The organism is Chamaesiphon sp. VAR_48_metabat_135_sub, assembly GCF_031418915.1.
Classification (GTDB): domain Bacteria; phylum Cyanobacteriota; class Cyanobacteriia; order Cyanobacteriales; family Chamaesiphonaceae; genus Chamaesiphon.
This window is the reverse complement of sequence record NZ_JANOJV010000063.1, coordinates 1-44,565: the sequence shown is the minus strand read 5'-3', so window position 1 is coordinate 44,565 and position 44,565 is coordinate 1. Positions and strand designations below refer to the sequence as shown.

43 protein-coding genes are annotated in these 44,565 nt (G+C 43.9%); 28 read left to right on the top strand and 15 right to left on the bottom strand.

Translation table 11 applies throughout. From position 1 onward, the window contains the following. The first annotated feature begins 24 nt into the window (after positions 1-24). The 3 genes from RMO55_RS05260 to RMO55_RS05250 all read left to right on the top strand — a co-directional run bounded on the left by RMO55_RS05260 (position 25) and on the right by RMO55_RS05250 (position 4,015). Positions 25-2,355, top strand: a complete 2,331-nt coding sequence (locus RMO55_RS05260) for an Rne/Rng family ribonuclease (protein WP_310424546.1) — start codon at positions 25-27, stop codon at positions 2,353-2,355. An 85-nt stretch (positions 2,356-2,440) separates the two neighbouring features. After that, complete coding sequence (locus RMO55_RS05255) at positions 2,441-2,824, top strand: ribonuclease HII (protein ID WP_310424544.1); 384 nt, start codon at positions 2,441-2,443, stop codon at positions 2,822-2,824. A gap of 207 nt (positions 2,825-3,031) precedes the next feature. Next, positions 3,032-4,015: an endonuclease/exonuclease/phosphatase family protein gene (locus tag RMO55_RS05250; protein WP_310424543.1), complete on the top strand. Its 984-nt coding sequence runs from the start codon at positions 3,032-3,034 to the stop codon at positions 4,013-4,015. A 223-nt stretch (positions 4,016-4,238) separates the two neighbouring features. Here RMO55_RS05250 and RMO55_RS05245 read toward each other — a convergent pair whose 3' ends face one another. Next, the gene (locus RMO55_RS05245) at positions 4,239-4,826 is read right to left on the bottom strand and encodes a DUF1997 domain-containing protein (RefSeq protein ID WP_310424541.1); all 588 of its coding nucleotides are present in this window, start codon (positions 4,824-4,826) and stop codon (positions 4,239-4,241) included. 261 nt (positions 4,827-5,087) lie between these two features. On the opposite strand from RMO55_RS05245, the gene pheA reads away from it, so the two are divergent. From pheA to RMO55_RS05230, 3 genes are all read left to right on the top strand, one after another. Next, entirely contained in the window at positions 5,088-5,936 is an 849-nt protein-coding gene (gene pheA, locus RMO55_RS05240) for a prephenate dehydratase (RefSeq protein WP_310424539.1), read from the top strand. A 280-nt stretch (positions 5,937-6,216) separates the two neighbouring features. Then, the gene (locus RMO55_RS05235; protein ID WP_310424537.1) at positions 6,217-7,788 is read left to right on the top strand and encodes a hypothetical protein; all 1,572 of its coding nucleotides are present in this window, start codon (positions 6,217-6,219) and stop codon (positions 7,786-7,788) included. A 181-nt stretch (positions 7,789-7,969) separates the two neighbouring features. After that, a complete protein-coding gene (locus RMO55_RS05230) occupies positions 7,970-8,644 on the top strand; it encodes a PEP-CTERM sorting domain-containing protein (RefSeq protein ID WP_310424535.1) in 675 nt (224 codons plus the stop codon). 163 nt (positions 8,645-8,807) lie between these two features. Here RMO55_RS05230 and RMO55_RS05225 read toward each other — a convergent pair whose 3' ends face one another. Together RMO55_RS05225 and pdhA are read right to left on the bottom strand one after the other, a co-directional pair. Further along, on the bottom strand, positions 8,808-9,503 hold the full coding sequence (locus RMO55_RS05225; protein WP_310424533.1) for a hypothetical protein: 696 nt from the start codon (positions 9,501-9,503) through the stop codon (positions 8,808-8,810). Positions 9,504-9,792: 289 nt separating this feature from the next. Further along, on the bottom strand, positions 9,793-10,824 hold the full coding sequence (pdhA, locus tag RMO55_RS05220; protein WP_310424531.1) for a pyruvate dehydrogenase (acetyl-transferring) E1 component subunit alpha: 1,032 nt from the start codon (positions 10,822-10,824) through the stop codon (positions 9,793-9,795). 393 nt (positions 10,825-11,217) lie between these two features. Here pdhA and RMO55_RS05215 point away from each other — a divergent pair, with 393 nt between their 5' ends. The 4 genes from RMO55_RS05215 (at position 11,218) to RMO55_RS05200 (ending at position 15,937) form a co-directional block, all read left to right on the top strand. Then, positions 11,218-13,734, top strand: a complete 2,517-nt coding sequence (locus RMO55_RS05215) for an IMS domain-containing protein (protein WP_310424529.1) — start codon at positions 11,218-11,220, stop codon at positions 13,732-13,734. 77 nt (positions 13,735-13,811) lie between these two features. Further along, on the top strand, positions 13,812-14,747 hold the full coding sequence (locus tag RMO55_RS05210; protein WP_310424527.1) for an AEC family transporter: 936 nt from the start codon (positions 13,812-13,814) through the stop codon (positions 14,745-14,747). 374 nt (positions 14,748-15,121) lie between these two features. Then, positions 15,122-15,529, top strand: coding sequence for a phosphomannose isomerase type II C-terminal cupin domain (locus RMO55_RS05205; protein ID WP_396134177.1), 408 nt, complete (start codon positions 15,122-15,124; stop codon positions 15,527-15,529). Between the two features lie 84 nt (positions 15,530-15,613). Further along, entirely contained in the window at positions 15,614-15,937 is a 324-nt protein-coding gene (locus RMO55_RS05200) for an iron-sulfur cluster assembly accessory protein (RefSeq protein WP_310424525.1), read from the top strand. 65 nt (positions 15,938-16,002) lie between these two features. Here the strand turns inward: RMO55_RS05200 and leuD are convergent, their stop codons facing one another. The 8 genes from leuD to RMO55_RS05160 form a co-directional block, all read right to left on the bottom strand. Beyond that, entirely contained in the window at positions 16,003-16,593 is a 591-nt protein-coding gene (gene leuD, locus RMO55_RS05195) for a 3-isopropylmalate dehydratase small subunit (RefSeq protein WP_310424523.1), read from the bottom strand. A 202-nt stretch (positions 16,594-16,795) separates the two neighbouring features. Then, positions 16,796-17,185 (bottom strand): RidA family protein, encoded by a 390-nt coding sequence (locus RMO55_RS05190; RefSeq protein WP_310424521.1) that lies wholly within the window; start codon positions 17,183-17,185, stop codon positions 16,796-16,798. 39 nt (positions 17,186-17,224) lie between these two features. Next, on the bottom strand, positions 17,225-17,866 hold the full coding sequence (locus RMO55_RS05185) for a Uma2 family endonuclease (protein ID WP_310424519.1): 642 nt from the start codon (positions 17,864-17,866) through the stop codon (positions 17,225-17,227). 46 nt (positions 17,867-17,912) lie between these two features. Beyond that, positions 17,913-18,443 (bottom strand): GrpB family protein, encoded by a 531-nt coding sequence (locus RMO55_RS05180; RefSeq protein WP_310424517.1) that lies wholly within the window; start codon positions 18,441-18,443, stop codon positions 17,913-17,915. Positions 18,444-18,608: 165 nt separating this feature from the next. After that, positions 18,609-20,015 (bottom strand): 3-isopropylmalate dehydratase large subunit, encoded by a 1,407-nt coding sequence (gene leuC / locus RMO55_RS05175; RefSeq protein WP_310424515.1) that lies wholly within the window; start codon positions 20,013-20,015, stop codon positions 18,609-18,611. Between the two features lie 79 nt (positions 20,016-20,094). After that, a complete protein-coding gene (locus tag RMO55_RS05170; RefSeq protein ID WP_310424513.1) occupies positions 20,095-20,505 on the bottom strand; it encodes a hypothetical protein in 411 nt (136 codons plus the stop codon). 14 nt (positions 20,506-20,519) lie between these two features. Continuing rightward, positions 20,520-20,828, bottom strand: coding sequence for a hypothetical protein (locus RMO55_RS05165; RefSeq protein WP_310424511.1), 309 nt, complete (start codon positions 20,826-20,828; stop codon positions 20,520-20,522). Between the two features lie 21 nt (positions 20,829-20,849). After that, complete coding sequence (locus tag RMO55_RS05160; RefSeq protein WP_310424509.1) at positions 20,850-21,479, bottom strand: class I SAM-dependent methyltransferase; 630 nt, start codon at positions 21,477-21,479, stop codon at positions 20,850-20,852. Positions 21,480-21,716: 237 nt separating this feature from the next. Here RMO55_RS05160 and RMO55_RS05155 point away from each other — a divergent pair, with 237 nt between their 5' ends. From RMO55_RS05155 to RMO55_RS05125, 7 genes are all read left to right on the top strand, one after another. Then, on the top strand, positions 21,717-22,304 hold the full coding sequence (locus RMO55_RS05155) for an L-threonylcarbamoyladenylate synthase (protein ID WP_310424507.1): 588 nt from the start codon (positions 21,717-21,719) through the stop codon (positions 22,302-22,304). Positions 22,305-22,514: 210 nt separating this feature from the next. Next, complete coding sequence (rpmB, locus tag RMO55_RS05150) at positions 22,515-22,751, top strand: 50S ribosomal protein L28 (protein WP_310424505.1); 237 nt, start codon at positions 22,515-22,517, stop codon at positions 22,749-22,751. Positions 22,752-22,821: 70 nt separating this feature from the next. Further along, positions 22,822-23,385 carry a hypothetical protein gene (locus RMO55_RS05145; protein WP_310424503.1) on the top strand — a complete coding sequence of 188 codons (564 nt, stop codon included), beginning with the start codon at positions 22,822-22,824 and terminating at the stop codon, positions 23,383-23,385. Further along, complete coding sequence (locus RMO55_RS05140) at positions 23,363-23,854, top strand: GspH/FimT family pseudopilin (RefSeq protein ID WP_310424501.1); 492 nt, start codon at positions 23,363-23,365, stop codon at positions 23,852-23,854. The genes RMO55_RS05145 and RMO55_RS05140 overlap by 23 nt, the downstream gene beginning before the upstream one ends. Positions 23,855-23,898: 44 nt before the next feature. Beyond that, positions 23,899-25,251 carry a hypothetical protein gene (locus RMO55_RS05135; protein ID WP_310424499.1) on the top strand — a complete coding sequence of 451 codons (1,353 nt, stop codon included), beginning with the start codon at positions 23,899-23,901 and terminating at the stop codon, positions 25,249-25,251. Between the two features lie 41 nt (positions 25,252-25,292). Further along, positions 25,293-26,021: a prepilin-type N-terminal cleavage/methylation domain-containing protein gene (locus tag RMO55_RS05130; RefSeq protein WP_310424497.1), complete on the top strand. Its 729-nt coding sequence runs from the start codon at positions 25,293-25,295 to the stop codon at positions 26,019-26,021. Between the two features lie 4 nt (positions 26,022-26,025). Further along, a complete protein-coding gene (locus tag RMO55_RS05125) occupies positions 26,026-26,490 on the top strand; it encodes a M67 family metallopeptidase (protein ID WP_310424495.1) in 465 nt (154 codons plus the stop codon). On the opposite strand, the gene RMO55_RS05120 is transcribed toward RMO55_RS05125, so the two are convergent. The 4 genes from RMO55_RS05120 to murC form a co-directional block, all read right to left on the bottom strand. Next, positions 26,487-27,533, bottom strand: a complete 1,047-nt coding sequence (locus RMO55_RS05120) for a potassium channel protein (RefSeq protein WP_310424493.1) — start codon at positions 27,531-27,533, stop codon at positions 26,487-26,489. The two genes, RMO55_RS05125 and RMO55_RS05120, sit on opposite strands and share 4 nt — an antisense overlap. A 169-nt stretch (positions 27,534-27,702) precedes the next feature. After that, on the bottom strand, positions 27,703-28,044 hold the full coding sequence (locus tag RMO55_RS05115; protein ID WP_310424490.1) for a YbaB/EbfC family nucleoid-associated protein: 342 nt from the start codon (positions 28,042-28,044) through the stop codon (positions 27,703-27,705). A gap of 181 nt (positions 28,045-28,225) precedes the next feature. Continuing rightward, positions 28,226-29,206, bottom strand: coding sequence for a UDP-N-acetylmuramate dehydrogenase (gene murB / locus RMO55_RS05110; protein WP_310424488.1), 981 nt, complete (start codon positions 29,204-29,206; stop codon positions 28,226-28,228). 192 nt (positions 29,207-29,398) lie between these two features. Further along, positions 29,399-30,832, bottom strand: coding sequence for a UDP-N-acetylmuramate--L-alanine ligase (murC, locus tag RMO55_RS05105; RefSeq protein WP_310424486.1), 1,434 nt, complete (start codon positions 30,830-30,832; stop codon positions 29,399-29,401). 347 nt (positions 30,833-31,179) lie between these two features. Between murC and smpB the strand changes: the two genes are divergently transcribed. The 11 genes from smpB to RMO55_RS05050 form a co-directional block, all read left to right on the top strand. Then, positions 31,180-31,653, top strand: a complete 474-nt coding sequence (gene smpB / locus RMO55_RS05100; RefSeq protein WP_310424484.1) for an SsrA-binding protein SmpB — start codon at positions 31,180-31,182, stop codon at positions 31,651-31,653. Between the two features lie 918 nt (positions 31,654-32,571). After that, positions 32,572-33,555 carry a hypothetical protein gene (locus RMO55_RS05095; RefSeq protein ID WP_310424482.1) on the top strand — a complete coding sequence of 328 codons (984 nt, stop codon included), beginning with the start codon at positions 32,572-32,574 and terminating at the stop codon, positions 33,553-33,555. Positions 33,556-33,675: 120 nt separating this feature from the next. Continuing rightward, positions 33,676-34,233 carry a hypothetical protein gene (locus RMO55_RS05090; protein ID WP_310424480.1) on the top strand — a complete coding sequence of 186 codons (558 nt, stop codon included), beginning with the start codon at positions 33,676-33,678 and terminating at the stop codon, positions 34,231-34,233. Positions 34,234-34,728: 495 nt separating this feature from the next. Beyond that, the gene (locus RMO55_RS05085) at positions 34,729-35,712 is read left to right on the top strand and encodes a hypothetical protein (protein WP_310424478.1); all 984 of its coding nucleotides are present in this window, start codon (positions 34,729-34,731) and stop codon (positions 35,710-35,712) included. Between the two features lie 306 nt (positions 35,713-36,018). Next, a complete protein-coding gene (locus RMO55_RS05080) occupies positions 36,019-36,576 on the top strand; it encodes a hypothetical protein (RefSeq protein WP_310424476.1) in 558 nt (185 codons plus the stop codon). Positions 36,577-36,751: 175 nt separating this feature from the next. Continuing rightward, a complete protein-coding gene (locus RMO55_RS05075) occupies positions 36,752-37,951 on the top strand; it encodes a response regulator (protein ID WP_310424474.1) in 1,200 nt (399 codons plus the stop codon). An 11-nt stretch (positions 37,952-37,962) separates the two neighbouring features. Next, on the top strand, positions 37,963-38,340 hold the full coding sequence (locus tag RMO55_RS05070; RefSeq protein WP_310424472.1) for a response regulator: 378 nt from the start codon (positions 37,963-37,965) through the stop codon (positions 38,338-38,340). A gap of 173 nt (positions 38,341-38,513) precedes the next feature. Beyond that, a complete protein-coding gene (locus RMO55_RS05065; RefSeq protein WP_310424470.1) occupies positions 38,514-38,966 on the top strand; it encodes a chemotaxis protein CheW in 453 nt (150 codons plus the stop codon). A gap of 190 nt (positions 38,967-39,156) precedes the next feature. Further along, positions 39,157-41,097, top strand: coding sequence for a methyl-accepting chemotaxis protein (locus RMO55_RS05060; RefSeq protein ID WP_310424468.1), 1,941 nt, complete (start codon positions 39,157-39,159; stop codon positions 41,095-41,097). A 147-nt stretch (positions 41,098-41,244) separates the two neighbouring features. Further along, on the top strand, positions 41,245-43,149 hold the full coding sequence (locus tag RMO55_RS05055) for a methyl-accepting chemotaxis protein (protein ID WP_310424466.1): 1,905 nt from the start codon (positions 41,245-41,247) through the stop codon (positions 43,147-43,149). A 195-nt stretch (positions 43,150-43,344) separates the two neighbouring features. Further along, a partial coding sequence (locus RMO55_RS05050) for an Hpt domain-containing protein (RefSeq protein WP_310424464.1) occupies positions 43,345-44,565 on the top strand: 1,221 nt, incomplete at its 3' end.

Sequence of the window (44,565 nt, the reverse complement as noted above, 5' to 3'; positions counted from 1 at the left end):
GCTGCTAATTTTCGAGGAAATTGAATGCCAAAGCAAATAATTATTGCGGAGCAACACCGCATTGGTGCCGTATTTGGGGAAGACCAAATTCAAGAATTGGTAGTAGCGACCGGACAACATCAGGTCAGTGATATCTATCTTGGCATCGTCGAAAATGTGTTGCCAGGGATCGATGCTGCATTTATCAACATCGGCGATCCGTCTCGCAATGGATTTATCCACGTTACCGATTTAGGCCCGCTCAGACTCCGACGCAGTTCCGGCTCGATTACTGAATTGCTCGCACCACAACAAAAAGTGTTGGTGCAGATCATGAAAGAACCAACGGGAAATAAAGGCCCCAGGCTGACTGGCAACGTCAGCCTGCCAGGTCGTTATGTCGTGTTGATTCCGTTTGGTAAAGGGGTAAATCTCTCCCGCCGAATTCGTTCCGAAGGCGAACGCAATCGGTTGAGAGCATTAGCCGTCCTTGCCAAACCAGCAGGGATGGGACTCTTAGTTCGGACCGAAGCTGAAGACACCACAGAAGAGGCAATTTTAGAAGATCTAGAACAACTCCAAAAACAGTGGGAAATCGTCCAGCAAGATGCTAACTCCACTCGTGCCCCAGCATTACTCAATCGCGATGATGACTTTATCCAAAGAGTCCTCAGAGACATGTACGCCGATGATGTCAATCGGATCGTCGTAGACTCCCAGCAGGGTCTCAAACGGGTCAAACAGACTCTGTTGGGGTGGAATGACGGTCAGTTACCTTCCGGTGTCGTTGTAGACCAGCATCGCGAACGCCAACCGATTCTCGAATATTTCCGTGTCAATGCGGCAATTAGAGAGGCATTAAAACCCAGAGTAGACTTACCTTCGGGCGGTTATATTATCATCGAGCCAACTGAAGCATTAACGGTAGTTGATGTCAACTCTGGTTCCTTTACTCGATCGACCACCTCTCGCGAAACAGTATTATGGACGAACTGTGAAGCCGCCACTGAAATTGCCCGCCAGATGAGGCTGCGGAATATCGCTGGGGTGATCATTATCGACTTCATCGATATGGATTACCGCAAAGATCAACTCCAAGTCCTAGAGCACTTTAACAAGCAACTAAGAGTCGATAAAGCCCGACCTCAAATCGCCCAACTATCCGAATTAGGACTAGTCGAACTCACCCGCAAACGCCAAGGTCAAAATATTTACGAGCTATTTGGAGAAACCTGTAGCACTTGCGGTGGTTTAGGGCATTTAGCCCACGTTCCAGGCGAAGCTGTGTATGGTGCAGATGGCGAAGCAGTACCGATTTCTCTCGTCACCACCGCACCTCAACGAGAACATCGCAGTCGCGGCAATACAGACAATTCATCACTCTCAGGAAGAGGATTGTCTAGAGGACCGCGCCGGAACGATCGCACCTTACCAGATCCGCGTCAATCGGTACCAGAATGGAATACTGTCGATCCAGAAGGAACAGAAAGTGAGGATGATTTTAATCTAGTCAATCATCCTAGTTATCAACAGCAAAACGGTGCTGGCAAAAAACGCCGTCGCAGAGTGGGCCGAATCGACCAAGATGAAGTCGTTCGTAGCGTTCCGCGTCCGACACCTACTAACGATACCCCGCGCACTCCGATCTCCAATGGTGGTGTACCCAGCCGTGGTGCCGTCAATCGTGGGGTTCCGCCCACAGACAATACCGGACGTGCGACCCTAGTCAGTCGTAATTTCGCGCCACCAGAGATCGAAGCATTCGTTTCCGAGACGCTCCCGACAGAATTAACAGCGTTAGCTGACAGTTCCGCCACCGCATTCTCGGACTTGGAACGAGAACGTCCAGGTAAACCGCAACGAGTCAAACCCACTCGCCCGACGATCGAACCACCAGAAGTGGTTCAGGTAGAAATGTCCGATCTGGAAAAGGAAACCTATGCCTGGATGGGAATTTCGCCGTTGGTAAAGTTAGGGCGGGAGTTAAATAACCCCAAAACAGCGATTGTTAATGTCGTCCCGTTAGGTACTTTACCGCTCGAACCAGTCGAACCAGCGGATCGATTCCCCATCGCGTTTGAGCCGGAACAGGATCTCGCTGCTTTGCCCATCGAGCTGCCAATCGCCACAATTGCGCCGCCTGATTTGGCAATTCAGATCGATGCTGAAGTATTATTCCCCACATCGGTTGAAGCAGATCCTGAAGCGGTAGAAGCAGATCGATCGTCCGCACCACTGGACGAAGCGATTGAAACTTCCGTAGAATCTGCAAATATCGAGCTGATGGATGTATTAACAACCATTGGTGATGTATCTGAAGAGCTTTCAGTGCAGCGACGGAGTAAACGTCGATCTTCAGCAATAGTCGATCATTGATCGTTGATAGTTAGGGTTTGATGGTGGGGATTTTAACCTTGCTGTAAAACCCTTACTATTAAATGAGGTGTTGCTGAATTAAGCAATGATTTACTGTGAATTAAATATTCTTCAAGCAAGTTTAGTTGCCATGCATCGGGCGATAACTGGCTTGGAAGTGACACCAGAATTGTGTTTAGTAGATGGAAGCAAATCGATTTCCAATTTAGATCTTCCCCAGCAAACACTAGTCAAAGGAGAAGATCGATCGATCTCGATCGCGGCTGCGAGTATCTTAGCAAAAGTTTGGCGCGATCGATTGATGACAGAGTTAGGTTTGATTTATCCGATGTATCAACTCGACCAGAATAAGGGGTATGGTACAGCTCAACATCTAATTGCGATCGATAAATATGGCATTACACCCGAACATCGGCAGTCATTTAGTCCTTGTCGTCAACAGTTACAGCGCAAGTTACTGGAGTGCTAACGATTGAAATCGTAGCTACAGTTGCAAAGTCCGCCTCTCTTGAAAAGGTGCTCTACTTGCGGCGTTTTTATTCGGGGGTTCCCCCCGAATAAGAAAACGACAAGACAGCGGCTCACTTTTGGACGGGTTCCCCGTCAAAATAAGTGAGACAAGACAGGGAAAACCCCAAGACCGCACTTTTCGCTACGCGGACTAATATTTAGCATAATGAATAATAAGCGATCGATGATATTGGATAAACTGTTAATATTTTTATCGATCGCGATCTCGATTCTCACGCTAGGCCGATTTTTATTCTGGATTTTCCCCTTAGAGTTGCTCACTCACTTTCAGGTTCATTATTTCTGGCTGACGATCGCTTTAATATTACTATTTACAATCTTGTGGCAACGCCAGGAAGTTAAATCTCATATCGCTTTATTTATTCTATTATTTAGTTTGACAGTTAATGGTTTAGATCTAGTGACTTGGTACTTGCCAACCGATCGATCGAGTACAGACAAGACAAATATATTAAAAGTAATGAGCTTTAATATTAATGTTGAAAATAACGATATAGATCGCATCGTTCGCAGTATTAAATTTATCGATCCAGATCTAGCTTTAATTGTTGAAATCGATGCAGCAATGATGAAAATGATTGGAGCAATGACAAGCGATCGACTCCCTTACAGCTTTCGATCTACTGGGGGCGGGCTGGCGATATTTAGCAAATCCCCCCTTGATGATAGTAGCAGTGAAAAATTCCTAGGAAGTAACGAAACCAATCTAGTTACTCATCTTAAATATCGAGATAAACGAATTCAAATTGTTGGTACTCATCCCTTTGTACCAGTTAAATCACCAACATTTAACCGCCGAAATCTCCAGCTTGACGCATTGGCAAATTATTTAGAGCGCGATTCTCAGCCGACAATTCTCATGGGAGATTTTAATCTTACTCCTTGGTCGCCTTACTATCGAAAATTCATCAGTAAAACTACCTTACACAATACGCGACATGGCTTTGGTATCTTACCCAGTTGGATTCGTTCTTCTACTTGTGTCAAATTACCACAATTCTTACTTCCCTTTCTGAACATTCCGATCGACCATATTTTTGTCAGTAAAGATTTTAAAGTTGTGAATACTTATACTGGAGATAATGGAAACTCCGACCACGCACCAATTATTTCGGAATTAATAATGTGAACTATCGCACCGCCCGAAAAAACAGTGCGTTAAGCTATCGCGAACACACCCTACTTATTACTTAACGCAAGTCGCTAGTTATAACCAAGGTTAAATATTTTGGGATTAGGTATTGGGTCTTGCGTATTAGCGATGGGATAAAACCTAAAACCTAATAGCTAAAATCTAACACCCATTTCACTAAAAACCCATAACTAGCAACTTGGGTTACTTATTACTTATTTTAAATCTCCCCCATTGGCTTCCCATTCAAGATCGATCGAGAGTAGTCACTGTCAGTCCCCGTATTTGCCCAAGCCACATAATCAGCTAGTAATTGGTGCATCAATCTTTGTTTGAAGGCACTCAAAATGCTTTTGAGTAGACTATTTCCAGCAGATTCTACAATTGCTTTGGGCGTAAAGCTCAATGGTGGTGGGAGGGCGACTTGGACTTGGAGATCCGCACGTCCTGACAGATAGGTTTGTCCCTGTTGCTCGTAGGGTGACAACTTACCAACGAGTTCGAGACTAAAACGTTGGTTGATATAATCAATGCCCCGAATTTCGCAATTGGTAGAAGCAATCCGCACCGTACCATCTGCTTCTGTCCAAACTCGCAAAAATACTGTCGGCTGAAGATCGAATCCAAAAAAACTTAGGGTTCGCATCGTCAGGCAAAACTCATCATCACTAACCTGTTTGATGCGATTTGAATCGACTAGAGATCGAACTAGACGATGGGGCTGACGTAGATAGTGTTGAATGGGGATAGAGTGTTTTGGTACAGCCATATCAACCGATCGATCCGCCGTAAATTTAACGATTTGCATATGTAGAGGCAGGAGTTAGAGACTAGTACCAACGTGCAGAACTATTAATTGTGAATACCGATCGAATTGGCATCAAATTAAAGATCGGAAAATTAGCGAAAAAATAAGTTTTAATTAGCTGACCGATAGTTGCGATAAAATACAGCTATCTAGAATTTTATCGCATTCGCGATCTAGATTTCTAGGTAAACTAGACAAAATCGGTGTTTTTACCAAACTAATACAGTAATTGTGCTGTAAATTGTGAACTGTGAATTGTCTATGACTTTGAAGATCGCTCATTTGGGACCTACGGGTACTTACACCGAAGCCGCAGCTCTGACTTATACCGAGACAGAACTTTCGGGTGCTGATTTTTGCCTGCAGCCTTATCCCAGTATCGCGCAAACTCTCAAAGCCTTAGCCAGTGGTGAAGTGGGGCTGGCGATCGTTCCAGTCGAAAACTCGATCGAAGGTAGTGTCACGATGACCTCCGATACGATTTGGCAACTAGCAGCGACGATCCAAATTCAACAAGCGATCGTCTTACCGATCCATCATGCCTTAATTTCTGTCGCCACGGACTTAAGTAAAATTGAGATGGTGTATTCCCATCCTCAAGCTCTAAGTCAGTGTCAGGAATGGCTACAACAGCATCTACCTCAAGCTGCACGAATTTCTGAAAATTCAACTACTGCAGCCCTCAGCACCCTCGCAACTCTACCTCACGCAGCCGCAATTTCTTCAGTGCGAGCGGCAAACTTATACAATTTACCCGTCTTGGCGCAGCCAATTAACGATCGCCCCGATAATCAGACCAAATTTTGGGCGATTAGTTTGCAACCGACACTGACGGGAAATTGTACATCTGTTGCCTTTAGTTTGCGATCGAATACGCCAGGTGGACTCATGGCAGCTTTGGGCTTCTTTGCCAATCGAGGTTTGAACTTAAGCCGCATCGAGTCTCGTCCTAGTAAACGTTCGCTGGGAGAATATCTATTTTTTATCGACATCGAAACCGATATTAATAATTGCCGCCAATTAAAATCTGCCCTAGCCGATTTGGATGCTTATGCCGAAACCGTAAAAAACTTTGGTAGTTATCGCACGATTATCATCGAACCAACATAGTTAATTTAAATAGTTGATAATTACATCTCCCTGTTCGTGTAGCGGCTGCTTTAACAAACGGACAGAGTATTGAAGCAGCGAACTGTGCTGGAGCATGTTTTCTCTAGATCTCGCTGTCACAAGATTATGGACTATCTTGTTTGATTTGCTCTTGAAGTAGGGAGGCTTTTAGACTAGATATCTAAAGAAAATTTTAAAATAGCCAAACTCAATCTAACCATTTATTCAGAGTAATTGGGTTCTACGTCTTTCTAACCTCTACCCTCTAGCCCCTTTAATTATGTTGGTTGCCATTATTCCAGAATTACTACTACCATCTGGGCAGCTTGCCCAGTCAGGATTACCAGATTTCACTCAGCCCCAATCTCTCAACCAGATTGCCAGTCACTTGCCGATCTCGATCGCCATTTTTGCGATTCTAGCCATTGGATTGTCGGTAGGAATGGCTTTATTTAACTTTTCGCTCCGAAATTATCCCCAACAGCGCAATGTTGTCATTGGCGATTGGATGATGCGCTCGACTCAATTGATGAAAGTATTGCAGCAAACATTACTAATCTCAATTATCTTGCTAGCTGGATTTGGATTTTGTTCGACATTAGCTAGTCGTCAGAGCAGTTGGGAGCAGGCAAAAACCGCCCAAACAACCCCGACAATCGCTGGTGAATTAGTGCGGCAATCTTCACCCCAAGTAAGCTATACCAGTCAAGAACCCTATGTCTATACCACCGAACTCGAGGGCAAACTGGTAAAAGTTCAAGACAAAAAAGATGTCACTCGCCAGTCATCCGTCAGCGGATCGAATCTCCAACTCTCAATCGCGCCAACTTCTAATAAATCTGGCGATAGCCAGAATTATCTGATTGACTTTAAAGGAGATTACCAAATTACCAATCCAATCGGGACGACAGATCGATTTGTATTTCAGATCGATCCGCCTACAGGTTATTCGCTCCTGCAAAACTTTGGAGTCGAACAGAATGGAAAAAGATTAGCAACAACTAATCCAGGCGAATATCGTTTTCCCCTCCAAATTGCTCCTGGTAGCGTCAGTAAACTCCGCGTCAGTTATCGCGCCCAAGGCTCTCCCCAGTGGGTTTATAGTGCTAAAGATGGCTCCTTGGCAAACTTTTGGATGTCGATCGATTCTAAAGTGCCCAGACTCAATTTTGTCAGTGGGATCGCACCGACGAAAGTAACTAGTACTGGCGATCGTCAAATCTTTACTTGGGCATTTAACCAAAATGCCTCAGTTCAAAAACCTTTTGGTGTAGCCGTTTCTGCCCCTATTGCTGCCCAAACTGGGACATTGCCCCTGTTATTACTTCTCGCCCCTGGTATTTTCCTCTGGTGGATTTTGCTGTTGTGTCTCTCGATGCCAATGCGACTAGAGGATATCGCGATCGCTGGATGTGCATTTTTTGCGGGCATGTTCGCGCTCACCTATGTCAGTCGGATCGCCGATCCGCTGAATGTCTGGAGTGGTATCTCGATCTGTTTACTCCTTTTAGTCTGGGGCTTAGGACGCAATAATTGGCGTATTTCTCTAGCGGCAATTATTTGCACGATCTTAGGTGTCATCCTCCCTGTCTATGGCTTTTCCATCGGTGCTCGTGGCGTGATGCTTAGTATTGCCGCTTTACTATCAGTAACTTGGTTGGCTGTGCGTAATTGGTATAACTGGTATCATTTAGCACCTACTGATTCAGGGGTCGATCGGCCAATTTATGAAGATCCAGAGGGGGTTTTTACCCGTCAAGATCTGTTAGAAGAGTCTGCTCAATATAACCAAATCAACCCAGCCACACCTAGCACTGACGATATTACTCAACGACTTCAAGACAAAACCTAATCTAAGTATACTAAGTGAATTAGTTGATATTTTTTTGCAATCGAATCACAGACTAAAACGCTAAGATTCTTGCGGGAAGCTTTGTCTGGCGACATTTACCTTTCTGTTGACGTTGGAAAATCAGTAAGTTATATTTGAAACATCCAGCGAATCTGCTGACAGCCCCGTATAAAAAAGAACAATGAACAAATTTTCTCTCTTATCGTTAAGTGCAGTCGCTACTGCCATTCTCTTTGCACCGATGTCAGCACAAGCGATGGTTGCCGCTCCTGTCAATCTGGCTATTGCGGCTTCAGGCACTGAAGGACAAAATATTTTTGCCAGTAGTGGTGTCAGTATTGGTGGTAACGTTGCTACTGGCGGCGGTATCATTCAGGCACCACAAAACATTACTACTGGCACTAGTCCTGTCATAGCTACGTACTTAGGAAGTACCGCATCTTACAAAGATCTGCTGTATTTGATGGTTGATAATAACCGAGCGAACGATGTTTTACTCTTCGACAATAAACTTTCGGCAGTTAACAGTACTGTTGACTTGGGAAGTTTTATGAATGGAACACAATTAAACTTTAGATTGCATGTCACCGAGACTGGTAGAGACTTTTTCACAGGCGGTTCCCATGCCAGAGTCCAAAACTATGGACCTGATACAACTTTAGTCAGCTTTGAAGATGACGTTGATATGCAGTTTAATGACCTGAGTTTTTCGCTCTCGTCAACTCAATCGTCACTTCCCTTGGCAGCGGCAGCGGCAACAGATGTTCCCGAACCATTTACCATTGTTGGTACTTTGCTTGGTACAACAGCAGCCTTCCGCATGAAAAAGAAATTAGGTGATTCTGATAAAGTGTAATCTGAGTTTCACAGGCAATTTTTAGATTAATGATCGCCTTACTAGTATTTAACTAGTGAGGCTATTTTGTCAAAAATATGTTTAATTTATCTGTCTATAAAATGGTTGACAATTAGTCAATTAAGTAATAATTACAGAGAGTAATCGCAATCCAAATAACTCGTCAAAGTACTGGAGTAATTGCCTGTTTTTTACCACCTTTTCCCATAAATTTCTTTTGTTGTCGCCGCCGCTGAATAATTCGTTCGATTCCCGAACGATCGAGATAGGGATCGAGTAAATGCAGGGACCGAGCGGGGAACGGCGAATTGCTAAGATAAGTTTTGGTCGTGTTTTTTTGAGTAATTGTGACTTTCCAGGGCATATAATCGATGCCTTGGGATTCAGAACTAAAAATTACTTGTCGTCCAGCGATTTTGACCGTAATTTTAATAGATGGATAGTCATCGATTCGATCGAATGCGGGTTGATAACTTCCGACTTGGAGCGGAGTTTTTGATAAGGTATCTAAGAATTTAGTTGTTACTGCTGCCGGAATTTTTACTTTAGTCGTCTGCTGTTGATGAATACCTGCGGCACCATAACCGCCAACAGCAACATACGCATTACCCACTAATTCTTGACGTTTTAGTCGTAACTTAGAATGACGCAAGATTGGGGTGATATCAGAATATCCATTCCAATCATTAATAATTTCAACGGTCTCCGATCGCTTCACATTGACGATCGTCGATAGCAATACTGGTGGCTGATTCTGGATCGATCGATTCTCGTTTTTAGAGCCTGCACCCACGACCCGTGAATTAGTGCAACTACTGCATAGTAGTAGTAACAACAAGGGTGAGAGTTTTTTGAACATAGACCAAATCGGCGTATGAAAGGAAGAGGGAAGGAAGAAGAAGGGAGAGGGGAGGAGCATCCCACTTTGATTGATTGTTCGTAAAATAAAGTATCAAGAACCAGTCATCAGACTATTCAGCGATCGTGTTTATTTCCTCTTTAAGAACTTTAAAAAGTGGGATGCTCCCTGAGAGGGGGAGCTATCGTTTGTTGCAAAAATACGATTCGATTGGGGCTGTAAGCCCCTTTTCCGCAAATGCCCTCACATCTAGAGCCTAAAGCCTAACACCTAACACCTAACACCTAATTTAATCTCCAGCAAAGATATAGCGACGTAATTCGGCGGGATCTGGTTCGGGACTATTTTCAGCAAACTCTACTGAATCATCGATTAGATCCTGAATTTCTCGATCGAGTGCGGTAAGTTCATCCTGAGTCATTAAACCTTCACTCACCAGATAGCTTGCCAATTTTTTAATCGGATCGCGAGCGTTCCAGAAATCTTTTTCTTCCTTAGGTCTGAGTTCGTCAGGATCTGCCAAGGAGTGCCCGCGAAAACGGTACGTAAGGGCTTCAATTAGGGTTGGCCCTTCTCCAGCACGAGCACGAGCAACCGCCTCTTTGGCGACCCGATAGACGGCTAAAACATCCATCCCATCGACTTGGATTCCAGGCATCCCAAAGGCAGCACCTTTGGTATAGATTTCGGGAATCGATGTAGCGCGTTCGTGGGACATGCCGATCGCCCATTTATTATTTTCGACGACATAAATCATCGGCAATTTCCATAAAGCTGCCATATTCAGACATTCAAAGAATTGCCCGTTATTCGCCGCCCCATCCCCAAAGAAACAAGCAGACACCAGATCGGAACTAGCATCCCCAAGCGCATCCCGCCGATATTTACTGGCAAAAGCGGCACCTGTCGCCACGGGAATCCCTTCCGCGACAAACGCATAACCGCCCAATAATCCATGTTCTTTAGAAAACATATGCATCGAGCCACCGCGCCCCTTGCTACAGCCTGTTTCCTTGCCAAATAATTCCGCCATCACTTCACGGGCGGGTACGCCAGCACTGAGCGCGTGAACGTGGTCTCGATAAGTACTAGAAACATAGTCCTCGCCTGGACGCATCGCTTTGATTACGCCTGAGGACACTGCTTCTTGACCGTTATACAGATGGACAAAACCAAACATTTTGCCCCGATAGTACATCTCCGCACATTTATCCTCGAAGAAACGACCGAGAATCATGTCACGGTATAATATTAAGCCTTCTGCTTTGGTGATTTCTCCCGACTTTGGCTCAAATACGGGTAAAGTTCTCTCTTGAACCATTAGTTTGTTTTATCCACTTGTATTCGATCGATATTGTCCCCTATTTAGGTAGTGGTGGCTAGTCCTAATTTAGGGGTTCGGGGTTCGGGATTCGGGATTCGGGGTTCGGGGTTCGGGGTTCGGGGTTCGGTTTTCTGTGCTTGTAATCAATTTATCTCCCCACACTCCCCGCTCCCCGCTCCCTTCACAACCCAATTTGGTAACATTAAGTCAAATGTAGAGTAATATGTTCTTCAGCTTGAATGTGTGTTGGCGTAAGCCTGTCGAGGTTACTCAAAGTCGGTTGCAGCAAAAAATCAAGCTCCGTGCTAAAATTTTGCTATTCTTAACTGCAGCCAAAGTTGATAACTGAGTAACTGTTAACTGTGTTGTTCCTGATGTATTAGGTGAACTGTGCGAATACCGCTTGATTATTATCAGATTTTAGGCATACCGGAGAGAAATCTATCGGAACTAGAGCAAGCATATCAAGACCGCTTGCTCCAATTACCTCGACAAGAATATTCCGATGCGGCGATCGAGTCTCGCAAACGATTGATTACAGTCGCTTATCAGGTGTTAAGCGATCCACAGCAACGCGCGAAATACTCAGCTACGCAAGCTTCCTCAGTATTTGGGGATGTCGAAAATTCAGCAGCTAACACCAATTCTGTACCTACCCCGTTCCACCATCGTCCAGAACTAGATATTGCTCCAGAGCATTTTCTGGGCGGACTCTTGATCTTATTCGAGCAGGGTGAGTACGAGGAAATTAATAGTATTTGTATGCCGTATCTAGGCAATAATGGGCGGAGTAGTAATAGTGGTAGCTTGCATCCTCACCCACTCTCCCCCTTGACACCTAGTGGTAACTTGCATCCACAATTGGCAAGTAAAGTCGATCCCCTGCCACTTGCCAAATTGAAGCAGACAGCTAGTGGCACACATATCATCCCGCTCAAGCCGGATATCGTACTGGCAATGGTATCTTCATTTTGGGAACTAGGCGAGCGAGAATCGCGGGATAGTTGCTATGAAGAGGCGGTAATTCACTATGAAACCGCCAAAAAGATTCTCGTCCAGGAAGATTTATTCCCTCAAATTCAAGGGCAAATCGATCGGCGGCTCGATCGCTTGCAGCCACATCGGATCTCATCATTAGTATCACTGCCACTCGATCGACACGAACAGCGGCGACAGGGGATTCAATTCCTGGAAGAACTACTAGAAAGTGCCTGCACGAACGAATTGCAGTGCCAAGAGCGATTTGGACTCAATAGCGAAAGCACGATTCCCTTTATCCATGAAACCCTACCGCATCTCACGGCAGCGGAACAGCGGAATTTATTCAGTCAATTAGCCCGAGAGTCTCATCAACTGGGTTCCAAAGCTTTGAACGTGATGCAATTAGCCTGCACCTATCTTCACGTTTATGCACTGATCGCTCAAGGATTTGCCTATCGTAATCCCCAGTTGATTTACACTGCCCAGCAAATCTTACAGTATCGCCTCAGTCAAAGAATTGACATGACGATCGAACAGTCAATTTGCGCCCTACTATTAGGTCAAACAGAAGAAGCCAATCAAATGCTCTTAACAGCAGCAGAGTCGGCTGCTTTAGTGGTAATTCGCCAGCAATCGCAAGGATTGCCAACTCTGCTCAGAGGCTTGTGTTGGTATATCGAATCGTGGTTAAAAGATGAAGCCTTTCCCTGTTTTCGCGATTTAGTAACTAGCGATCCGGCACTAGAGGCTTATTTTAACGATCGTGATGTCCAAGATTTTGCCGACCGAATGCCTGCTACCGATCCCAGTATTACAGGCTGGGCGACATCTTCACCTCAACTGATCGATGTGCCGCCGTCAGGGGATCTATCGATCTCTGGCAACTTGCAACAGCAGAACTTAGCTCGTCAGACATCAACACCCCCGATCCTATCATCTAGCTCGATCGGTCGCCGTCCGAGTAGTTTAAATGCAGTCTGGCAACCAGGATCGGATCGATTGGGAATTGGCAATGTGACCCCAGCCATCAGGGTGGAGCCGATCGCCCCACCACCGCCGCCCGAACCAGTCCCGACTGGAGAAACAGAGACGACTAGTAATGTGATTCAGTTTGAGCAAGAACGCCAACGTCGTCGTTCGATGCCCACTGCGAGAACGATCGACGGAGAATTCGAGCAAATCTATCTCAACGAGCGTCCCCATACAGCCATCACGCCGACAACCAGCAGTCAACTAGTACCTGCTAGCAAAGCGGGACAATTGGCAAGAAGCAGCAGTGGATCTAGTACGATCATTCGACCGCGCCGCGCTCGTCGCAAACCAAATCTTCCCCGGATTTTGTTAGTTGCCACTGGTGGTGCTACCTTCTTGTGGGGAGCTGGCTGGCTGGTAGATACCGCGATCCGAGGTTTATTTAGACCTGGAGCGACAACCGCAACGATCTCCTCTGTACCCAGTCCTCCTGTATCTAATAATTCTACTCTGGTTAAACCGTCATCAAAACCTGCCTCCCCACCACCGCTAGTCGGAGTATTGACTACTGATGTTGCCGAGCAGATCGTCACAAAATGGTTGAGCGCGAAGACAAAATCCTTGAGTAACGAGCATCAAATCTCCCAATTAAAAGATATTCTGGCAGAACCTGCATTGTCTAGTGCAATCGAGCGCGTCCAAACCAGCAAAGTCAGTGGCGTACATTGGCAGTACAAACATCGCAATATTGGGGTAGCTTCAATCTCCCAATCGAGTCCTCAGTCAAATGTGGCTACCATTCAAGCGCGAGTCACCGAAGATGCCCAATACTATGAAGGAGATCGATTGAGGACTGACAGATCCTATTCCAAACAACTATTGGTTCAATACAATCTCGTCCGCCAAAAAGATGGCTGGTACATTAAAGATATGGGTGTAGTCGATCGACTTTAGGATTTAGGTTTTCCCTTGCGTCTTCCTTAATTCACGATCGGTTCATCCGCGCTTACACTCTGGTAATTTGACAATTCATGCTCGATCGTCTGGTTCAAGCTTATACTCCGCTAATTTGTTGGACGGGGTTAGGTATTCTGTCGGTGAGGTTTCTTCCCTCTGCTTTTCCGCATTGGCTTGGACGTGGCTTATATTGGATTGGAGTACCGATCGAGATTTTTTCCCTCGCTCGTCAGACAACCTTTGACGAACGCGCCCAATTAGCCCCGACAATTACGATCGCGTCTCTACTACTGGGATTGGGATTAGGTTGGATTAGTCTTGCGATCTGGCAAAGATTACAGCCAGATCTGCCAGCCCGAACACCTGGACTCCAAGGGAGTTTACTGCTGTGCTCGATGCTAGGTAATACTGGATTCGTGGGGCTGGCAATCGTCCCATTTTTTGTATCAGAGCTAGATTTAAGCTGGGCCGTACTCTATAGTGTCACTCAAAATGTCTTTGGTACTTATGGTTTGGGCGTGTTAGTCTCCAGCTATTATGGTCGTCAAGGCACGGGATCTAATCAATGGTGGATGCAGTTTAAAGATCTGCTCTCTGTGCCCTCTCTCTGGGGATTTGCACTAGGTTCTCTGACGCGAACAATTCCACTCCCAAAATTAGTCGAATCGAGCCTTCATGCCTCGATTTGGGTGGTGATTCCAGGGGCATTTATTTTGATGGGAATTCGATTAAGTCAGATTCAGGGCTGGCAAAGTCTCAAGCTCGCACTGTTACCAGCTATTCTCAAAACAATCGTCATGCCAACGATTGTCGGGATTTCGATTACAATGATGGGGATGAGTGGCGATCCACGCTTGGGTTTGGTGCTGATGTCGGGGATGCCTTGTGCTTTTGCGGGGTTGATTCTCGCTGAAGAGTACAATCTTAATGGCAATCTCGTGGCAAGTAGTATTATTGTCAGTACGGCAATCTTTCTGGCGATGATTCCAGTTTGGTTGTATCTTTATTAGCGATCGACAGTCAATTGCGATAAAAGCCCATTGCCTAAAATAACATTAGATTGTAGTGTACTTTGCGCAGTGATAATCTGAGTCGTGTCTTAGGGCGTGTTAGGAAGTAGCAGCGAGCATACCAAATACTAGCTTGGGCGATTACTGTTGGCGAAACCGCAATCTATACCCGTGAAAAGCTTCATTTATGCGGATTCGATCGGATCTGTCAATTTAAGCGATCGATATTCAGTATATTTGTCGATTCGGAAAATCTACTAATTTTGGTAGAGTGATCTGTGGCACATGTACTAGGTTCGTCGTATCTCTATTCGCGATCGATCTTCAAACACTGTGCTCTGCGAACTGGGTTTTCCAAATCTCGAATATTCAATATGACTCAATCACAAACCAGCAATTTAACAATTACGCCACAAATGCCGATAAATCCTGTTGCAGCAACAGAATTACGTCCGTGGGGATCTTTTACAATCCTAGAAGAAGGTAGAGGACATAAAATTAAACGGATCGAAGTAAAACCCGGACATCGCCTCAGCCTCCAGATGCACTACCATCGCAGCGAACACTGGATTGTCGTGTGTGGAACCGCAATGGTGACATGCGACGGTAAAGAGGAAATTCTCCATAGCAATCAATCTACTTACGTACCTGCTTGCACCAAGCATCGATTAGAAAATCCAGGTGTGATCCCCCTGGTGATTATTGAAGTCCAAAATGGTGAGTACTTAGGTGAAGATGATATCGTTCGGTTTGAAGATGACTATGCCAGAAATAGTGGCTAGGAATTTCTCGATCGTTGCTGATTCCCGTGTTTCTCTCGTTATAAGATAGAAACATAGGAATGGTTCTACAGAGGTAGTTGAATAATGATTGAAATTACTCAAGCAGCGATCGCAGAAATCGATAGAATGAAAGCAGTACGCGATCTAGCCGATAGCAAATTCCGCATTGGCTTTGCTAGTGGTGGCTGCAAAGATTTTTACTATACGATCGATCTCATAGAATCAAGCGAAGATAGCGATGAGGTCTATGATATCAGTGGTGTCTCACTATCGATCGATCCTCAACAGATCGGACATTTATACAATCTCAAGTTGGACTACTCAGAAGATCTCATGGGCGGCGGTTTCCGCTTTCAAAATTCCATCGCAACTAGTGTCTGTGGTTGTGGTAACTCTTTTAGGCTTTAGGGGAAAGGGGAAAGGGAACAGCAAATATTATTCCCCAGTCTCCCAGTCTCCTAGTCTCCAAATTATCACCAAGCAACATAAGGCAATTTACCAGCGGTAACTTTCGTCTGACTGAGATTTGCGACTAATTGTCCGCAAGCATCCCAGGTCCCATTAGTTAATTGCTGACGGGAGCCTTCACCGATCGAGACTAAGGTGGTAAGCTTACCACATCTGACTCGTAAGGCATTGAGATCGATAGTAATTGGGGTTTGGGGATTTTCTCGTAAAATCTCTTGAAGTTCGGTAATAGTCGCCGTATCCGCGTTGAGACAAGGAATTCCCATTGCGACACAGTTACCGAAAAAGATTTCGGAGAAACTTTCGCCGATGACTACTTGAATCCCCCATTTAGCCAGGGCTTGGGGTGCATGTTCGCGACTGGAGCCGCAGCCGAAGTTACTATTGACAACGAGGACATTTGCACCTTGAAATTGGGGTAAATCGAAGGGGTGTGTACCTTTGAGTTGGATTCGATCGTCTTCAAATACATTAGCACCTAAGCCGTCGAAGGTGACGCAGCGGAGGAAGCGGGCGGGGATAATTCGATCTGAGTCGATGTCGTTTCCAGTGAGAGGGATAGCAGTACCGGAGATGGTGGAGATTTGGCTATTCATGGTTTAGAGGTTAGGGAGTAGGGAGTAGGGATTAGGGGCGAAATCCCCTCCATGGAGGGGTGGCGCGGAGCGACGGGGTGGGTAGATCTCCGCAACAACTCAAGAAATCAGCCGTGCGGAACTTTCATTACTGCTGAGATCTTTACCCCACCTAACCTCCCCTTTCCAAGGGGAGGGACAAGAGATTAGGGCGATCTTAGATCTATTGCACGATCGCTTCGGCTTCGATTTCGACTAAGATATCGGGGGCGATGAGACGGCTGACTTCTATCAATGCCATTGCAGGGCGAATTTCGCTGAAGAATTCGCCGTGGGCTTTGCCGATCAGTTCCCATTCGTCGATATTGGTACAGTAAATCCGGGTACGAACGACATCTGTGAGGCTGGCTCCAGCTTGGTGGAGGGCGGATTCGATGTTGAGGATGATTTGTTTGGTTTGGGCGTATACATCGCCAATTCCGACGAGTTCACCTGCGGTATTTGAAGCGGTGGTACCAGCGACGTGGATGGTGTTACCGATTTTGACAGCGCGGGAATAACCGAGGATTGGTTCCCATTTCGATCCGGTAGAGATATTTTGACGTTGTGACATGATTAATTAGTGAATAGTGGATAGTGAATAGTGAATGGTTTAAGTTTGAAATTCACTCATTAGCCATTTACCAATTTGGGATTGGTCTTGTTCTTTACTGAGAGTTAATGCTGTGGTGATAGTATCGATCGATAAGTTCGGTAATACCAGAGAAGTATCGATCCGTTTGCTACCTCGATCGATCATTTCAAACGCATATATCTGCGACTTTTGCACATCTACGACCCAATATTCAGAAATACCCATCTCTTCATATAGCAATCGTTTTGCACCAAGATCGTCTTCAAGAGTAGTATTAGAAATCTCAATGACTAGGTTTGGAATAGCTTGCTCGTCTAAATTAACAAGCGATTTACCGATGGGTGCTAATCTAGCTTTTTCTCCAGTGTAATAAGATAAATCTGGTTGACATTCTCTGATCCCAGTTTTGCGATAGGTACAGTTATCTAATCCATTAATTGCAATTCCCCCGATCGTACAAAATAGGTTGATAGCAAACGTTAAAATTATGTGGTAGCGAGAGTGATCTGCACCTGTTGGCATATCTTCAATCCTCATGTAGTCGCTATAGTAGTAGCCTTGATGTTGTTCGTGTTCGGGAGAATCGATAATTGAGATATATCTCTCCCAATCAGCCTTTCTCCAGGTATTAGTTACTATTTTTTCCTGTAATTGAATCATGGTGATTACCAGTATTGAATTTCAAACTTGTAAATTAGTTGCTAATTTAACTCGATAGTTTTATGTGCCACTCCGCTGCTTTACGATCGATCTCCTGAATAAATCCATGTTTTCCATCCATATAGCCCTCAATGTCATGTGGATATTTCGACCCTAGCGATTGTTTTAACGCGCTATATGATTCGGCATCTTCAAGATGATTATTCAAATAGTCTCGAAATGCCAGATGTCTTTTAACCTGGGGTGAATCAACCTCGAATACATGAACATGATGGGTTCTAATTCCGGCTGGATTATCTTTCAAGAAAAACCGCCGATCCTTAATTCCAAACTCACCCATACACTGATATCCTAGTGCTTGCATCTGTGAATTATTTTCATCAACTTTGGAGATCGAGCTAACTTCAACCAATATATCGATAATTGGTTTGGCATAAATTGTCTCGATCGAGGTGCTACCAATGTGATGAATTGCGATGACGTTTTCAACTAAGGCAATTGTAATTTGTTTGGATTCAGTCTCAAATAGGGTACGCCAATTTGGATTGTGTGGGACGACCTCGACTTTTCTAGTCATGGCTTTCGATCTTCGATTGACAAATATAAAACCCAATATTTACACCCGTAGATATTAGTGGGGTAGGGTGGGTTTGTTCGAGAATTGCTATTGAAAGCGAATATCTTTAGCATAAACCCGCCCCTACGAATTAATGATGTATGTTACCTATCGATAAACACTATTTTAATTCATCAATTCCCGCACATCGGTAACTTTCCCTGTCACCGCCGCCGCAATTACCATCACTGGCGACATTAATAATGTTCGTCCCGATGAAGAACCTTGACGACCTTTGAAGTTACGATTGGAAGATGATGCACTGATTTGTCGTCCGACTAGTTTGTCGGGATTCATCGCCAAGCACATCGAGCACCCAGCCTCGCGCCATTCAAAGCCTGCGTTTTTAAAAACCACGTCTAACCCTTCGGCTTCGGCTTGTTTTTTCACCCGTTCGGAGCCAGGTACGATGAAGGCTTTAACTCCGGTGGCTACCTGTTTTCCGGCGGCGAATTTGGCGGCTTCGCGTAAATCGGTAATTCGTCCATTGGTGCAGCTTCCGACGAAGCAAACATCGACTTTGGTACCGATAATTGGTGCGCCTGGGGCGAGATCCATATACTGGTAAGCTTCTTCGGCGATCGCACGTTCATCTTCTGGCATCTGTGCTACTGTCGGGATGGGTTCGTCTACGCCGATGCCTTGCGCGGGAGTAATTCCCCAAGTGATTGTGGGCGCGATTTCGGCGGCATCGAAGACGACGACATCATCGTATTGAGCATCTTTATCGCTGCGAATGTTTTCCCACCAAGCGACGGCTTTATCCCAGTCTGCACCCAAGGGTGCAAAATCTAATCCTTTGAGATAATCATACGTCACTCGATCGGGATTAATATATCCACATCTGGCTCCACCTTCGATCGCCATGTTACAGACGGTCATGCGGGCTTCCATATCCATCTGCTCGAAGGTGGTTCCGGCGAACTCATAGGCATAGCCTACACCGCCTTTGACACCGAGTTTGCGAATGATGTGGAGGATGACATCTTTGGCATATACCCCAGGTTGGAGGGTGCCATTAACTTCAATTTTGCGGACTTTTAATTTACCTAAAGCCAGGGTTTGGGAGGCTAATACGTCCCGCACCTGAGAGGTGCCAATTCCGAACGCTATGGCACCAAATGCCCCGTGGGTAGAGGTGTGACTATCTCCACAGGCGATCGTCATTCCTGGCTGGGTTAGCCCCTGCTCAGGCGCAATTACATGGACGATACCCTGGCTACCAGAACCAACGTTGTAGAATCTAATTCCATGCTCTTTGGTGTTATTTTCGAGATGTTGCATCATCTCTTCGGCGAGGCTATCGGCAAGGGGGCGCGATTGGTCTTCTGTTGGTACGATATGATCGACGGTGGCGACGGTACGTTCGGGATAGGGTACTTTCAATCCTCGATCGCGCATCATCGCAAATGCTTGGGGACTGGTGACTTCATGAATCAGGTGCAAGCCGATGAATAGTTGGGTTTGTCCTGATGGTAATACGCCAACGGTATGGGATTCCCAGACTTTATCGAATAATGTATTTTTACTCATGATTTTTTAATTAATTGTGTGCTTCAGGGATCTTTTTTTATTAAACCGCAGCGATTCGCGCTCGTCCATATAGGTCTAATTAATAAGTGGGTAGGTTGGGTTCCGCCAAGTGAAACCCAACAACATCCTCTAAGAAGTCGATATCTATCATCCAGTTTTCATCGACAAAATCTAAATTTTCATCATATATCAAAACTACCTCGCCAATTTTTTGAGATCGATCGGCAAGATCGGCTGCTTTGAGGGAAAATTTGAGCTGTAAAAAGCGATCGACATTTGCTAATCCGATGTAACCACTAGCTAAATCTGCTTGCAAAGTGCGGGGCAAACTAATTTCTTCATGATAGATATCTCGCTCGTCCCAGTAGCCACAAACTTTGTATTCACACAGTTCCAAATGTTCTTTAATTAGTGCCTCACTATCGATTGTTTCCAATATATTTGTTAAATCTTGCCAAACTGGATTAGTTTTTAGTTCAATTTTACTCATAATCGTTGTTACTATTAATGTTCTGTATCTAAGCCAGGGAAGTATAAAACACCATCAATAAATCGGGCGTGGAACCTGCGATTACCACCTTTACCTAAAACTTTGGTTTTTAGATCGTAACCGTATTCTTGTGAAGGAACTAGACCAATACTACCTCTCGGTGAAACTTCTCCTTTTTCGATAGCTTTTAAATGCTTATCATTTTGGTCGTACCTAGATCCTAGATTTATTTGCTCGTCAGCAAAGGAAACTAACAAACCAGCAGTCGATTGATAAATAGTATCTGACTGAACATCAGACCAATTATTTGGTAATGCATCCATTTAATTTGCTACAAATAAAATCTAGATTGGTTTAATTCCAATTAAGAGGGCTAGTTCTAACCATTTCCAGTAGCAGTCTACATCGTCAAAGCCAATCTCTCGAAGATACCCTAGTTGGGTTTCGACATCCAATAATTTATTTGATGGATCTTCATTTTCAGGGGTATAACCAATTTTATTTAGAAATTGAATGTGAATCTTTTGATTGGGTGATGCGACGTGTTCGAGATTGGCAAATACGCCACCAGGAGTTAATAGATCGAATATTTCTGTATATAGAGATTGCTTACGATCGTGTGTGACGTGATGAATGGCAAAACTTGAAACGATCGCATCAAATTTACCCATGTTTGGCAAAGGATCGTCTAAATTATGACTGATAATTTCGATCGATCTATCATCCTTAAATCTCGCTTGTGCCTGTTCGAGCATCACTGGTGAAAAGTCTAAAGCAATTCCGGTAGCTGCGGATCGATCGATCTTGAGTAATGCCATCAATCTCCCATCTCCCGTACCTAAATCGAGAATTCGTTTAGCAGTTTTGGGGATGTAGTCTAGCAATACAGCTTCGCCCTCGGTTCGATGGGGAATACTATCTGCTTTGGCTAGATATCCTAGTGCGTGTTCGGTTGTAGACCATAAGTTCACCATATGCTTGTGACGTTGAGGAATGGTTGTTGCCCTATATCACTACTATAGACAAGACTATTTGTGCTTGTCCAATATATATTAGGCAAAAGATTGATACTTTAAAAGTCTTAATCGATCTGTAGGGGTGTCATTAATCAGTCATACATGTTGTCGTGGTGACAATACATATGCATTATCTTCTTTAGCTATGTTCTGCTAAGATTCGATCGATGACACTTTTCAAAATATTCTCTTATCGTGCCTCAATTTTCTTTAAATCGCCTGATTATTGCTGCTCGAACTGGTAATTTAATTAGTTTTCCTACCGATACAGTGCCCGCATTAGCAACACTTCCAATCCATGCAGAATTAATATTTCAAGCGAAACAAAGAAGTCAAGATAAACCACTAATTTTAATGGTGGGTGAAGTAGCAGATATCTGGCAATTTACCAAGGGAACAGAACAAGAACTTGAGATTTGGCAAGCAGTTGCCGATCGATATTTACCTGGTGCTCTAACGATGGTTTTGCCTGCATCCGATCTTCTCCCAGCAGTTATGAATCCACTCGGAGATCGCACAATTGGTTTACGTGTACCTGATTGCAATATCGCTCGCTCGATCCTCCGCCAAACAGGTGCTTTAGCAACTACTAGTGCCAATTTGTCTGGAGCACCACCACTACTAACAATGGCAGAAATTAGTCATAATTTCTCTCAAGTTTTCACTCTAGATACCGATCTAAATACACCAACAGCAGGACAACCATCGACAGTAATTGAATGGACTAATTCTGGCTGGAAATTACTCAGACAAGGCACAATTAAATTTATCGAAACTGACTAACTCCTAAAACCTAACGCCTAAAGCCTGATTTAAGACAAATTGCTGATTGTGGTATTTGATTATACCAAGCTAAGATTGACCCCATTAGACTTACATCCATAGTCAATTGCCCAATGCCCGTAAATTTTCAGTTACGTAGACGAGCAAAAATTAGCTACAATGGGAGGCTGTGCCATCATTTTAGGCACAGTATTCAAGTAGGAGGTTTCTATGTCTCGCGTATGTCAACTGACTGGTAAAAGAGCCAACAATGGGATGGCAGTTTCTCACGCTCACAATCGCAACAAAAAACTACAGCAAGTTAACTTGCAGTGGAAACGGGTGTGGTGGGCAGAAGGGAACCGTTTTGTCAAGTTGAGACTCTCAACGAAAGCAATCAAAACCCTCGAAATTAAAGGTTTGGTAGCAATGGCAAAGGATGCAGGTGTCAACCTCAACAAATGCTAGATTCTTAGATTCCCCGCTGGGGGATCTGGCTGTCAATTTGTTGTATACAATCCAGCCCCAGCGATTTCAGATGTTTCTTCATTATCGATTCAAACGGCGATTCATCGACCGCTCTCAGGCTCAAGCAGGAGGGTTTACCCTCTCTGAGGTTATCGTAGCAATTTTGTTGACTACCACCTTTGTTGCCGTCGCTATGCAAGGGATGGTGATAGCGATGTTGCTCAAATCTAAATCCCTGCAGATAGCTGAAGCTAATCAATGGGTACAGGCAGATTTAGAGCACATTCGATCGCAAATAACTCTCAGTCAAATCCCGCTGAATATCAATCAGGCGCGATGTCACCCACTCAGTAGCGATGTCGGTTTTGCCGATTTAGTCAGGGATAATTTAGCTGGGAGCAATATTACTGGTAGTGCTAATTATAACCTTGCTGCTCTGGTCGAGATCAGTCGCACGGGCAAAACTTTTCAAATTGCTCGTACTGTAATTATTCCCCCAACACCCGAAAATACTGAAGCCAAAATTTTGGGAATTCAATATACTGTCGCTCCTAGCAATGGGGGTGATTTAGAGCAGCCAATTCTCCACTTTTACACGGAGGTAATGCCTGATGCTGCACTCCAATGTCAGTAAGAAGCTCGGCTTTACATTAATTGAATCATTAATTGTGGTCTCGATCGCGGGTATTTTAATCGCGATGGCAATTCCTAGTTTTATCGCCGCCCAAAATCGTGCCAAGTTAGCTCAAGCAACAGATCTCGTTGTGGCTAGTCTTCAACAAGCGCAGCAAGAAGCCATCCACCGCAACCAAAGTTGTACGTTGACTCTAGATAAGATCGATCGTAAGATCCTCGGACAACAAGGCTGTTTATTGTCTGGCGATCGAAATTTACCAGATGCGATCGATCTCGATTATACAGGTGGATCTGGAGATATTCAATATGGAATTCGTGGGAATACGACTACTAACAAATCTGTGGTTTTAGTAATTAGAGATAGTCCTACTAATACTCGCTGTTTGACAGTATCTGCACCGTTAGGAATTATTCGGTTGGGTAGTTACGATCTTAATAGTAATACTTGTCGCAAGTTTAGTAGCTAAGTGGTGAATAGTGAATCAATATAAATTTTGGTGTTTGGCTAATTATGGTTAGATCGAATTTAAAAGTATGCTTAAAATATTATTTAGCAATTATCAGAAATACTAATCGATTAGACAATAAAAATTGTCATGAAACTGGATTTGCAGTACCTTTGGCTTTGGGATTGGGTTTGGTGATGATTATTGTTGCGGCTAGTATCATTGGACGTTCTCAAAACGATCGAGATACCACTAGCTTACAACGAGAAACTAATCGAGCACTGAGCGTATCTGAAGCTGGAGTTATTCGAGTGCAATCTTTTCTCGATCGACACAAAATGTTAGCAAGTAAGAATCTAAACCAGTGGTCGAACACACTAAACAATTTACCATTATTACAGGCAAATTGTAGATTAATCGATCTTACTTCAGCCCGACCACAAACAGGACTATTTGAAGATAGTACTTGGATCGATCTAGATAATGGAGATCGGAATAAAGGTAGATATAAAATTGTAGATTATCAATACCAAAATGGCATCGGTAAGTTAACTGTTGCTGGAGCAATTGATGCTTATAACACTAATCAAAATAGTGCGAATAGTACTCTGAGAGTAGAAATACCAATCGGTAGTGAATCCGCCAGAATATCCCCACCAGCAGTGTGGGCAACTACATTTAATCTGAGTGCAAATCAAAAAATTACTGGACAAATTCAAGCAGTAGCTTGTCCTCAATTGCCGCTGGCAGATCCCGACGGTATTGCAGGTGTCGATCTCAATAATATTGCCCTGATTAGTGGCGTACCTAGCGGACAAATTATTGCCGATCCATTTACACCTTTGCCTCTACCAAAAACTGCACCCAATAACGCTATTTTATTGCCAGCCATTACCAGTTCCATTACACTCCCTCGAGCAAATCCTGGCGACATACCCGATGCAAATGGAGAGTATCATTACTTAGTAGATCTAGATAGCCCTAGCTCTAAACACTCGATTAAATTGCAGGATATCGATCGAATCACAATTAATGTAGCTGCTAATCAGAAAATCAATCTTTATCTCAAAGGTAATCTAGATTTTGGTGGCAGTCAAACTGTAAATGTCAATCTGACTCGTCCTAATTTACGTATTTATGGTAGCTCCCAAACTGTCAAATTAATTGTCAAAGATACTGCTTCAATTACCGCTTTTATTCATGCACCACTAGCCGATGCTCAAAGCATTAGTGCCAATCCCCCTAATCCCAACAAAAATATTACTGGTGCCCTGTGGGTGAAAAGTTGGGATTCTGCAACTAGCCCGAATGACATACCGATTATCCAATCAGGCGATTGGTCGGATTTTGGCATCGCTAAAATAGACCAGCCATCACAAATAAGTTCGATTAGCTATTGGCAAAGAGTGGGAAATTAGTGAATGGTGAATGGTGAATAGTTGATAGTTAACTAAATAAAATGAGATTCAAAATTCAAGATCGAGATTGTGCAGAAAGGGGATTTACTTTAATTGAATTACTCGTTGCTTTAGTAATTACGGGGATAGTAATTGGGTTGACAGGCAGTGGGTTATATGCGCTGATGAATGCCAACCAACGCAGTCAAATCGAGACGACAGATCGACTGGAACTGGGGCAAGCATTAGCTTTTATGACTGATGAGATTAAAATGTCTCAACAAGTTATGACTAATATTCCCTCACCATATACTGGAATTACGAGCTTTAATCCAGCTTCGGGAAGTAGTCGAATCCAACCAATCTTGGTTTTAAATCCAGCCCCAAATAGTGGACTAACTAATCCGATTGTTTACTATCTAGCAGATCCACCTAATAGTAGTGTCTGGCTGGGACCGAGAGTAATTTATCGATGGGGGCCGACTCTGTTGCAGAATGGGAATTATAGTGATGGCAATGGTCTTGATGTTTCTCAAATTCCAAGTGGTTCGCCTGTCGCATATTATAATGAGGTTTTAGTAGATCGAATTAGCGATGGAGTTGCGGATCAAGCTAATATTGCTTGTGAAACTAGCTATAGTTATGCAGCACCTAGTATCCTCGATCGATTGGGATTTTATGCCTGTATTGCACCAGACCAAAAATCAGTAAAACTGTGGATGTATAAGCAACCAAATCCATCAGCAAAAAGTCAATCTGTTAACGCCTTAGTAGTAACTCGCAGTAATTAAAGTAGTGGGAATCGTAATTAGTGAATTGCAACTTAACATTATCTACGATCATGCCGAAAATATTTATCCAGAGGAATGCTGTGGTATTATATTAGGCGCAATAGACCAATTTGGTAAATCTGCTGTCGAAGTTATCCCGACAGTTAATGCTTGGGTGAAACCCGAACTAGTTGACGATCTAAGTATTGTTGAGGAGATAAATCGAACGAAACACAGTCGTTATACGATCGCACCAGAAGATATTTTTAGAGCACAGAAACGAGGACGAGATCTCCAGCTTGAAGTCATTGGCTTCTTTCATTCTCACCCCGATTATCCAGCAATACCATCTACTTGCGATCGAGATCGAGCATGGGAAATCTATTCTTACCCGATTGTTTCAGTAATACAGGGCAAAGTTAGCGATCTCAAAAGTTGGGTATTAGATAACAAGGGTGTATTTCAGCCAGAACAGATTCAGATCGACTAACGCTGATTGGTGTTCGGAGTGAGCGGATCTAAAATTCGATTTAATACTCGTAACTGATCTGCTGTTCCCATACAAATCAACATATCCTGAGCCATAATAATTGTCTCCCCGGTTGGGCCGACAATCAGACTACCATCTCGCCTTCTCACTGCCAATACTAACGAACCAGATTGAGAACGTAACCTCGCTTCTCGCAGCGATAAACCAGCTACTGGACAAATTTCTGCATCGATGAGAAACTCCTCCAGATAGAAAGATCGATCGCTAGCAACAATCCCATCCATAAAATCCATCACCTGGGGTCTTAGAGCTGCTGCGGCCATCCGTTTTGCCCCAGTAATATAGGGGGATATTACTTTATCTGCTCCAGCACGTTGGAGCTTTTGAACGGCTTCCTCGTTACTTGCTCGCGCAATCGCCCGAATCTTGGGATTGAGGGTTTTGGCAGATAGGATAATATAGAGATTCTCGGCATCAGAAGGTAAAGCCGCCACCAGACAAGCTGCTTTTTCCACACCCATCTTCAGGAGCGTTTCATCTAGAGTTGCATCTGCTTGGATCGCATTATATCCCTCCATTTGAGCTATGCGCACTTGTTCGAGACTAGCATCTGCAATCACAAAGGTTGTCGCTTCAACTGCAAATTCGGCAGCAATTTGTCGCCCAATTCGTCCAAAACCACAGATGATAAAATGTTCTGCTAAAGATTCCACGAGTTTTTTTTGTTGTCTGAGTCTTCTACCTTCTATAAAATAGCCTTCAATCAGAGCTTCCGTAAATCGATTGACAATATAACCAATCGTAATCACCCCAGCTAAAATTAAGGCGATGGTAAATATCCGCCCCCGATCTCCCAACGGTTGAGTTTCGCCATACCCTACTGTCGTTAGGGTAATCACCGTCATATATACTGCATCTAACCAGTGCCATTTTTCAATGAGGCTGTACCATAGTGTTCCAGTCAGAAATACTAAGGATAGGGCAAAAACACCCCGCTGCAGATCGTTTCTAATCCGAAGATATTTTTGTTCGACAGAATCCATGAAGATGTGGGAGCGGGAAGCGGGTTTGATGGTGCTATCTCTGGGTTATAAAAGGAAAAATCGTACCGTAAATCAGCAACTCCAAATTAAATATGGGTATCGCTGACTCGATTTAGTACAGCAATACCCATATTATCGATTAGTTTTTACTAGCCACTAGCTAATAAGATTACAATCCAGGAATATTTAGTCCACTAGTGAGTAGTTCCATCCGTTCGCGCATGGTGGCGGTGGATTTCTCATATGCATCCATCATCGCATCGAGTACTAGTTGGGAGAGTTCTTCAGGACTCTTGCTAGCAGCATCAGCTCCGATATTGACTCTGCGGGGTTCTTGGTTCCCACTCAGAACCACGGTGACATCGCCTGCTTGTCCTTCAATTTCCATTTGCTCCAGTTCTTCTTGGAGCTTTTTCGCATCTTCTTGTACTTGTTGAGCTTTTTTAAAGGCATCAGCAAGTTCTTTCATTTTACCGAGACCGAAGCCGCCAAATCCTTTTCCCTGAGTCATAATCTTTTAATTTTTAGTCAGTCTAAACAATATCTCATCTTACCGGAGTGGGTAAATTCGGGGGTGAGGGTATCCGAATGGGGGGTAGGGAGTTGATTAGTACCGTTGAGTCTACTTATTTATGGTACCCAAACAGAGATCGAACCCCCTATCCTCTATTCCCTATCCCCTATTCCCTAATTTAGAACTCACCAAGCATTTTAACTTCTGGTTCGAGTTCGATCGAGTGTTTGGCCTTAACTTGGCTCTGGACATAGTAAATCAATGACCTAATATCACTGGCAGTAGCATCTTGACGATTGATAATAAAATTAGCATGGAGCGTAGAAACTTCGGCATCGCCAATGCGATAACCTTTGAGTCCCAAACCCTCAATTAGGGCGGCTGCATGTTGGGGGCTGGGATTGCGGAATACGCTGCCACAGCTAGGTCTGTCGTAAGGTTGGGTGCTGTGGCGTTTTTCTAAGTCGCGAAACGTACGGGCTTTGATGTCTTCAGGATCGCCTGCTGCTTGCAGTTGGAATTTGGCACTCAGTACTAGTTGCGAGTCACCTTGGAGCTTGGAAGTCCGATAGCTATAGTTTAAGTCTCGATTGGTGAGTGTCTCGATCGATCCGTCCAGATTTAACACTTCTGTACTAACTAAAATCTCTTGAGTACTATGTCCGTGCGCCCCTGCATTCATCACTACAGCACCGCCTAGAGTGCCTGGAATGCCAGCCGCCCACTCCATTCCACCCCAACCCCTTCGAGCTGCTTGCCAAGCCAGGCTAGCGACCATTTTACCCGCATCTGCGGAGATCGATCGAGTCTCGTTGTCAAATTGAGTATTGACATGACGCAAATGGCGAGTACAAATTACTAAACCTGCTAAACCTCGATCGCTAATTAGTAAGTTAGAACCAGCTCCGATGAAAGTAATCGGTAAGCCATTCTGCCTAGCCCAAGCTAGACCACTTTGTGTCTCAGCCAAAGTGCGGGGTTCTAGATACCATTCGGCGGCTCCACCTACTTTCCACGTTGTCAAACCTTTGAGCGATACAGCCAACCTAATGGGGCAGTCAGTGGGGATTTCCAGCTCTGGATAAGTATGGACATCGACTTCTAACGACTGCTGAATCCGAGTATTTACACTGGGGGAACGATCTTGAGAAAGTGTCATGGTGGAAAAGTAAAGAAGTTTGTTAAAGCCAGAAGAACGTTACCAGCAAACAGAAATTGTTAGATGTAGATAGTCTAGGATTAAGCAATAGAGCTGTCGTTACCGCACCATCGAGTCAATAAATGACATTGACCACAGCTTAATTGCTTAATTAGGGATAATCTAGCACGATGATACACTAAACACCGAGAATTAGACTACAGTTTCTGTTTTTTTGCTGTTGGAGGTACTAGTTCGATAAAAATCTACTAGATTAGGAATAATTTGGTTGAGATTACCAGCACCCAGGCACAAGCAGATGTCACCCTGCTGGAGATTTTGGGTCAGATACTGGGATACAGCTTCGAGAGTCGGTTGATAGCAAACATTTGGATGATGATGTCCGATTTCTGCGACTACTTTTTCGCCACTAATGGCTCCGGTATTTGTCTCTCCCGCACTATAAATATCTGTAATGATTACTAAGTCGGCATCTTTAAAAGATTGGGCAAACTCAGCCAGAAATTCTAAGGTGCGGCTGTATCGGTGGGGTTGAAAGATGGCTACGACTCGACGCTCGGCACCTACTCGCAAGCGGGCGGCACTGAGTGTGACCAGGATCTCACTGGGATGGTGAGCGTAGTCATCGATAAAAGTAATACTATTCTGATAACCTCGAAGTTCAAACCGTCGTTTGGCACCATCGAAGGTCGCTAAACCAGCGGAGATCGATGGAAAGTCCAAGCCAATCTTGCGACCCACCGAGATCGTCGCTAGAGCATTACTCAAGTTGTGTTTGCCTAACACCCCTAACTCTAGTGTGCCCAATAATTTCCCGTATTCATATATTTGGGCAGAAGTTCCTGCCGAATGATAATTGATATCGCTAGCTGTATAGTCAGCAGCTTGTCCAGGCTCGACACTGTAGGAAATCGTCGGTTTAATCCGCTCGCGAACGATCGTACAATCTACCGATCCGATCGTGATTTGACATTGCTGCTTAAATATGGTAAAGACATCAATTACCTCTTCAAGATTTTTGTAATGGTCGGGATGATCCAGTTCGATATTGGTAATCACGCCAATCTTAGGTGAGTGTTTGACGATCGAACCATCAGATTCATCGACCTCAGCCACAAAATATTCACTATTACCAACTCGGGCATTCCCATCCCAAGCAGTCACCTCGCCACCTACGACGATCGTCGGATCGACTCCCGCCGCTACCAACATATAGCCAATCGCGCTGCTAGTAGTAGTTTTACCGTGGGTACCCGCCACCCCGATACTCGAATATTCGCTAATTAATGCTGCCAGTACATCCGATCGATGAAAGATCGGACAGCCTAATTCTAGAGCCGCCGCAAGTTCCCCATTCGTTTTACCGATTGCTGTCGAACAGATGACTTGAGGCGTAGAATGACCGGATAGATGATGCTGAAAATACTCTAAATTACTGGCATCCTGCTTCAGGAAGATGTGCGCACCTTCGGCTGCCAACTTTTGGGTAATATTAGTCGATCGCAAATCGGAACCAGAGACAGGTAATCCACGTCGTGCCAGCACATAGGCAAGTCCTGACATGCCAATCCCCCCAATCCCGATAAAATGAATCGGACGACCACCAAAATCAATAGAATTACCCATAATACTTCTTCACCAGCCAGATAGAACAACCCTTCGTAACAGGCGTTATCATACCAATAATTGTTTGTTTTCGATCTAAATTTGTCTGCATCCTTCGACTGATTAGTGTCGTTGACGAAGTTTACTCTTTGAGTACAACACTTTGGAGTAAAAAATCGCTTTTGATGGAATAACTATACCAAATTTCACCAATTAGTCCAGAACTTTAGGCAAAGTTACATTCTTTTGGTACCAAAAAGACTAAGTATTAACCGATGTTGTTAGTGTGGGGAGGGTGAAAGGGGAAGGGCTAAAAAGCATCTCATCACATTTTGGACACTCGCGCTGGTCAATAGTAAAATAGAAGCATGAGCGAGAAAGAAAAATCTGACAGTATCAAAATTGTTGCCGACAATCGGCAAGCGCGTTTTCTGTATGAGATCCTCGAAACTTACGAAGCGGGGATTGAATTGATGGGAACGGAAGTAAAATCTATTCGCCAGGGCAAAGCTAACCTGCGCGATGGGTATGGTTTGCTGCGTAAGGGTGAAATTTGGCTGCTGAATGCCCACATTTCCCCTCACACTTCTACAGGAGCATATTTCAACCACGAGCCGACACGCACTCGCAGAATGCTGATGCACAAGCAAGAAATCCGCAAGCTGACAGGTAAAGTCGAACAGCAGGGATTGACATTGGTGCCGTTGAAAATGTATCTCAAACGGGGTAAGGTGAAGGTCACGATCGCGCTAGTCCGTGGGAAGAAGCTTCACGATAAGCGGGACGATCTTAAGAAACGAGATGATAAACGGGATATGGATCGAGCAATGAAACGAGGTTAGGGACGTGTAATTTAATCGAGTACCAACAACCGATCTCTAAAAAATATTGGTACTCGATCGAAGATAGAGTCTCTGGCTCTGCTGCTATTTTGGGGAAAATAGTGCAATTAAACATCGATCGTGCCTTCTTCCCCTTTCAATTCAGATTAAATTATCACCATAAGTACGCGAGAGCCGTGTCGATGTTATTTTTGATCGACCGAAATTTTTCGTGCCCAATACATTGTATTGCTCATTTCGAGGAAATTAGTATTCAATATTACGATATTTTGCGGTTGACAGATTGAAGCGGAGATCGAACGACAGATAAGATGTGAATGTAAACATAAGACAATAGTTTCTCGATCGTCCTAAATTCAAGAAACTTACTATAAGTACGTTTGTGACCAGGAGATCGACTCAGCTAATATTTGCCGTATTTCGATCGAAATATTTATTCTCCAAGCAAATGTTTCTTAGATTTGGTAGTATTCTTTGCAGTTGAGTCAGTGTGTGTAACCTATTTTAATATCGATTTAGTCGATAATTAAATCGCATCTTATCGAGATTGTAGAGTGCAGCGGTAAGCTCTGAATAGTATATAGGCAAGAGAATCTGTCTTCTTACCTAGACAAGTAAAGTAAGCTTTGGAACGCCAGCATCTACTTGCATTGCACTAGATTGCATTTTTTATACAAATATTATTTCTAATGCACTGTTGACAAGTATTGGAATTCAGATGAGAATTTGAAAAGATTATTAAAATCTTCCTTTTTCCAAAAAACCGATCTTTTTTAACTAAAGACGATCGAGAAACCCTTGCGACTCATACAATTTTTTTAGATTCGTTCTATTAAATTTTTAGCTTTATATAGTTGCAACAAAAGGCACAAATATCTGAGATAGAAAGTAAATTTCGATAACAGGAGTTATTTTTGTATGTCAAGTTTTCAAATCGAAACCACTTTAAATCCAATTAAGACTGCCAAGACTGCCAATCTAGCCCAAGCAATGGTTAAAGCTAATGTGGCTTTGCAAAATAATTTTAAGCCATTTTCGATCGAGTTCTTTCGCCAGTGTCTTCCTGTTGCTGAAGCAGCAGATAACATCGAGCGGTATTTCAATCGTGCAATTCAAAATCCGACTGGATTGTACATGTTCTTCCAGCGTTATACTTATTTCAACGGAGATACTTCCGCTGTGATTTCGCGACTCGCTAGCTCGATTGCGATGTCGCGCTATCTCTTCAACGATCCTACTGTTCTAGTCAGAGAAGAAGCAGATCGCGGATTTTATTTATCTGCGAAAGTAATGGTTGCCGCTTATGACGAAGGTACGAATGATGGTGCGCCTCATCGTACTCTCGCTCAACTCTTGCTGCGGACAATGGCAAACTATGCAAATCTGTCGATCGACGAGCAGAATCAATTTGCAGATGTACCAGCATGGTTGACTGAGATTTGCAATGGGATTATGACAGGCTATGCTGGTGTTCCTGGTGATGCAGCAGCCTTAATTCGGAGCATGGGATTCCATGCAGCTTCGGAATTGTTTGGCGATATCGAACATGGATTACTCGATAAAATTGTCCGTTACGATAACGCAAATGTCGGTTTTGATGCTTTCTTACGCAAAACTCCTCCGACTGAACTTTGCGGACATCGTTACCAACCTTGGTGTTATGTATTGGTTCATGCGAGCCATGAAAGTGCTGCTGGTGTGGAAGCCTCGCACTTTGACTGTGTGATGGATGCTTTAAATCTCATGGCGGATTATCGTCCTGAATCCAAAGAGCAAATTATGGAATGGGTGTTTGAAGGTTTCGAGCAGTTCATGACTTTGGAGCAAGATATGTTCAAACGTGTTGACGAAGAATCTCAAGCTTTTGTCAAGCGGTTAGTTAAAGAGCCTGCTTTAGTTTAGGAAATACTCGTAAATATATCCCCGACTTCTCGAAGAAGTCGGGGATATTAGCTACTCTACGAATCGAAAAATTAAATCAGCAAAGGAATATCGATCTTGAATTGGCACGCGATCGCAGGTATGGCATCGGGTATTGTGTTGCTACTGGGAAATATTCCCTACATTATTTCGATTCGGCGCGGGGCTACTCGTCCAAATCTAGTTACATGGGGAATTTGGACGACGATCGGCTTTATTTTATTGGGTAGCTACCAGGCGATTGGTGCTACAAATACGCTGTGGTTGCTAATTTCCCAGGTAATCAGTCAATTCGTTATTACCATTTATGCGTTTAGATATAGTCGAGGTAGCTGGACTCAGTTAGATCGAATCTGCTTGGCTGGAGCTGGGTTGAGTCTACTATTGTGGTGCTGTTCTGGATCTCCATTAGTGGCATTGTTGATGAACACGGCAATGGATTTGCTGGGGGCGATCCCCACGATTAAAAAAGTTTATTACGATCCAACTTCCGAAGATCTCCGCGCCTGGGCGGTCTATTTTGTTGCAGCAGTGTTGAATTTACTGGCGATCGAGAATTTTTCGTTATCGTTTGTAGTTTTTCCGCTGTATTTATTCGGGCTGAATTTTGTTTTCCTTATACTACTTACTCGTCCTGCTCGATCGTCAATTAGGGTATAGAGAATAGACGGTTAAGAAATAGACGTTGCTGAATAATTAAATAAATATCGATTGAATCGGCTCTAAATTTATCCTGAATCAATAAACTGGTACCAATAAGGTACCAGTTTTTGTAGTTATAATCGAGTCTTCAAACTCGATCGACAGATATCGATCGGGCAAGATGCAATGGTATTATTCTTTCGAGAATTATTGTGATATCGATCGCAGTCTATCTGATTTACTTGTGGATATTATTGAGTAGATCGCTCATCGAAATATATGATCTGTCACACTATTGACAACCATTTGTCTACGTGTCAATATTGAATTCTAAGTATAAAAAGTTACTTGGCATGTGAGCCGGAAGTCTTTTAAATAAAAGATAGCCGATAAAATCTCTTACAAAAGTAGCATTTTTTAACACTCGAACTGAATTGTTCAGTTTCGGCTAATTGCGTCACACAAGCAGCTAAAATCGTCACCCCCCATTTCCAGAATAGGAGTTATTTTCATATGTCAAGCTTGCAAACCAAAACTACTTCAAATTCAGTTGAGATCGCAAATTTAGCACAAGTAACTATTAAAGCTAATATAGCAGTGAAAAATGGTGTTAAACCATTTTCTGGAGATTTCTTTCGTCAGTGTTTTGCTGTTGCTGAGGCTGAAGAAAAGATCGAGAACTATTTTAATCGCGCTATTCAAAATCCGACTGGATTGTACATGTTTTTCCAGCGGTACACGCATTTCAACGCCTATACTTCCGCTGTGATTGCCAGATTGGCGAGTTCCATTGCCATGTCTCGCTATCTGTTCAACGATCCTAACGTTAAAGTAATTGAAGAAGCAGATCGCGGATTTAATCTGTCGGCTAAAGTGATGATTGCTGCTTCTGATGAAGGTACAAATGATGGTGCGCCCCATCGTACCCTCGCGCAACTCTTGCTTCGCACAATTGGAGATTATGCCGATCTGTCGATCGATGAGCGCAATCAATTTGCGAATGTACCCCTGTGGATGACTGATATCTGCAATGGCATTATGGAAGGCTATGCTGGTGTGCCTGGAAATGCCGCATCTTTAATTCGGAGCATGGGATTTCATGCCGCTTCAGAATTATTTGGCGATATCGAGTATGGATTGCTCGATAAAGTTGTCCGTCATGACAACAAAAATGTTGGTTTTGATGCCTTTTTGCGCAAAACTCCAGCGGCTGAACTCTGCGGACATCGTTATCACCCTTGGTGCTATGTGTTGATCCATGCGAGCCATGAAGGTGCTGGTGGTGTGGAAGCTTCTCACTTCGAGTGTGTGGTTGATGCCTTAAATCTGGTCGGGGATTATCGTCCTGAATCCAAAGCGCAAATTATGCAGTGGGTATTGGAAGGTTTCGGACAATTTATGAATTTGGAACAGGATATGTTTAGCCGAGTTGATGAAGAAACTCAAATCTTTGTCAAGCAATCAAAGCAATCAGTTAAAGAACTTGCTTTAGTCTAGTGTCGGCTGGACTTCGTTTCGAGATCTAAATGCCCAAACCCCCTGAAAAAAGGAGCTAAGATCGTACTCTTAGTTCCTTTTTTAAGGCTACCCTGTATACATAAGACAGGGGGATCTCCAGGGTTTATGCCTAACAAAAATAACTTTTCAAACACCCTCTTACATTGCGATCGCGATTAATACAGTAGTTCAACAATGATACCTTTTGAGATACTTCCAACTTTTCAATAAGTCGGGGGTATATTAGATTTGGAAGGTTAAATCAGCAAAGGAATATCGATCTTGAACTGGCACGCAATTTTAGGGATGGCATCAGGCATAGTTTTGCTACTCGGAAATATTCCCTACATTCTCTCAATTCGGCGCGGGGACACCCGTCCCAATCGGGTGACATGGGGGATCTGGACGACAATCGGGTTTATCTTATTGGGAAGTTCCTATTCGCTTGGTGCCACCAATACACTATGGCTACAAATTGCACAGGTAATTAGCCAAGTTATTATTACTTTTTATGCATTTAAATATAGTCAAGGCAAATGGGATCTTTTAGATCGAATTTGCCTCGGTGGTGCAGGATTGAGTCTATTGTTATGGTGGCAATCTGGATCGCCGTTAGTGGCACTATTGATGAATATTGTCATGGATACACTTGGTGCTGTACCAACGATTAGAAAGATTTATCACGATCCAAAATCAGAAGATCTATTATTTTGGGTGATGTCTTTTAGTTCAGCTATATTAAACTTATTTGCGATCGAGATTTTTTCTTTTTCATTTGTAGTTTTCCCGCTTTATCTATTTATTTTGAATGTTACGATCGTGACACTACTTACTCGTCCTAAATGGTCGCGGATCGGCGGATAGGAGCGAGGAAATCGGGAATAGAAGAAAGACTAGCAAAAATCTACAAGGATCTTGCTGGTTTTTTTGTGTCGAGATCTTTAACTAGATAATACCCAAACCTAAATTTTGAGGATGATGAAAGATCCAGTGCTTCGATGGGTAATCTAGAAATAAGGACAGGTTTAGTACTAGAAATATGAATCGACTTATTGCCACAGCAGATCAGTTCTCGTTTCCGGCTCGGGAACTACCACAACAATTGCTCGGACACATTCAGAGTAGCAAAGTTGGGTATTGGGAACATAAATTCGATACTCATGCTGAGAGGCTGGTAGGTCAAGACCAACTCTTGCATTGGAACTTAGGTATCGCCAATGGTCAAATTCTGTACTCAGGCGATCGCTTGTGGTCGGTGCAGAGCTTGATGAAAGTTGTCTATAGATACATCGTCTATACCCGTAATGAGTTGGTCAGGCCGAGATTTGAACAGCTTAAGACCAAGGCTGAAGAGCAAGCACTCAGTCCAGCTCAATTATTAGCCGAGATGAAGAGAATTGGTCTGATTGATGACGATCGACTGCTCAAGGCGATGAAAACCAAGATTTTAAACGATTTAGATATTTACTTGCTGATGGGTAACGGCAATGCTAGATTTATTCCCGATCGAGATTTGGCGACTCAATTGCCGCTAGCAGGTTTTAGCCCGATTACGCTACTGGAAGAAGCCAAGCAACGGCAGTTACAGTGGGGGAAATTACAGTCCCAAGTGCCCTCGATGAATCTCATTCCCGTCCTAAATCGACAAGCAATAGAGAAATCGAATCTACCGGATGGACAGCAGCAGCGGATTGAAAGTCTGGTTAAATCTCAACAAACGCTAAATGAGATCGCCGAGGAGATGGCGAAAGATACTTTAGAGATCGCTGAAATGTTTGCCAAACTGGCGAAAAATGGTTTGGTCAGTTTTCAACTACCCAAAAAAAATACACTTTCACCAATTATGGCGATCGATGATTCGCCGATGATCTTATCACAGTTCCAGCATTGGGTTAAAGGGTTGGGTTATCCAGTTGTCATCTGTCAACAGTCAGAAACAGCTCTCGCTCAAATTGTGGAGATCGAGCCAGCCGCGATTTTTATCGATATTAACATGCCAGGAATTTCGGGATTTGAGCTTGTCAAGCAAATTCGTCAACAACCTCAATTAGCGAAAATTCCGCTAGTCATTTTGACTGGAGAACAAAAACTTGCCAATCGATGGCGGGCACAATGGACTGGGTGCGACTTTCTGACAAAACCTTTGACACCAGGAGCCGTAGGAGAGTTTCAAGTTCAACTTGAGGAAATGTTGCTGAAGCTGGTAGGCACTCCGACAAATAATTATTCACAAAACTAAAAATATCTAATATGCGATTTTTAATTATTGACGATAGTGCAGTAGATGCACACGCTTTGACTTCTGCCTTGCAGACATTGGGGCATGAAGTAGATCGACATGAGAATACTAAAGATGCGATGAACGCGATCGAGACTGGTAATTACGACGTAGTGTTTCTAGATGTGGTGATGCCAGAACAAGATGGCTATAAGTTCTTACGCACAATGCGGCTAAATCCCAAAACAGCAAGTCAGTATACGATCTTGTGCTCTAGCAAAAAAACAACATTAGAAATGAACTATGGCATCCATCGGGCTGGTGCAAATGACTATCTACCCAAACCTGTTAGTCGAGAAACCGTCGAAGAAATCCTCGCAAAAATGCCTGTAACAATCCCTGCTAATTAGGCTTTAGGCTTTAGGCTTTAGGCTTTAGGTCTTAGGCTTTAGGCTTTAGGCTTTAGCATTCAGACACCCAACACCTAATACCCAACACCCAACACCTAATACCCAACACCTAATACCCAACACCCAACACCTAACACCTAACACCCAACACCTAATACCCAACACCTAGACCGATGATTGCCATTCAGACTCCACCAATTGAGACCCAGACAGCATTAGCAGATCGATTTATTTCTACCGAAGTCGAACGCTTTACGCTCGTATTTCCGGCTGTTTGGATTGCAGAAATTTTGCGAATCGATCGATCTGAAATCCTCGATTTACCATTTTACGACCCACTGTTGACCGGAATTATTCACCACGACGGTCAGATCTTACCCCTAATTGCGGCTGCTCGCTTATTAAAAGTCGAAAAATTTGCTCTGCGCGAACGCTTGGTGGTGGTGAGACTCAACGAGACAGCAGGCTCGATCGCCAATATCGGCATAATCATTGATCGAGCCATCGGTAGTAGTACTCGCCAAGATTTACCCGCAGAAATATTTACAGCCCCAACAACTGACACTCCAATGCTACTGATGCATCCAGGTTTGATTCCTCCAGATTTATGGCAACCACGGAGATAGGCTTTAGGTTTTAGGGAGAAAGGGTAAAGGGGAAAGGGAGTAGGGGAGTAACGGAGTAACGGAGTAACGGAGTAGTAAACACCCCAACACCCCCACACCCCAACACCCCAACACCCCAACACCCCCACACCCCCACACCCCCACACCCCCACACTCTCTAGCATCATCACCCTTCTACCATCTAATCCCAATGAATAGCAAGCAGACAGACAACCAAGTACGCGAAGAACAACAATCCCCATCGATTTCCCCGCTAGGACGCATCAAAACTTTGGTACGGAAGAATCTGGTAGGTACGATTACCGTGACAGTCGCGGGTAGTCTGTTGCTGACAGGGGCATCGACTTGGAATATTTGGAGTATCTACAATAGCTTCCAATCGACAGTAACCAAGCAGTTTGAGTTGCAAAAACTCAGTAGCCAACTAGTCTATAACGATGAATATTTCACCATGTCAGCGCGGATGCTGGTGAGTACGGGGGATTTGCAATGGGAGAATCGGTACAGGCAACTGTTGACTCCAGGGGATGCGACCATGAAACAGTTTTTAGCAAAAATTACACCCGAACTGCGAGCAGAGGCTGCTAAAACGAATACAGCCGGCGATATCTTGTTTGCAATGGAAGAAAAATCGTTTAAATTGGTGCGGGAAGGTAAGCAAAAGGAAGCCTATAAAGTTTTGATGGGGCCTGAATATGCTGCCAATAAGAAAATATTTGGTGATGGCAATAGTAAAGTTTTAGCAAAAGTTGAAAATTCCATTAAATTAGAACTTGAAAATTATCAGCAACAGTTATTAATCTCGATCGTGTTTGCGGGTGCAACTTTACCGATCTTGCTAGCAAGTTGGACTTTTGTTTTATCTGCTGTTCGCGACTATATTCGTGACAGACTGGCTGCTCAAATTGAGATCGAAAAATCCCAAACCAGCTTACTTGCCGCGAACAAAGCTTTAGAAGTAGAATCAAAAATTCGTCAAGAGCAGGAGAAGACCGTAACAGAAGAGCGAGATCTCCTACAACAAGATATCGGCGAACTATTAGATGTAATTTGTGAGATTGAGGCTGGTGATTTCACTGTCAATGCGACCGTTAACGGTCGAGCAACTGGACTGATGGGTGATGTCTTAAATCGCCTGGTAGAGCGATTGGGCATAGTTTTTTCCCAGGTATCGATCGAGGCGCAACGGGTAGCCGTCAATAGTAATTTTCAAGAAGAGATTGCGACTGTTGTTGCGGCAAGTACCAGCGCGCAAACTAAGTCAGTCGATCGAGTATTAGGATTGACCGAAACGGTACGTCAGTCTGCTAACAATGCGGCAAATCAGCTTGCTGATACCGACTTGGCATTGGCATCGCTACAGACGGCGGTAACTACTGGAGAGCTGACGGTCGGATCGCTCGATCGAGGCATTGATGTCTTACAACAAGGTAGCGATCGGATCGTCCAGCAAATGAAGGCACTAGGTGAATTTGTCGGACTATCGGATCGATTTGTTGACGATCAAACTGACATTGCGACTCAGACCCAAATTCTCGCTCTGAATGCATCATTGGTAGCAGCTAGAGCCGCCGAACAGCGCGATCCTAAACAGTTTGAATCAGTAGCGCGGGAATTTGAATCGATCGCTGGACAAGTCAGTCAACTGGCACAAAAAACTAATGAAGGATTGACTAGTCTCGAACAACGAAATACCCAAATTCATAGAGTAGTGTCTGATGTCGATGGTGAAGTTCAACGGTTAGGCGGTTTGGTAAATAGCTTTACTCAAGGTGTCAAACAAACTCGTGAAGTATTTGCCACCGTGCAATCTGTAACCGGAAAAGTAGTTAAATCTGGAGAAGTATTAGCTCAAACCAGTCAAACTATTATCGATTCTGCCGACTCCACCGCTCGATCGATCGCCGCAATTGCCACACTATCAGCACAGATCGACGAACAATCTCAAACAGCTCGATCGATCTCCACCCAAATGAACGAGCTATCTGCTGGACTGATCGACAATATTCAAATCTTTAAACTACCAGTGCGACGAGATCCCATAGTTAGCTTACCGATGGTAGTTGAAACACCCGCAGCTACTTCAGCTTCCGATCCCACCGAGGCAAAACCAAGTTATCAACTTAATTAATCGAGGCTTTAGGCTTTAGGTTTTAGGCTTTGGGTTTTAGACCTTAGGCTTTAGACTTTTGTTCTTAACTCAACTTAGCATCTAATAACGAATCCCGAACCCCTAACCCCTAATACCTAACCCCTAACCCCTAATACCTAATACCTAATGAAAAGCAATCAAACAACCCTCCAAGTAAATGAAGGAAAAAACGGTACCCCGCTACAGCAACTCAAAACCTTAGTGCGGAATAATCTAGTTAGCACGATTACCGTGACGATCGCGGGTAGTCTATTGCTAACTGGTATATCAACTTGGAATATCTGGAGTATCTATAATAGTTTCCAATCGACTGTGACTAAACAGTTTCAGTTACAAAAATCTAGTGCTGAAGTCATCTATACAGATGAAGTTTTTACGATGTCAACACTGATGATGTTGAATACAGGGGATGTAAAATGGGAGGATCGTTACCACAAACTGGAACCATCAGCAAATGAATCGCTCAAAACTTTATTAGCTAATGTTACTCCAGAACTACGAGAAGAGGCTGGTAAAACTGATACCGCAGCAACTAAGTTGTTTGAGTTAGAAGCTAAAGCTTTTAAATTAGTGCGCCAAGGTAAAAAAAAGGAAGCTCTAGCCGTTTTGGAGAGTCCTGATTATACTACCGCCAAGAAAATTTTTGGTGATGGTAATGCTACCGTGTTAGCGAAAGTCGCTCAATCGATCGATCGAGAACTCAAAAATTATCAACAACAGCTATTAGCTTCGATTATTTTTGCGGGAGCAACTTTACCAATCTTGTTGGCGGGTTGGAGTCTAGTATTATCTGCCGTTCTCGACTATATTCGCGATCGACAAGCTGCCGCAGCCCTGGCGGTATCGCGAGTAGAACTAGTCAGCGTCAACGAGCAACTAGCCAAAGAAGTAGATATTCGAGTCCAACAGGAGCAACAAATTCGATCGGAAGGCGAACTCCTTCAGGCAGATGTCGCCCACATTCTCGATGTAGTTTGTGCGATCGAAGATGGCGATCTCACCGTTCAGGCAGATGTCAGCGATCGGGCAACTGGACTAGTATCTGATACTCTCAATCGTCTGATTGAGTCACTCGATCGGATTGTTTCCGCCGTAGTAGACACTGCTTTCCAAGTTACCACCGACGCAGGGCAATTGGAACAGGGGGCGATCGAGACAGCACACCAAGCCCAATCCCAAGCCACAGAAGTTCGAGCGGTTCAATCGCTGATGGACAATATTAGTATTTTGACAGCCGATTCTCGGCAACAAGCGATCGCTACCGCCGCAGCAGTACAACAGGCTAAATCGGCAGTCGTATCTGGTAAACAGGCGATCGACGACACCACAGATGGAATTGAGACGCTTCAACAAGGTACTGTCCAAATCATCAAAAGATCTGAATTACTGACCGAATTTGTGGACTTGGCAGCTCAATTTTCCAAAGAGCAAAAACGAGTTGCAGCTCTGACTCGCGTTTTGGCACTCAACGTTTCCACCCTCTCCAGTCGGGCAATTAAAGAACAGAATCCCGCCCAGTTTGCCAGCCTTGCCAAAGAATTTGAAACTATCGCCCGTCAAGTGAACGATCTGGCAACAGATACCAACCATAGTCTCATCTCACTGCAACAACGTACCGATCGAGTCCAAACTGTAACTTCTGGTCTCACTCAGGATATCGGCGATATCGATCGACTAGTACAGAAATTTACAACAGAGGTCAATAAATCTCGCCAAGCATTTGACAATATTCAAACAGTAACCGAAGAAGTCGCACAGATGAGTAAACAAGTCAATAGTTCCAGTCAAGATATTGTGAAGGTAGTGAGTGATACTCTGACAGCCATCCAATCGATTTCCTCCGTTGCTCAAATCACCGAATCCAACGCCAGTATCACTCGCGAGCAAGTACAGTCGATGGGGAATTTAGCCAAAAAACTACTCAAAATGGTTGAATTCTTCAAACTCAATGAATCTCGATCGACACAACAATTACCTACGATCGATTCAGCAGCTCATCAACCGACATCTAGCCAGTTAGCGCGAGTTTAAATTAAATCATCACGATCGGAGATCTTTACCCCACCCCAGCCCTCCCCTTATAAAGGGGGGCTTTCCGGCTCCCTCCCCTTTATAAGGGGGGGCTGGGGGGGTAACACCATCTCCGCCAAAGTCTAGCCGACTGCATACATAGTAGATCCTCAGGAAGAGGGTAACAGCCACTTCATCCCAACTCCCCAAACCCCAATGAACCAGTACCCATCTGACATCGATAGAGCCGAAGCTGAATTGCAGCAAGAGCTGCGCGAAATGTTTACGGTAGATACCCAGCAACATCTAGAAACTTACTTTAGCCTGATCCAACAATTGAATCCACAATCATGGAATGCCGATATCCAGCATCTCTATCGGGCGATTCATACAGTCAAAGGTGGTGCAGTGACGGTAGCGGCGGATGGTATGCTACATGCAGCAATGGTATTAGAAGATCTGCTCTCCGATCTGCGATATCTAGAATCAGCTCCAATGCTTGCCGACGGAGAGTTAGGTCAAATTCTGCTCGAAGCTGGAGAGTTGTTGAGCAGTAGTGTGGAAATTACAGAAACAGGAGCGCAGGCGATCGAGCAAGTGCAGCCAACCGTGAGACGATTAGAGCAGCTACGCGATCGAGTCAAGCAATTATATCTACCAGAGTGGAACGAACTCAAGCAGGTACATCAAGAATTTGCCGAGCAAGGGTTTGACTTAGTAATTTTGGATTTGGAGATCGCTTTATCCAAACTGCCAGATCGGGGATTAGTTTCAGCAGAGACGATCGAAAAAGCTCAAGCGACGATCGCCCAACTAACTCAAATTGGGATAGATTTAGAATTAGCAGAAGACTGGACAATCTTACTTCATGACTGCGAACAGCTAATTGCGAAACCCGATTGTCAATTGTGGGCATCAGTTTGGTTTGAATATTTTGAAATTCTCAAAATATGTGCCAAAAATAGCGGGGAATTCACCAAAATTGAGATCGATCGATTAGATACACTAACAGTGCTCATCCAATCTTGCGAGATCGATCTGTTGGACTCCGATTCAGCTAACCCAAATATCGAGGATCTATCAGGTTCGCTAGATAATTTCTTCTTGGCTGAAGAAATTGAACTCTTACCAGCTAGTGAGTCTAACTTAGAACCAAGTGAATTTAGCGGCGAACTTAGCGGTACATTAGCTGATTTCTTCCTGGATGAAGAAATTGAACTCTTACCAGCTAGTGAATCTAACTTAGAACCAAGTGAATTTAGTGGCGAACTTAGCAGCAAATTAGCTGATTTCTTGCTAGATGAAGAAGTCGAACTAGATGACAGCGAACCATTATCTTTAAGTGTTGAGACAGCCGATCTATTATTGTCAAGACTGCCTTTGCAACAAGAAGAGCGTTTTGCTAATGGAGCGGTTTCGCCACCGCGATCGATCGAG

Coding starts and splice junctions, on each gene's coding strand:
- RMO55_RS05260 (WP_310424546.1), top strand. CDS start 25: ATGCCAAAGCAAATAATTATTGCGGAGCAACACCGCATTGGTGCCGTA.
- RMO55_RS05255 (WP_310424544.1), top strand. CDS start 2,441: ATGATTTACTGTGAATTAAATATTCTTCAAGCAAGTTTAGTTGCCATG.
- RMO55_RS05250 (WP_310424543.1), top strand. CDS start 3,032: ATGAATAATAAGCGATCGATGATATTGGATAAACTGTTAATATTTTTA.
- RMO55_RS05245 (WP_310424541.1), bottom strand. CDS start 4,826: ATGCAAATCGTTAAATTTACGGCGGATCGATCGGTTGATATGGCTGTA.
- pheA (WP_310424539.1), top strand. CDS start 5,088: ATGACTTTGAAGATCGCTCATTTGGGACCTACGGGTACTTACACCGAA.
- RMO55_RS05235 (WP_310424537.1), top strand. CDS start 6,217: ATGTTGGTTGCCATTATTCCAGAATTACTACTACCATCTGGGCAGCTT.
- RMO55_RS05230 (WP_310424535.1), top strand. CDS start 7,970: ATGAACAAATTTTCTCTCTTATCGTTAAGTGCAGTCGCTACTGCCATT.
- RMO55_RS05225 (WP_310424533.1), bottom strand. CDS start 9,503: ATGTTCAAAAAACTCTCACCCTTGTTGTTACTACTACTATGCAGTAGT.
- pdhA (WP_310424531.1), bottom strand. CDS start 10,824: ATGGTTCAAGAGAGAACTTTACCCGTATTTGAGCCAAAGTCGGGAGAA.
- RMO55_RS05210 (WP_310424527.1), top strand. CDS start 13,812: ATGCTCGATCGTCTGGTTCAAGCTTATACTCCGCTAATTTGTTGGACG.
- RMO55_RS05205 (WP_396134177.1), top strand. CDS start 15,122: ATGACTCAATCACAAACCAGCAATTTAACAATTACGCCACAAATGCCG.
- RMO55_RS05200 (WP_310424525.1), top strand. CDS start 15,614: ATGATTGAAATTACTCAAGCAGCGATCGCAGAAATCGATAGAATGAAA.
- leuD (WP_310424523.1), bottom strand. CDS start 16,593: ATGAATAGCCAAATCTCCACCATCTCCGGTACTGCTATCCCTCTCACT.
- RMO55_RS05190 (WP_310424521.1), bottom strand. CDS start 17,185: ATGTCACAACGTCAAAATATCTCTACCGGATCGAAATGGGAACCAATC.
- RMO55_RS05185 (WP_310424519.1), bottom strand. CDS start 17,866: ATGATTCAATTACAGGAAAAAATAGTAACTAATACCTGGAGAAAGGCT.
- RMO55_RS05180 (WP_310424517.1), bottom strand. CDS start 18,443: ATGACTAGAAAAGTCGAGGTCGTCCCACACAATCCAAATTGGCGTACC.
- leuC (WP_310424515.1), bottom strand. CDS start 20,015: ATGAGTAAAAATACATTATTCGATAAAGTCTGGGAATCCCATACCGTT.
- RMO55_RS05170 (WP_310424513.1), bottom strand. CDS start 20,505: ATGAGTAAAATTGAACTAAAAACTAATCCAGTTTGGCAAGATTTAACA.
- RMO55_RS05165 (WP_310424511.1), bottom strand. CDS start 20,828: ATGGATGCATTACCAAATAATTGGTCTGATGTTCAGTCAGATACTATT.
- RMO55_RS05160 (WP_310424509.1), bottom strand. CDS start 21,479: ATGGTGAACTTATGGTCTACAACCGAACACGCACTAGGATATCTAGCC.
- rpmB (WP_310424505.1), top strand. CDS start 22,515: ATGTCTCGCGTATGTCAACTGACTGGTAAAAGAGCCAACAATGGGATG.
- RMO55_RS05145 (WP_310424503.1), top strand. CDS start 22,822: ATGTTTCTTCATTATCGATTCAAACGGCGATTCATCGACCGCTCTCAG.
- RMO55_RS05140 (WP_310424501.1), top strand. CDS start 23,363: ATGCTGCACTCCAATGTCAGTAAGAAGCTCGGCTTTACATTAATTGAA.
- RMO55_RS05135 (WP_310424499.1), top strand. CDS start 23,899: ATGGTTAGATCGAATTTAAAAGTATGCTTAAAATATTATTTAGCAATT.
- RMO55_RS05130 (WP_310424497.1), top strand. CDS start 25,293: ATGAGATTCAAAATTCAAGATCGAGATTGTGCAGAAAGGGGATTTACT.
- RMO55_RS05120 (WP_310424493.1), bottom strand. CDS start 27,533: ATGGATTCTGTCGAACAAAAATATCTTCGGATTAGAAACGATCTGCAG.
- RMO55_RS05115 (WP_310424490.1), bottom strand. CDS start 28,044: ATGACTCAGGGAAAAGGATTTGGCGGCTTCGGTCTCGGTAAAATGAAA.
- murB (WP_310424488.1), bottom strand. CDS start 29,206: ATGACACTTTCTCAAGATCGTTCCCCCAGTGTAAATACTCGGATTCAG.
- murC (WP_310424486.1), bottom strand. CDS start 30,832: ATGGGTAATTCTATTGATTTTGGTGGTCGTCCGATTCATTTTATCGGG.
- smpB (WP_310424484.1), top strand. CDS start 31,180: ATGAGCGAGAAAGAAAAATCTGACAGTATCAAAATTGTTGCCGACAAT.
- RMO55_RS05095 (WP_310424482.1), top strand. CDS start 32,572: ATGTCAAGTTTTCAAATCGAAACCACTTTAAATCCAATTAAGACTGCC.
- RMO55_RS05090 (WP_310424480.1), top strand. CDS start 33,676: ATGGCATCGGGTATTGTGTTGCTACTGGGAAATATTCCCTACATTATT.
- RMO55_RS05085 (WP_310424478.1), top strand. CDS start 34,729: ATGTCAAGCTTGCAAACCAAAACTACTTCAAATTCAGTTGAGATCGCA.
- RMO55_RS05080 (WP_310424476.1), top strand. CDS start 36,019: ATGGCATCAGGCATAGTTTTGCTACTCGGAAATATTCCCTACATTCTC.
- RMO55_RS05075 (WP_310424474.1), top strand. CDS start 36,752: ATGAATCGACTTATTGCCACAGCAGATCAGTTCTCGTTTCCGGCTCGG.
- RMO55_RS05070 (WP_310424472.1), top strand. CDS start 37,963: ATGCGATTTTTAATTATTGACGATAGTGCAGTAGATGCACACGCTTTG.
- RMO55_RS05065 (WP_310424470.1), top strand. CDS start 38,514: ATGATTGCCATTCAGACTCCACCAATTGAGACCCAGACAGCATTAGCA.
- RMO55_RS05060 (WP_310424468.1), top strand. CDS start 39,157: ATGAATAGCAAGCAGACAGACAACCAAGTACGCGAAGAACAACAATCC.
- RMO55_RS05055 (WP_310424466.1), top strand. CDS start 41,245: ATGAAAAGCAATCAAACAACCCTCCAAGTAAATGAAGGAAAAAACGGT.